Annotated in this window: 47 protein-coding genes, 1 tRNA gene and 2 pseudogenes (1 of these 50 running past the window's edge); 19 read left to right on the top strand and 31 right to left on the bottom strand. The window is 70.1% G+C overall.

The genetic code is table 11. The features are described from left to right. The 5 genes from MFF21_RS21440 to paoA all read right to left on the bottom strand — a co-directional run. A protein-coding gene (locus tag MFF21_RS21440) for a hypothetical protein (protein WP_238313862.1) crosses the window boundary here: on the bottom strand, positions 1-101 show its 5' portion. It extends 46 nt beyond the left edge of the window; the window shows 101 of its 147 coding nt (coding positions 1-101); the start codon lies at positions 99-101; its stop codon lies beyond the left edge, outside the window. Positions 102-311: 210 nt separating this feature from the next. Continuing rightward, positions 312-536, bottom strand: a complete 225-nt coding sequence (locus MFF21_RS21435) for a hypothetical protein (RefSeq protein ID WP_238313861.1) — start codon at positions 534-536, stop codon at positions 312-314. Positions 537-764: 228 nt separating this feature from the next. After that, positions 765-2984 (bottom strand): aldehyde oxidoreductase molybdenum-binding subunit PaoC, encoded by a 2220-nt coding sequence (gene paoC / locus MFF21_RS21430; RefSeq protein ID WP_238313860.1) that lies wholly within the window; start codon positions 2982-2984, stop codon positions 765-767. 3 nt (positions 2985-2987) lie between these two features. Beyond that, entirely contained in the window at positions 2988-3938 is a 951-nt protein-coding gene (locus MFF21_RS21425) for an FAD binding domain-containing protein (protein WP_238313858.1), read from the bottom strand. After that, positions 3935-4528: an aldehyde dehydrogenase iron-sulfur subunit PaoA gene (gene paoA / locus MFF21_RS21420; protein WP_373325075.1), complete on the bottom strand. Its 594-nt coding sequence runs from the start codon at positions 4526-4528 to the stop codon at positions 3935-3937. Before paoA ends, MFF21_RS21425 begins: the two co-directional genes overlap by 4 nt. Before the next feature lie 242 nt (positions 4529-4770). Here paoA and MFF21_RS21415 point away from each other — a divergent pair, with 242 nt between their 5' ends. Genes MFF21_RS21415 through MFF21_RS21400 form a run of 4 tightly spaced genes read left to right on the top strand, consistent with a single transcriptional unit; the run spans position 4771 to position 10087 of the window. Continuing rightward, positions 4771-5088: a hypothetical protein gene (locus tag MFF21_RS21415; protein WP_238313855.1), complete on the top strand. Its 318-nt coding sequence runs from the start codon at positions 4771-4773 to the stop codon at positions 5086-5088. Beyond that, positions 5085-5714: a TetR/AcrR family transcriptional regulator gene (locus MFF21_RS21410; protein ID WP_238313846.1), complete on the top strand. Its 630-nt coding sequence runs from the start codon at positions 5085-5087 to the stop codon at positions 5712-5714. Before MFF21_RS21415 ends, MFF21_RS21410 begins: the two co-directional genes overlap by 4 nt. Continuing rightward, complete coding sequence (locus tag MFF21_RS21405; protein WP_238313844.1) at positions 5711-6931, top strand: efflux RND transporter periplasmic adaptor subunit; 1221 nt, start codon at positions 5711-5713, stop codon at positions 6929-6931. The genes MFF21_RS21410 and MFF21_RS21405 overlap by 4 nt, the downstream gene beginning before the upstream one ends. A gap of 60 nt (positions 6932-6991) precedes the next feature. Continuing rightward, entirely contained in the window at positions 6992-10087 is a 3096-nt protein-coding gene (locus tag MFF21_RS21400) for an efflux RND transporter permease subunit (RefSeq protein WP_238313842.1), read from the top strand. 44 nt (positions 10088-10131) lie between these two features. Here the strand turns inward: MFF21_RS21400 and MFF21_RS21395 are convergent, their stop codons facing one another. From MFF21_RS21395 to MFF21_RS21385, 3 genes are all read right to left on the bottom strand, one after another. Next, positions 10132-13089 carry an FAD-binding and (Fe-S)-binding domain-containing protein gene (locus tag MFF21_RS21395; RefSeq protein ID WP_238313841.1) on the bottom strand — a complete coding sequence of 986 codons (2958 nt, stop codon included), beginning with the start codon at positions 13087-13089 and terminating at the stop codon, positions 10132-10134. Positions 13090-13162: 73 nt separating this feature from the next. Continuing rightward, entirely contained in the window at positions 13163-14209 is a 1047-nt protein-coding gene (locus tag MFF21_RS21390) for a threonine aldolase family protein (RefSeq protein WP_238313839.1), read from the bottom strand. A gap of 45 nt (positions 14210-14254) precedes the next feature. After that, entirely contained in the window at positions 14255-15004 is a 750-nt protein-coding gene (locus tag MFF21_RS21385; RefSeq protein WP_238313837.1) for a GntR family transcriptional regulator, read from the bottom strand. A gap of 194 nt (positions 15005-15198) precedes the next feature. On the opposite strand from MFF21_RS21385, the gene MFF21_RS21380 reads away from it, so the two are divergent. Continuing rightward, positions 15199-17493 (top strand): Tex family protein, encoded by a 2295-nt coding sequence (locus MFF21_RS21380; protein ID WP_238313835.1) that lies wholly within the window; start codon positions 15199-15201, stop codon positions 17491-17493. Positions 17494-17707: 214 nt separating this feature from the next. Here the strand turns inward: MFF21_RS21380 and MFF21_RS21375 are convergent. The 7 genes and pseudogenes from MFF21_RS21375 to MFF21_RS21345 form a co-directional block, all read right to left on the bottom strand. Further along, positions 17708-18041 (bottom strand): annotated as a pseudogene (locus tag MFF21_RS21375) (transposase); the annotation flags it as partial. A 71-nt stretch (positions 18042-18112) separates the two neighbouring features. Then, complete coding sequence (locus MFF21_RS21370; RefSeq protein ID WP_238313833.1) at positions 18113-20431, bottom strand: N,N-dimethylformamidase beta subunit family domain-containing protein; 2319 nt, start codon at positions 20429-20431, stop codon at positions 18113-18115. A 36-nt stretch (positions 20432-20467) separates the two neighbouring features. After that, on the bottom strand, positions 20468-22105 hold the full coding sequence (locus MFF21_RS21365; protein ID WP_238313825.1) for a branched-chain amino acid ABC transporter permease: 1638 nt from the start codon (positions 22103-22105) through the stop codon (positions 20468-20470). Positions 22106-22107: 2 nt separating this feature from the next. Next, positions 22108-23019: a branched-chain amino acid ABC transporter permease gene (locus MFF21_RS21360; protein WP_238313816.1), complete on the bottom strand. Its 912-nt coding sequence runs from the start codon at positions 23017-23019 to the stop codon at positions 22108-22110. Positions 23020-23026: 7 nt separating this feature from the next. After that, the gene (locus tag MFF21_RS21355; RefSeq protein WP_238313814.1) at positions 23027-23788 is read right to left on the bottom strand and encodes an ABC transporter ATP-binding protein; all 762 of its coding nucleotides are present in this window, start codon (positions 23786-23788) and stop codon (positions 23027-23029) included. After that, positions 23785-24555: an ABC transporter ATP-binding protein gene (locus MFF21_RS21350; protein WP_238313812.1), complete on the bottom strand. Its 771-nt coding sequence runs from the start codon at positions 24553-24555 to the stop codon at positions 23785-23787. Before MFF21_RS21350 ends, MFF21_RS21355 begins: the two co-directional genes overlap by 4 nt. Positions 24556-24579: 24 nt before the next feature. Then, positions 24580-25881 (bottom strand): ABC transporter substrate-binding protein, encoded by a 1302-nt coding sequence (locus MFF21_RS21345; RefSeq protein ID WP_238313810.1) that lies wholly within the window; start codon positions 25879-25881, stop codon positions 24580-24582. A gap of 485 nt (positions 25882-26366) precedes the next feature. On the opposite strand from MFF21_RS21345, the gene MFF21_RS21340 reads away from it, so the two are divergent. The 4 genes and pseudogenes from MFF21_RS21340 to MFF21_RS21325 form a co-directional block, all read left to right on the top strand. After that, on the top strand, positions 26367-27032 hold the full coding sequence (locus tag MFF21_RS21340) for a response regulator transcription factor (protein ID WP_238313808.1): 666 nt from the start codon (positions 26367-26369) through the stop codon (positions 27030-27032). Then, entirely contained in the window at positions 27029-28618 is a 1590-nt protein-coding gene (locus MFF21_RS21335; RefSeq protein WP_308445696.1) for an ATP-binding response regulator, read from the top strand. The genes MFF21_RS21340 and MFF21_RS21335 overlap by 4 nt, the downstream gene beginning before the upstream one ends. Continuing rightward, positions 28615-29826 carry an ABC transporter substrate-binding protein gene (locus MFF21_RS21330; RefSeq protein WP_238313806.1) on the top strand — a complete coding sequence of 404 codons (1212 nt, stop codon included), beginning with the start codon at positions 28615-28617 and terminating at the stop codon, positions 29824-29826. The genes MFF21_RS21335 and MFF21_RS21330 overlap by 4 nt, the downstream gene beginning before the upstream one ends. A gap of 108 nt (positions 29827-29934) precedes the next feature. After that, a pseudogene (locus tag MFF21_RS21325) lies at positions 29935-30252 on the top strand (transposase); the annotation flags it as partial. A 239-nt stretch (positions 30253-30491) separates the two neighbouring features. Here the strand turns inward: MFF21_RS21325 and MFF21_RS21320 are convergent. Beyond that, positions 30492-30567 (bottom strand) — tRNA-Thr (locus tag MFF21_RS21320). A gap of 361 nt (positions 30568-30928) precedes the next feature. Here MFF21_RS21320 and MFF21_RS21315 point away from each other — a divergent pair. Together MFF21_RS21315 and MFF21_RS21310 are read left to right on the top strand one after the other, a co-directional pair. Further along, positions 30929-31150 (top strand): NepR family anti-sigma factor, encoded by a 222-nt coding sequence (locus MFF21_RS21315; RefSeq protein WP_238313804.1) that lies wholly within the window; start codon positions 30929-30931, stop codon positions 31148-31150. Continuing rightward, positions 31147-31722, top strand: a complete 576-nt coding sequence (locus tag MFF21_RS21310) for a sigma-70 family RNA polymerase sigma factor (protein WP_238313802.1) — start codon at positions 31147-31149, stop codon at positions 31720-31722. The genes MFF21_RS21315 and MFF21_RS21310 overlap by 4 nt, the downstream gene beginning before the upstream one ends. Before the next feature lie 7 nt (positions 31723-31729). Here MFF21_RS21310 and MFF21_RS21305 read toward each other — a convergent pair whose 3' ends face one another. The 3 genes from MFF21_RS21305 to MFF21_RS21295 all read right to left on the bottom strand — a co-directional run bounded on the left by MFF21_RS21305 (position 31730) and on the right by MFF21_RS21295 (position 34155). Continuing rightward, entirely contained in the window at positions 31730-32737 is a 1008-nt protein-coding gene (locus MFF21_RS21305; protein WP_238313801.1) for an inorganic phosphate transporter, read from the bottom strand. 9 nt (positions 32738-32746) lie between these two features. After that, positions 32747-33391: a DUF47 domain-containing protein gene (locus MFF21_RS21300; RefSeq protein WP_238313800.1), complete on the bottom strand. Its 645-nt coding sequence runs from the start codon at positions 33389-33391 to the stop codon at positions 32747-32749. A gap of 116 nt (positions 33392-33507) precedes the next feature. Continuing rightward, positions 33508-34155 (bottom strand): TetR/AcrR family transcriptional regulator, encoded by a 648-nt coding sequence (locus MFF21_RS21295; protein WP_238313799.1) that lies wholly within the window; start codon positions 34153-34155, stop codon positions 33508-33510. A 121-nt stretch (positions 34156-34276) separates the two neighbouring features. Between MFF21_RS21295 and MFF21_RS21290 the strand changes: the two genes are divergently transcribed. After that, on the top strand, positions 34277-35500 hold the full coding sequence (locus MFF21_RS21290) for an HlyD family secretion protein (protein ID WP_238313798.1): 1224 nt from the start codon (positions 34277-34279) through the stop codon (positions 35498-35500). A gap of 5 nt (positions 35501-35505) precedes the next feature. Beyond that, a complete protein-coding gene (locus MFF21_RS21285) occupies positions 35506-37101 on the top strand; it encodes a DHA2 family efflux MFS transporter permease subunit (RefSeq protein ID WP_238313780.1) in 1596 nt (531 codons plus the stop codon). A 4-nt stretch (positions 37102-37105) separates the two neighbouring features. Here the strand turns inward: MFF21_RS21285 and MFF21_RS21280 are convergent, their stop codons facing one another. The 3 genes from MFF21_RS21280 to MFF21_RS21270 form a co-directional block, all read right to left on the bottom strand. Further along, the gene (locus MFF21_RS21280) at positions 37106-37879 is read right to left on the bottom strand and encodes a creatininase family protein (RefSeq protein WP_238313778.1); all 774 of its coding nucleotides are present in this window, start codon (positions 37877-37879) and stop codon (positions 37106-37108) included. A gap of 109 nt (positions 37880-37988) precedes the next feature. Beyond that, positions 37989-38405, bottom strand: coding sequence for a CsbD family protein (locus MFF21_RS21275; protein ID WP_238313776.1), 417 nt, complete (start codon positions 38403-38405; stop codon positions 37989-37991). 120 nt (positions 38406-38525) lie between these two features. Then, positions 38526-38729, bottom strand: coding sequence for a CsbD family protein (locus MFF21_RS21270; RefSeq protein WP_238313774.1), 204 nt, complete (start codon positions 38727-38729; stop codon positions 38526-38528). A gap of 306 nt (positions 38730-39035) precedes the next feature. Here MFF21_RS21270 and oxlT point away from each other — a divergent pair, with 306 nt between their 5' ends. The 4 genes from oxlT (at position 39036) to MFF21_RS21250 (ending at position 43846) form a co-directional block, all read left to right on the top strand. Beyond that, entirely contained in the window at positions 39036-40346 is a 1311-nt protein-coding gene (oxlT, locus tag MFF21_RS21265) for an oxalate/formate MFS antiporter (protein WP_238313772.1), read from the top strand. Positions 40347-40350: 4 nt separating this feature from the next. Beyond that, positions 40351-41115 (top strand): fumarylacetoacetate hydrolase family protein, encoded by a 765-nt coding sequence (locus tag MFF21_RS21260; RefSeq protein ID WP_238313770.1) that lies wholly within the window; start codon positions 40351-40353, stop codon positions 41113-41115. 164 nt (positions 41116-41279) lie between these two features. Further along, positions 41280-42287, top strand: a complete 1008-nt coding sequence (locus MFF21_RS21255; RefSeq protein ID WP_238313767.1) for a 2-dehydropantoate 2-reductase — start codon at positions 41280-41282, stop codon at positions 42285-42287. A gap of 32 nt (positions 42288-42319) precedes the next feature. Further along, entirely contained in the window at positions 42320-43846 is a 1527-nt protein-coding gene (locus tag MFF21_RS21250; protein ID WP_238313766.1) for an acyl--CoA ligase, read from the top strand. Positions 43847-43916: 70 nt separating this feature from the next. On the opposite strand, the gene MFF21_RS21245 is transcribed toward MFF21_RS21250, so the two are convergent. The 5 genes from MFF21_RS21245 to MFF21_RS21225 all read right to left on the bottom strand — a co-directional run bounded on the left by MFF21_RS21245 (position 43917) and on the right by MFF21_RS21225 (position 48986). After that, the gene (locus tag MFF21_RS21245; protein WP_238313764.1) at positions 43917-45056 is read right to left on the bottom strand and encodes a sensor histidine kinase; all 1140 of its coding nucleotides are present in this window, start codon (positions 45054-45056) and stop codon (positions 43917-43919) included. A gap of 132 nt (positions 45057-45188) precedes the next feature. After that, complete coding sequence (locus tag MFF21_RS21240) at positions 45189-45944, bottom strand: methyltransferase (protein WP_238313763.1); 756 nt, start codon at positions 45942-45944, stop codon at positions 45189-45191. 89 nt (positions 45945-46033) lie between these two features. Beyond that, positions 46034-47758 carry a methanol/ethanol family PQQ-dependent dehydrogenase gene (locus tag MFF21_RS21235; protein ID WP_238313957.1) on the bottom strand — a complete coding sequence of 575 codons (1725 nt, stop codon included), beginning with the start codon at positions 47756-47758 and terminating at the stop codon, positions 46034-46036. A 101-nt stretch (positions 47759-47859) separates the two neighbouring features. Further along, a complete protein-coding gene (locus MFF21_RS21230; protein ID WP_283206548.1) occupies positions 47860-48837 on the bottom strand; it encodes a tyrosine recombinase in 978 nt (325 codons plus the stop codon). Beyond that, positions 48834-48986, bottom strand: a complete 153-nt coding sequence (locus MFF21_RS21225) for a histidine kinase (protein WP_238313762.1) — start codon at positions 48984-48986, stop codon at positions 48834-48836. The genes MFF21_RS21230 and MFF21_RS21225 overlap by 4 nt, the downstream gene beginning before the upstream one ends. Before the next feature lie 164 nt (positions 48987-49150). Here MFF21_RS21225 and MFF21_RS21220 point away from each other — a divergent pair, with 164 nt between their 5' ends. Together MFF21_RS21220 and aroB are read left to right on the top strand one after the other, a co-directional pair. After that, on the top strand, positions 49151-49759 hold the full coding sequence (locus MFF21_RS21220) for a shikimate kinase (protein WP_444543584.1): 609 nt from the start codon (positions 49151-49153) through the stop codon (positions 49757-49759). 28 nt (positions 49760-49787) lie between these two features. Then, positions 49788-50906, top strand: coding sequence for a 3-dehydroquinate synthase (gene aroB / locus MFF21_RS21215; protein ID WP_238313760.1), 1119 nt, complete (start codon positions 49788-49790; stop codon positions 50904-50906). Between the two features lie 12 nt (positions 50907-50918). Here the strand turns inward: aroB and MFF21_RS21210 are convergent, their stop codons facing one another. From MFF21_RS21210 to MFF21_RS21195, 4 genes are all read right to left on the bottom strand, one after another. Further along, positions 50919-51227 (bottom strand): hypothetical protein, encoded by a 309-nt coding sequence (locus tag MFF21_RS21210; RefSeq protein WP_238313758.1) that lies wholly within the window; start codon positions 51225-51227, stop codon positions 50919-50921. A 253-nt stretch (positions 51228-51480) separates the two neighbouring features. Then, complete coding sequence (locus MFF21_RS21205; RefSeq protein WP_373325074.1) at positions 51481-52113, bottom strand: hypothetical protein; 633 nt, start codon at positions 52111-52113, stop codon at positions 51481-51483. 75 nt (positions 52114-52188) lie between these two features. Next, on the bottom strand, positions 52189-53955 hold the full coding sequence (locus MFF21_RS21200; RefSeq protein ID WP_238313756.1) for an SLC13 family permease: 1767 nt from the start codon (positions 53953-53955) through the stop codon (positions 52189-52191). 31 nt (positions 53956-53986) lie between these two features. Continuing rightward, entirely contained in the window at positions 53987-56962 is a 2976-nt protein-coding gene (locus MFF21_RS21195) for a response regulator (RefSeq protein ID WP_238313754.1), read from the bottom strand. Between the last annotated feature and the right edge of the window lie 74 nt (positions 56963-57036).

Raw genomic sequence — 57036 nt, 5'->3', positions numbered from 1 at the left:
AGCCACAGCGCGATCGAGAGGGAGGTCATCACGATGCCGGGAATCGGTGTCTGCGGAGCGACGAGCGCCATGTAGGCTGTCGAATATTCCCTGGCGCTCATTTGTGGAAAGCTCCTTCTCAAGCTTCATACAGGAGCTTCCCCCCGCCGGAAAAGCGCGGAACGCGCTCAGTCACGCGGACCATGAGGGAAGCATTACTTGTGGTTAAGATCCGATAAACTGAACATTTATCGGCGCCGGCGTAGAAAAATTCCGCGAGATCATCGGATCACGCAGAGGGAAGATCCGGGAAACCGGATCCATTCAGTTCATCAATGCAGGCTGCGCCGGATCGCGCCTAGCAACATGCCGTAGGCCCGCTCCCGGACATCGAAGGCCAGGCGCAGCACGGTATCGGGCTCCCCGCGCGCGGCGGGAACCCGGGTCAGGTCCGGATCGTCCGGATTCAGATCGAGAACCCGCGCCGCCTCGGACCACCAGGTTGCGTCGGCCGTCGCGAACAGGATTTCCGTATCGAGCTTCGAGTCTTTGTACACGGGCGGCCGCCAAGGGATGTCGCAGGACGCGACGACTCGCTGTTGATTGCGTGTCAATCGATTGCGGGCCGGCGATTACGCCCTGCCGTCAAGTCTGTCTAGCGGCTCGAAATGGGTAGAATGCGGAGGTTTCGAGGCTTCACATGATTTTGAATTCATGACCGCGGTCGCGTTCGTCTTCCCGATGACAGAGGCGGACGGCGCTCCGGCGCGCGTCCGCCCGCCCGGTCAGGCCGCGTCGGGCATGTGGTCGAGGAGCTTGTCGAGGGTGATCGGGTAATCCCGCACCCGCACGCCGGTGGCGTTGTAGACAGCGTTCGCGACCGCCGCGCCGACGCCGCAGATGCCGAGCTCGCCCACCCCCTTGGCCTTCATCGGCGAGGATTGCGGGTCGACCTCGTCGAGGAAGATCACCTCCTGATGCGGGATGTCGGCATGGACCGGCACCTCGTAGCCGGCCAGGTCGTGATTGACGAAGAAGCCGCGCCGCTTGTCGACGGTGAGCTCCTCCATCAGGGCGCCGCCGACGCCCATGGTCATCCCGCCGATGACCTGGCTGCGGGCCGATTTCGGGTTGAGGATCCGCCCCGCCGAGCAGACCGCCAGCATCCGCCGCACCCGGATCTCGGCAGTGTCGGCATCGACCGCGACCTCGACGAAATGGCCGGCGAAGGTCGATTGCTGCTGCTTCTTGGAGAGGTCGCCGTACTCGATGACGTCCTCCCCGACGAGCTCGCCCGCGGAGGCCGCCTCGGCCAGGGGCGTGGCGCGGTTGCCGGCGCGAACCGCGCCGTCGGCGAAAACGGCGTCGGTGGAGTTGATGCCGAGCCGCTGGGCCACCGCCTCCCGGAGCTTCACGCAGGCCGCGTAGACGCCGGCGGTGGAATTGTTGGCGCCCCACTGGCCCCCGGAGCCGGCCGAGGCCGGGAACGCGGAATCGCCGAGGCGGACCACGACGCGGTCGAGCGGCACGCCCATCATCTCCGCCGCGGTCTGGCCGATGATGGTGTAGGTGCCGGTGCCGATATCGGTCATGTCGGTCTCGACCGTCACGCGGCCGTCGCGGCCGAGCCGGACGCGGGCGCCCGACTTGGTCAGCAGGTTGTTGCGGAAGCCGGCGGCCATGCCGATGCCGACGCGCCAGTGGCCGTCCCGGACCTGGCCGGGCTTCGGGTTGCGCCGGGCCCAGCCGAAGCGCTCGGCCCCGAGCGTGAGGCAGCCGGCGAGATCGCGGTGGGAGAAGGGACGCTCCGGCTTGCCCGGATCGACCTGCGTGTCGTTCCGCAGCCGGAACGCGACCGGGTCGAGGCCGAGCTTCTCGGCCATCTCGTCCATGGCGATCTCCAGCGCCATGAGGCCCGGCGCCTCCCCCGGCGCGCGCATGGCGTTGCCTTCGGGCAGGTCGAGATGGGCGAGCCGCAGGGCGGTCAGGCGGTTCGCCCCCGCATAGAGCAGCTTGGTCTGGTCGACCGCGGTCTCCGGCCGGCCGTCCGGCAGGTTCCCGGAGGTGCTCTCGTGCGCGATGGCCGTGATTGTCCCCTCCGCCGTCGCGCCGATGCGGACGCGCTGGATCGTGGCGGGCCGATGCGTGGTGTTGTTGGCGATGAGGGGACGGGTCAGCGCCACCTTGACCGGGCGCTTCGCGGCCTTGGCCGCGAGCGCGGCGAGCACCGCGTCGGAGCGCACGAACAGCTTTCCGCCGAAGCCGCCGCCGATATAGGGCGAGTCGAGCCGGACGTTCTCCTTCGGGAGCCCCAGGATCTTGGCGACGCTCTCCTTGCCCCAGGCGATCATCTGGTTCGAGGTCCAGAGGGTGAGCTTGTCGCCCTCCCAGGCCGCGATGGTCGCATGCGGCTCCATCATGGCGTGGCTCTCGTCGGGGGTCGTGTAGGTCTCGTCGAGCTGAACGGGGGCCCGGGCGAAGGCGCCCTCGAAATCGCCGGTCCGGTCCTCGCCGCCGCTGCCGCTGCCTTCGCCGCTCCCGGCCGTCACGGGCTTGGCGGCCGCGGCCTCCCGCGCCAGGTCGAACGTGCCGGGTTCCGGCGCGTAGTCGGCCCGGATCAGGAAGGCGGCGGCGCGGGCCTGCTCGAAACTCTCGGCCACCACGACCGCGATGGCCTGGTGATAGTGCTGGATCGCGTCGCCGCCGAACAGGCTGGCGGTGTTCATCCGGCCGAGGCCGAGCTTCGGCATGTCCAGCGTCGTCACGACCGCGAGGACACCCGGCGCCCGCTCCGCCGCGGCGACGTCGATGCGGCGCACCCGCCCCTTCGCGATGCCGGCGCCGAGCACGTAGCCATAGGCCTGCCCGGGCACGACGTCGTGGCGCTCATAGGCGTAGGGCGCGGTGCCGGTGGTCTTGAACCGGCCGTCGATCCGGTCGGTGGGCTTGCCGACGACCTTGAGCTGGTCGATCGGGTTCTGGCCGGCGGGGGTGTCGAACTTCATGGCTCAGATCCTCGCCTGGTTGAGCGCGGCACCGAGGGTCCGCTCGGCGAGCTTCAGCTTGTAGGCATTGTCGCGGGTGGGCCTGGCGCCCGACAGAACGCCCTCGGCGACCGCCTTCGCCCCGCGGGGCAGGTCGGCCTCGGCGGCCTCGACCCGCCAGGGCTTGTGCGCCAATCCGCCGAAGGCCACGCGGCCCGTGCCGTCCCGCTGGACGATCGCCGCCACCGAGACGAGGGCGAAGGCGTAGGAGGCCCGATCGCGGACCTTGCGGTAGACTTGCGTTCCGCCGACTGGCTTCGGCAGGGTCACCGCGGTGACGAGTTCGCCGGGCCTGAGGGTGGTGTCGACCTCCGGCCTGTCGCCGGGCAGACGGTGGAAGTCGGCGATGCCGATCGTCCGTTCGGTCCCCGCGGCTTCGACGGTCTCGACGGTCGCGTCGAGGACGCGCAGGGCCACCGCCATGTCCCCCGGATTCGTCGCGATGCAGGCCTCGCTGCCGCCGATGACCGCGAGCTGCCGGCTGACACCGTCGAGCGCCCCGCAGCCGGAGCCGGGCTGGCGTTTGTTGCAGGGCTGCGCGGTGTCGTAGAAATACGGGCAGCGGGTGCGCTGGAGCAGATTTCCGGCGGTCGTCGCCTTGTTGCGCAGCTGCCCGGAGGCGCCGGCGAGCAGGGCGCGGGAGAGCACCGCGTAGTCCCGGCGCACGCGCGGATCGGCGGCGAGATCGGTGTTGCGCACCAGGGCGCCGATGCGCAGGCCCCCCTCGGACGTCGGCTCGATCCGGTCCAGGCCGAGCCCGTTCACGTCGACGAGATGCGCCGGTGTCTCGATCTGCAGCTTCATCAGGTCGAGCAGGTTCGTGCCGCCGGCGATGAACTTGGCCTCCGGCCTGCGGGCCACGGCAGCCGCGGCCGCCGCCGGGGTGTCGGGGCGCTCGTAAGTGAAGGATTTCATGCGCGCCTCCCGGCGACCTCGGTCATCGCCGAGACGATGTTGGAATAGGCGCCGCAGCGGCAGATATTGCCGCTCATGCGCTCGCGGATCTCGTCCTCGGTCACCGCCGCGGCGGCGTTCAGGTCGGCGGTGACGTGGCTCGGAATGCCGGCCTTGATCTCGTCGAGCACCGCCACGCCGGAACAGATCTGGCCGGGCGTGCAGTACCCGCACTGGTAGCCGTCATGCTTGATGAAGGCGGCCTGCATCGGATGCAGGTCGTCGGGGCGCCCGAGCCCCTCGATCGTGGTGATCGTGCTGCCCTGATGCATGACCGCGAGGGTCAGGCAGGCATTGATGCGCCGCCCGTCGACGATCATGGTGCAGGCGCCGCACTGGCCGTGGTCGCAGCCCTTCTTGGAGCCGGTCAGGTGCAGGTGCTCCCGCGCCGCATCGAGCAGGCTGGTGCGGGTGTCGAGCTCCAACTCCCGCCGCTGTCCGTTCACCGTGAAGGCGACCTTCGCCAGGACCGGCACGTCCGCGTCAGCGGCCGTGGCGCCCGCGCGCGCGGGCATCGCGGCCAGGGTCGCCACCGCGGAGGCGCCGACCATCAGGTCCCTCCGGTTGAAGTCGAGATCTCCCAGACGTGGCATCGCGCTCTCCGAACCTGATGGGGGACGGCCAGCGCCAAGCCGGCCCGAGGGCTCACCCGGGGCAAACCTCACATCTCCTCGATCGGCTCCAAGGTGCGGCGACGATGCCCGCCTCGGATCCGGCAATCTGAGAATGTACATTCATTCTTGCGGCGAGAATGAACGTTCATTATGATGCCTCGCAGTCCCGGGAGGCCTGGATGCGCGCCCCTCACACAACCCTCCGCTCCCCTGCACCCGTGGCCGGCGATGGGCCGGGCGGCGCCCTGCGGCAGCTCCGCGACCTCTGCCGCGGCGGCAATCTTGCGGTGCTGGCGGTGATGGCCGTCGCCTGGGCGGCGCTCGTCGTCTGGAGCGGCACAGGCCCCAAGGGCTGGCAGGCGCGAATCTGCGCCGATCTCGTCGACCGGCCGCAGGCCTGCGGCACGGTCCCTCTCGGCGCGGAGTTCGGCCGGGATCCGGGCAAGGACCAGAGCCGCCTGCAGCCCGTGGCCGCGGCGAAGGACGCCGCTTCGTGAGCCTGCAGGCCCAGGCGATCGCCGACACCCGGAACGGCTCGTCCGCCCGGCGCGCGCAGATCCTCGACGCGGCGGAAGCCTGCTTCGTGCGCAACGGCTTCCACCGCACCACCATGCTCGACCTCGCCCGGGAGGCTTCGATGAGCCCGGGCAACTTCTATCGCTACTTCGAATCCAAGGAGGCGATCGTCCTCGGCCTCGCCGAGCGCGATCGGGAGCGCGGCGCAGTCCTGGTCGAGGCGATGGAGCGGGCCGGCGACAAGCGCGCCGTCCTGATGACCGTTCTCGCCCGCTTCTTCCACGACCTCACCCGCGAAGCGGCGGTGCTGCGCCTCGACCTCTGGGCGGAGGCGACCCGCAACCCGGCCATCCGCGCTCTGGTCGAGCGGGGCGACGAGGAGGGACGGACCTGGCTCATCGAGATGTTCGAGTCGATCAAGACCTCCCCGGCCTGCGACCCGGCGGCCCTGTTCGACGCCGTCGCGCCGCTGATGAAGGGCATCATCGTCAGCCGGGCCCTGACACCCGACTACGATGCCGGCCCGGCGGTGGCGCAGCTTCACGCCCTGATCGATGCGGGCCTGTCCGGCTCGCTCCCCCGCGCCGCTACGGAGACCGGCCGATGACGTCCGTTCGGGCGCTTGCCCCCGCCCTCCTGCTCCTGGCCCTGGGCCTCGCACCCGCCGGGGCCGAGACGGCCCCCGCGAAGGTCGCTCCGGCGCCCGTGGTCAGCGTGGTCGAGGCGATCCGGCGCGAGATCGTGGAGAGCGTGGTCGTGACCGGTACGCTGGTGCCGCGGGACGAGATCCTGGTCTCGCCCGAGATCGACGGCTACCGCATCGTCGACCTGCTCGCCGAGGAAGGCATGCGCGTCGAGCGCGGGCAGGTGCTCGCGCGGCTCTCCCGCGACCTGATCGACCGCCAACTCGCCCAGCAGAACGCGCTGATCGAGAAGGCGGCGGCCGCCGTGCCCCAGGCCCAGAACAGCATCGAGCAGGCGGAGGCCGCCGAGACCGAGGCGCGCCTGGCCTACGAGCGCGCCCGGCAGCTCATGCAGACGGGCAACACGACCGCCGCGTCGATGGAGAGCCGCACCGCCGCCCTCCGCCAGGCCGAGGGCAAGCTCGCCTTCGCCCGCAACGGGCTCGCCATCGCCAAGGCCGATCTGGCCCAGGCCCGGGCGGTGCGCGACGAACTGGAGCTGCGCCTCGCCCGCACGGAGATCCGCGCGCCGGAGGCCGGCATCGTCAGCCGCCGCACCGCCCGCGTCGGCATGACCGCATCGAGTGCCGCCGAGCCCCTGTTCCGGCTGATCGCCCGCGGCGAGATCGAGCTGGAGGCCGAGATCATCGAGACCAAGTTGCCGCTCCTGCGCGAGGGCAACCCGGCCTTCATCGAGATCGGCGCGGGCGAGCGCGTCGCCGGCAGCGTCCGTGCGGTCTATCCGGAGGTCGACAAGGCGAGCCGCCTCGGCAAGGTCCGCGTGCGCCTCGATCCCGATCCGCGCCTGCGCATCGGCACCTTCGCCCGCGGCGCCGTCGAGCTCGCCCGCACCCACGGGGTCACCGTGCCCCAGGCCTCCGTCCTCTATGGCGGCGGCAAGCGCAGCTCCGTGCTCGTCGTCGCCGACGACAAGGTGGAGGCCCGCGATGTCCGCACCGGCCTGTCCGACGAGGACGATATCGAGATCCGCACCGGCCTGACCGAGGGCGAGCGGGTCGTGGCCCGCGCCGGCAGCTTCCTGCGGGACGGCGACCGGGTCCGCCCCGTGCCGCTGCAGGGCTCGCTCCCGGCGGCCGTCGCCGCCGCGCCTTCGCCGCAGGCCACGGCCGACGCCCGCTGACCCCCTCCCCCGCGCGGAGATCCGCGCGGGCTCGCCGGACCTCATCGACGGGTTGCCCCGATGCGCCTGAACATCTCCGCCTGGGCGATCCGGAATCCGATCGCGCCCCTCGTCCTGTTCCTCGTGCTGGTCGTGCTCGGCCTCGTCAGCTTCCGGGGGCTCGCGGTCACCCGCATGCCGAACATCGACGTGCCGATCGTCTCGGTGACGATCACGCAGGGCGGTGCCGCCCCGTCCGAGTTGCAGACCCAGGTCACGAAATGGGTCGAGGATTCGATCGCCGGCGTGCGCGGCGTCAAGCACATCACCTCGGCGATCACCGAGGGCTCGTCGGTCACGACGGTCGAGTTCCGCCTGGAGGTGAACACCGACCGGGCGGTCAACGACGTGAAGGACGCGATCTCGAAGATCCGCATCAACCTGCCCCGCACCATCGACGAGCCGATCATCCAGCGGGTCGAGATCACCGGCCTGCCGATCCTGATCTACGGCGTCACCTCTCCGGCAATGACCCCGGCCGACCTGTCCTGGTTCGTCGAGGACAAGGTCGCCCGTACGCTTCAGGGCGTGAAGGGGGTCGGCGGCGTCGAGCGCGTCGGCGGTGTCGCCCGCGAGATCCGCATTACGCCGCTGCCGGACCGCCTGCTCGCCCTCGGCATCACGGCGGCCGAGGTGAACAAGCAGGTGCGCGCCACCTCCGCCGATCTGGCGGGCGGGCGCGGCGAAGTCGGCGGGCGTGAGCAGTCGATCCGGACGCTGGCCGCCTCGCGCACCCTCCGCGACCTGAAGGCGACCTCCATCGTCCTGCCCGGCGGCCGCAAGGTGCGCCTGGACGACCTCGCCACGGTGGAGGATTCCATCGAGGAGCCGCGCACCTTCGCCCGCTTCAACGGCGCGCCGGTGGTAGCCTTCGCGGTCTCCCGCGGCTCGGGCGCGAGCGATGCCGAGGTCGCGGCCGGCGTCGAGAAGAAGATCGCCGAGTTCAGCGAGAGCTATCCCGATATCCGCTTCGAGGAGATCGATTCCTCGGTTCTGGCGACGCGCGGCAGCTACGCCTCGGCCATGCACACCCTGATGGAGGGGGCGGCGCTCGCCGTCATCGTGGTCTTCCTGTTCCTACGGGACTGGCGCGCGACCCTGATCGCGGCGGTGGCGCTGCCGCTCTCGGTGTTCCCGACCTTCTGGGCGATGGACGCGCTGGGCTTCACCCTCAACGGCATCAGCCTGCTGGCGATCACCCTGGTGACCGGCATCCTCGTCGACGACGCCATCGTCGAGATCGAGAACGTCGTGCGCCACATGCGGCTCGGCAAATCCCCCTATCGCGCCGCGATCGAGGGCGCCGACGAGATCGGGCTCGCCGTCATCGCCATCACCGCGACCCTGATCGCGGTCTTCGCGCCGGTTTCCTTCATGGGGGGCATCGCCGGGCGCTACTTCATGCAGTTCGGGCTGACCATCGCGGTGTCGGTGTTCATGTCGCTGCTGGTGGCGCGGCTGATCACCCCGCTGCTCGCCGCCTATTTCCTGCGCGATCACGGCCACGCCGAGGAGAAGGAAGGGCCGGTGATGCGGGCCTATACCCGGCTGGTGGGCTGGTCGGTGCGCCACAAGTGGATCACCCTGATGGTCGGGCTGGCGCTGTTCGCGGGCTCGATCATGTCCACCAAGCTTCTGCCCTCGGGCTTCATCCCGAAGCAGGACAATGCCCGCACCCTGTTCATGATCGAGCTGGCGCCGGGCGCGCGGCTTCCCGACACCATCGCCGTCGCCGACCGGGTGGTCGCGCGGATCCGCGCCCTACCCGAGGTCACCTCGGTCTTCGTCGATGGCGGCCGGCAGGCCGGTGGCAAGAAGGAGACGCGGCTCGCCACCCTGATCGTCAATCTCCGCCCGAAGAGCGAGCGGGCGAAGCGGCAATGGACCCTCGAGTCCGAGATCGCCGGCCTGCTGGCGGAGGAGCCGGACATCCGCTCCTGGACCCTGCGCGACAGCGGCCAGCGCGACCTCGCCCTCGTCGTCAGCGGTCCCGACGTCGATGTGGTGACCGAGATCGCCGCCCGGCTTCAGCGCGACATGGCCGCGATTCCGCACCTCGTCTCGGTGATGTCCACGGCGCCTCTGAACCGCACCGAGCTGCGCATCCGCCCGAAGGAGGGCGCGGCGGCCGATCTCGGCGTCTCCACCGACGTGATCGCCGAAACCGTCCGGGTCGGCACCATCGGCGACATCGGCATCAATCTCGCCAAGTTCAACGCCAAGGACCGGCAGGTGCCGATCCGGGTGCAGTTGCCCGAGAGTTCCCGCGGCGCGGTCTCACGGCTCGAGAACCTGAAGGTTCCGGCCAAGAACGGCACCGCCGTGCCGCTCGCGGCGGTGGCCGATATCGAACTCGACCAGGGCCCCGGCGCCATCGAGCACTACGACCGCGCCGTCCGCGTGGCGGTGGAGGCCAATATGGAAGGCTCCGACGCGCTGGGCTCGCTGATCGAGCAGGCGCTCGCTACGCCGACGGCGAAGAACCTGCCGCCGGGCGTCACCATCCGCCAGACGGGCGACGCCGAGATCATGCAGGAGGTGTTCTCCGGCTTCCTCATGGCGATGGGCGCCGGCATCATGATGGTCTACGCCGTGCTGGTGCTGCTGTTCGGCTCGTTCCTGCAGCCGCTGACCATCCTGTTCTCGCTGCCGCTCTCCATCGGCGGCGCCATCCTCGGCCTCCTGATCTGCCACATGCCGATCTCGATGCCGGTGGTGATCGGCATCCTGATGCTGATGGGGCTGGTGACGAAGAACGCGATCATGCTCGTGGACTTCGCCGTCGAGGAGATGCGGTCGGGCGTCGATCGGGTGACGGCCATCGTCGATGCCGGCCGCAAGCGCGCGCGGCCGATTGTCATGACCACCATCGCCATGGCCGCCGGCATGGTGCCCTCGGCGATGGCCCTCGGCATCGGCGGCGAGTTCCGCGCCCCCATGGCGGTCGCGGTGATCGCCGGCCTCATCGTCTCGACGCTGCTCTCTCTCGTCTTCGTGCCGGCGGTGTTCCTGCTGATGGACAGCCTGTCCCGCCTCCTCGGGCGCCTCCTCGGCCGCTTCGTCGGACCACGGGACGAGCCGGGCGACAGAACCCAGGCCGCAGCCGGCCCGGCCTGAGGCCCGCCCTCCCCGCGGCCGGGGACACGCGAGGGCGGGACGCCTCAGGCGCCCGGCGCTCGGACGAGGAGCGCCGCGTCGAGCACCCGCGCGACATGCAGGGCCTCGCGCCCCAGGCCGTCGCCGATCTGGTGGCGGCAGCTGGTGCCGTCGGCGACCACGAGATCGTCCGGGCCGGCGGCCCGCAGGGCCGGGAACAGGGACAGTTCGGCCATGGCGAGGGAGACGTCGATCATGTCGGCGCCGTAGCCGAAGGCGCCGGCCATGCCGCAGCAGCTCGATTCGATGACGCGCAGGTCGAGGCCGGGCACCGCCTGCAGCACGCTCTCCACCGCGCCCATCGCCCCGAAGGCCTTCTGGTGGCAATGGCCGTGCAGATGCGCGACCCGGCCGCCCTGGTCGGCCAGCGGCAGTACGATCCGGCCGGCCTTCAGGTCGGCGGCCAGCACTTCCTCGAACAGGAAGCTCGCCCGGCCGAGCGCCTCCGTCTCCGGCCCCGGCAGCAGGGCGGCGAATTCGTCCCGGAAGGTGAGGAGGCAGGAGGGCTCCAGCCCCACGATGCGCGCCCCGGCCTGCGCGTAGGGCAGGAGCGCGTCGCGGGTGCGCCGCGCCTCGGCCCGGGCGCGGTCGGTCTGCCCCGCGGCGAGCCAGGTCCGGCCGCAGCAGAGCGGTCGGCGCCCGCCCGGCGGTCGGAGGCGGTGCGGGCGGTAGCCTGTGGCGCGCAGCACCCGCTCGGCCGCTTCGAGGTTCTCGCGCTCGAAGGCGCGGTTGAAGGTGTCGCCGAACAGCACGACGTCGAAGCCGTCTCCGAGGACGTCCCGCGGCCGCGCGAACGCGCCGGTCTCCCGCCAGGGCCGCCCCCAGCGCGGCAGGGAGCGCCGGGCGGAGAGGCCGGCCACCCGCTCCGAGAGCCGGGCCAGGGCCGGGACCCGGTCGCGCAGGTTGAGGAGCGGCGCCAGCCGCGCCGCCGCGCCGGCATAGAGCGGCAGGGCCGCCACCAGCCGCTCCTTCAGCGGCAGGCCGTGCCGGGCATGGTAGTGATGCAGGAACTCGACCTTCATCTTGGCCATGTCGACCCCGGTGGGGCATTCGCGCCGGCAGGCCTTGCAGGAGACGCAGAGATCGAGGGTGCGCTTCATCTCCGGGCCGGTGAAGGCGTCCGGCCCGAGCTGCCCGGACATGGCGAGGCGCAGGGTGTTGGCCCGGCCCCGGGTGAGGTGCTGCTCCTCCTTCGTGACGCGGTAGGACGGGCACATCGCGCCGCCGGCGCGCTTCCGGCAGGTGCCGTTGTTGTTGCACATCTCGACCGCGCCGCCGAAGCCGCCCCAGTCCGACCAGTCGAGGGCGGGCGTCTGCGGCTCGGTCACGGCGTAGCCGGGCCGGAAGCGCATCAGGCTGCGATCGTCCATGCGCAGGGGCCGGACGATCTTGCCGGGATTGAGCCGGTTCTCCGGGTCGAACCCGTCCTTCAGCGCCTCGAAGGCGCGGGTCAGGCGCTCCCCGAACATCGGGGCGACGAATTCCGAGCGCGAGATGCCGTCGCCGTGCTCGCCGGAATAGGAGCCCTTGAAGCGGCGCACCTGCGCGCAGGCCTCCTCGGCGATGGCCCGCATCCGCGCCACGTCGCCCCCCTGCTTCATGTCGAGGATCGGGCGCACGTGCAGGCAGCCGACCGAGGCGTGGGCGTACCAGGTGCCGCGGGTGCCGTGGCGGTGGAACACCTCGGTGACCGCATCGGTGTAGTCGGCGAGGTGCTCCAGGGGCACCGCGCAATCCTCGATGAAGGAGACCGGCTTGGCGTCGCCCTTCATCGACATCATGATGTTGAGGCAGGCCTCGCGCACCTCCCAGACGGATTTCTGCCGGGTGGGCTCGGGCACAGCCACCACCGCCTCGGCGAAGCCGTGATCGGCCATGCAGGCGTCGAGACGCTTCAGGTCGCGGAGCAGCGCGGCGCGGTCGTCGCCGGCGAATTCCACCAGCAGCAGGCAGTTCGGCCGCCCGCGGGTGATGTCCGAGAGCGTCGCGCGGAAGAGCGGGATGTCGGCGCCGAGCACGAGGACGTTGTTGTCGACGAGTTCGACGGCGACGGGCCCGAGATCGACCAGCGCCCGGGTCGTCTCCATGGCGGCGCGGAAGGAGGGGAAGTGGCAGACCCCCATGACCCGGTGGGCCGGCAGCCGCGACAGCTTCAGGGTCACGGCGGTGGTGGCCGCGAGCGTGCCCTCCGAGCCGACCAGCAGATGCGCGAGGTTCGGGCGCGGGGCGATCAGGGCGTCGAGATTGTAGCCCCCGACCCGGCGCTGCACCTTCGGATAGACCCGCTCGATCTCGTCGCGGTGGGCCTCCGCCAGGCTCAGCAGGCGCCGGGCGAGATCGGCGGCCCGGTCCGAGCCCGTCACGCCGCTGGCCGCGTTGCCGGTGAGGCCGAAACCGAAGGCCTCCCCGTCCGGCAGCAGCGCCTCCAGGGCGAGCACGTTGTCGCTCATCTTGCCGAAGCGCAGGGAACGGGCGCCGGAGGAATTGTTGCCGGCCATGCCGCCGATGGTGCAGCGGCTCGCGGTGGAGGGTTCGACGGGGAAGAACCAGCCATCGGCCTTCACCCAGGCGTTGAGCCGCTCCAGCACCAGGCCGGGCTCTACCGTTACGGTGCCCTGGTCCGGGTCGTAGGCGGTGATCCCGTTGAAGTGGCGGGAGCAATCGACCACCAGGCCGGAGCCGATCGGCTGGCCGTTCTGCGAGGTGCCGCCGCCGCGCAGGATCACCGGCACGCCGTGCTCGGCCGCGATTCGCAGGGTCGCGGCGATGTCGTCGGCGCTCTTCGGGAGCACGACGCCCGCCGGCATGATCTGGTAGATCGAGGCATCGGTGGCGTAGCGGCCCCGGGTGAAGGCGTCGAAGCGCGCCTCGCCCCGCAGCGCCTCGGCCAGGCGCCGCGGCAGCCCCGCGTTCCGGCGTGCCGCCGCGCGGGGCGAGAGGGACGGCTCGGCCGTGGCGGTCATGATCGGCATCCTCGCGCGGCGGCCGGGCGGGCATCGGCCCGGCGCAATCGGGATCGGGGGGGTGTCGGGCGGGCTATCCCCGCGGGACATGGAGGCGTCCGGCCTGCGCGCGGATGACCGCCGCGGCCCGGTCGATGCCGTCCGCGTCCACGTGCAGGCTGGTGGTGGCGCGGATCTGATGCGCGCCGATGGCCCGCAGGCGGACCGCCTCGGCGAGACAAGCCTCGGCGAAGGCCGCCGCCGTCACCCCCAGGGGCTCCACCGAGAAGCAGAGGATGTTCGACTGGGCCGCCCCGGCCTCGAGGGCGAGGCCCGGCACGTCCGCGATCCGGTCGCGCAGGCGCGCCGCATGGGCGTTGTCGCGGGCGAGCTGGCCCAGGTGATGGTCGAGGGCGTAGAGGCCCGCCGCCGCCAGGATCCCGGATTGCCGCATCGCCCCGCCGAGCCGGTACTTCCAGCGCCAGGCCTCCGTCACGAAGGCGCGGCTGCCGCACAGCACGGCGCCGACCGGGCAGCCCAGCCCCTTGCTGAGATCGATCCAGGCGCTGTCGAAGCCCTCGGCATAGTCCCTGGCGGCGATGCCGGTGGCGGCGACGGCGTTGAGCAGGCGGGCGCCGTCGATATGGGCCTTCAATCCCCGGTCATGGGCGATGTCCCGGATGCGCCGCATGGTCTCGAGCGGCCAGACGGACCCGCCGGAGAAGCTCGTGGTCTGCTCGACCGACACCAGGGCGGAGCGGGGCGCCGTCCGGCCGGGGGCCCGGATCGCGGCGGCGAAGGCCTCCGGGGTGAAGAGCCCCGCCGGCGTCTTCAGGGCCGCGACCGAGACGCCGCCGATCGCGGCGGCGCCCGCCGCCTCCGTGTTGTAGATGTGGGACTGGTCGTCGACGATGATCTCGTCGCCGGGCCGCGTCTGCACCAGGATCGCGACGAGGTTGCACATCGTGCCGGAGGGCATGAAGACGCCCGCCTCCTGGCCGAGCAGCGCAGCGACGCGGGCGCACAGGGCCAGGGTGGTCGGGTCGGAATCCGATTGCTCGTCCCCGACCTCGGCCTGCGCCATCGCCGCGCGCATGCCCGCGGTGGGCCGGGTCTGCGTATCGCTGTACAAATCGATCATGGCGGCGGGCCAATTTGCATGCAATATCGAGGAAGCGGAGCCCGCTCAACCGTCGGAGCGATCCGGCGGGGGCGGCGCGTTCTCCCGCGGCGCCGCGGCGCGGCGCTTGTTGCGCAGGTGCCGGAACAGGATGTCGCCGAGCTCGTCGCCCGCCCGCCGGCGCAGGGCGTCGAGGATCGCCTCGTGCTCGCGCATGGCCTCGCCCCAGCGGTCCCGGTTCGCGTCGAGATTGGCCGCGTAGCGGGCCCGGCGCAGGCGCCCGGCGACATTGGCGTAGGCCGCCCGCAGGGGCTCGTTGTCGGCGGCCTCGACGATGCGGTCGTGGATCGCCTGGTTGCAGGCGAAATAGCCGCGCAGGTCCCGGCGCAGGTAGAAGCCGTACATCTCGTGATGCAGGCGCTCGATATCGGCGAAAGCCGGCTCGGCGATTTTTTCGCAGGCGAGGCGGCCCGCCAGCGCCTCGAGCCCGCCCATCATGTCGAAGAGCGCGACCAGCTCCTCCGGCCCGAGCTGGCGCACCCGGGCGCCGCGGTTCGGCAGGAGCTCGATCAGCCCCTCGGCGGCCAGCACCTTCAGCGCCTCCCGCAGGGGCGTGCGCGAGACGCCGAAGCGCTCGCACAGCAGGCGCTCCGGCACCCGGGCACCGGGCGCCAGATTTCCCTCGACGACGAAGTCGCGCAGCCGGGCGAGCAGGGCATCGTGCAGCGAGGGGACTCCGCAGAACTCGCCCGCCGGGGCGGAGGGCAGGGCCAAGCCCTCGTCGGCAGCAGCGCCTACGGGCGGTTCGAGCATCATGGCCCGCCTGTACCAGCCGAACGGGCGCGCGTCGACGAAACTGTGTGCGAAATGCCGCTCACTCTCAAAAAAACGAATGCATTTTGCGGCCTCAGGACCGACGCCGCGATCCCTTTGCCGGCACGCGCGACGGGGCGGCCTTGTGCTACGAGCCGGGCCATGCGGGCCACGCCCCTCGGCCTACGGGAGAGACCATGACATCCGTGAACCGGCTGATCGCCCAGGAACTCGGGGTGCGCGAGGCGCAGGTCGCGGCCGCCGTCGAGCTGCTCGACGGCGGCGCGACCGTCCCGTTCATCGCCCGCTACCGCAAGGAAGCGACCGGCTCCCTCGACGATGCGCAGCTGCGCACCCTGGAGGAGCGCCTCGGCTACCTGCGCGAGCTCCAGGACCGGCGCGCGACCGTGACCGAGAGCATCCGCGCCCAGGGCAAGCTCACGCTGGAGCTCGCCGCCGCCATCGCCGTGGCCGACACCAAGGCGCGGCTGGAGGACATCTACCTTCCTTACAAGCCGAAGCGCCGCACCAAGGCGCAGATCGCCCGCGAGGCCGGCCTCGGGCCCCTCGCGGAGGCGCTCCTCGCCAACCCGGCGCTCGATCCCCGCACGGCCGCGGGAGGCTACGTCTCGGCGGCCAAGGGCGTGCCGGGGGTGGACGAGGCCCTGGAGGGCGCCCGGCACATCCTCGTCGAGCGCTTCTCGGAGGATGCCGACCTCGTCGGGCGCCTGCGCGAGGATTTCTGGCGCGGCGGCAGCGCGGTCTCCAAGGTCCGCAAGGGCAAGGACGCGGCCGGCGCCAAGTTCGCGGATTACTTCGACTGGAGCGAGCGCCTGGAGCGCATGCCCTCGCACCGGATCCTCGCCCTGTTCCGGGGCGAGAAGGAGGAGGTCCTCGACCTCGATCTCGCCGCCGAGGGCGAGGACATGCCGGCGGGCCAGCCGGGCTCGTTCGAGCTCACCATCGGCCGCCGCTACCGCATCGCGGCCCAGGGCCGCCCCGGCGACCGCTGGCTCCTCGACACCGTGCGCGCCGCCTGGCGCACGAAGATCCGGACCGGGATCAAGGCCGACCTGCGCGCCCGCCTGTTCGAGAAGGCCGAGACCGAGGCCGTGAAGGTCTTCGCCGGCAACCTCAAGGATCTGCTGCTCGCCGCCCCCGCCGGCGGGCGGACCACGTTGGGGCTCGATCCCGGCTACCGCAACGGCGTGAAGGTCGCGGTGGTCGATGCCACCGGCAAGGTCGTCGCCGTCGAGACCACCTATCCGCACGAGCCGCAGCGCCGCTGGCAGGAGAGCGTGCAGAGCCTCGGCCGGCTCTGCCGCCAGCACGGGGTCGAGCTGATCGCGATCGGCAACGGCACCGCCTCCCGCGAGACCGACAGGCTCGCCGCCGAGATCCTGGCCGCCAACCCGGATCTCAAGATGACCAAGGTCATGGTCTCGGAAGCGGGCGCCTCGGTCTACTCGGCCTCCGAGATCGCCAGCCGCGAGCTGCCCGGCCTCGACGTCTCGCATCGCGGCGCGGTCTCGATCGCCCGCCGCCTGCAGGACCCGCTGGCCGAGCTCGTGAAGATCGACCCGAAGTCGATCGGCGTCGGCCAGTACCAGCACGATGTCGGCGAGACCAAGCTGTCGAAGTCGCTCTCGGCCGTCGTCGAGGATGCGGTGAACGCCGTCGGCGTCGACGTGAACACGGCCTCGCCCGCGCTGCTGGCCCAGGTCTCCGGACTCAGCGCCATGGTCGCCGCCAACATCGTGTCCCATCGCGACGCGAACGGCCCGTTCCGCAGCCGGGCCGCCCTCAAGAAGGTGGCCGGGCTCGGACCGAAGACCTTCGAGCTGGCGGCCGGCTTCCTGCGCATCCAGGGCGGCGAGAACCCCCTCGACCGCTCCGGCGTCCATCCGGAGGCCTATCCGGTCGTGCGCCGCATCCTGGAGGCGACGAAGAGCGACATCCGCGTGCTGATCGGCAACGGCGCCGTGCTGGCGACGCTCGCGCCCGCCGCCTTCGCCGACGAGCGCTTCGGCGTGCCCACGGTGCGCGACATCATCGCCGAGCTGGAGAAGCCGGGCCGCGACCCGCGCCCGGCCTTCAGGACCGCGACCTTCCAGGAGGGGGTCGAGACGATCACCGACCTGAAGCCCGGCCAGCAGCTCGAGGGCGTGGTGACGAACGTGGCCGCCTTCGGCGCCTTCGTCGATATCGGCGTGCACCAGGACGGCCTGGTCCATATCTCGGCGATGGCGCGCCGGCGGATCGCCTCGCCCGCGGGGGTGGTGAAGGCGGGCGACGTGGTGCGCGTCCTCGTCCTCGCCGTCGACGTGCCGCGCAAGCGGATCTCGCTGTCCATGCGCCTCGACGATCCGATCGACCGCGCAGCACCGGCCCCCGGCGCCCGGCCGGCGGCCCCGAAGCCCTCCCCGGAGCCGAGCCAAGGCGGCGCCCTCGCCGACGCGTTCCGCCGCGCCACGCCCCGCCCTGGCCGCTGACCCGCCCGGAACGGAATCGCGGCCGAAGGTCGAAACCCGGCCGCGAAACGTCGACGCCCATCGGAAAAAGTGGTGCCGGTTGCGGGACTCGAACTCGCGACCGACCGCTTACAAGGCTTTTGCAGAAACCGCTCAACCACCTGACAAATATCTATTTTTCCTGCGGCACCGATACTGTTCGGGTGTTTTTCGGGACTTCATGCGACGCATTTGGCCGATCCACGCCGCCTCCCCGGCACGCCCGCCGCTCGCTCATGTCGAAGGTCGCGGCGAGATACGCCACGGCCTCCCGTCTGGCGGCGGGCGTCACCACTTTTTTCCCTAAAAGATCCTTCAGCGCGGCGTTGTCGAGCATGGCGTCGGCCAGCCTCCTTCAGCCGGCCGTTCTCGTCCTCGAGCTCCTTGAGACGCCGCGCATCCGAGACCTCGAGCCCGCCGAACCTGGCCTTCCATTTGTAAAACGTGGCCGAGCTGACGCCGTGCTTCCGGCAAACCTCCGCGGTCGCCACCCCCGCCTCCTGCTCACACGGATAGCCACTGCGTCTCATCTCAGGATCGATGACGCAATGTTCGATCCTGTTCCTGCAGGAAGCGGAATGACCCTGATCCCTGTTCCGGTCTATCGCCATTGCTTCTCGTCGGAGATCCAGGCTTCACCCGGAATCGGACCGTTCTTCGCGAAGGCGCCGACCACGTTCGTGAGGAGCTTGGCAACCGAGTTCTTGAAGCCGTCGACGGGGAGGGCTTGGCCGAAGGCGATCGAGCTTGCCGAGAACACGGCGCCGCCGTTCGGCGCGGTGAAGAACACCATGTCCGCCCGGATGCGGTAATCCTGCGTCCCGGTCATGCCCGGATAGGCGTAGAGCACCTCTTCGACCGACAGCACGTAATTGTCGGTGTGGCCGCCCGAAGACGCGATGATCTTGGCGTGCGGCGGGGTGCCGAGCTTGAGGTCGTACCGATCGAGTTCCAGTCCCGCCGCACCGCCCTGCGCGAGGCCGAAATCGCCGATGATCTCGCCCTCGATCCCCTCCGTGATCCAAGACACGGTGCGATGATAGCTGTCCGGCATGCGGCGGAACGGCTTGCCGCTCTCGAACCCCTCGCCGATGAAGCCAACGCCGAGTGTCTTCTGGGGCGGGCGGCCGCGATTGCGCCACAGGCCGCTCTTGTCGCCGGTCGTCTGGAGGTAGTGCTCGCCGGGGCGCGCCGCCCAGGCACGCATGCCGGAGTCGAGCTTGCGAACCTCCATGATCCACGGCTCATCGTCACGGTAGGCGACGTTCCAGTAGTAGCCGTTGCCGCCCATGTAGATGAACCGGCCGCCCTCGGCGATGAAGTCCTCGGTGGCGTCGAGGATGCGCTCGGAGACATATTCGGGATGCGTGCCCGAGAGGACGCAGCGGTACGGCTTCAGGGCCGCGAGCCCCTCCAGGTGCACGTCCTGTTCGGTCAGAACCTCGTAGTCGAAGCCGGACTGGTCGAGCCAGGCGATGACGGAGAGGTCCGCCGGAAACTGCCACGTCGTGCCCATGCTCGACATGCGGTATTTGGGCCGCATGTTCAGGATCGGCCGGCGGAAGGAGCTGAAGCAGACGCCAGCCCCGTCCTCGTAGCTGTCGTAGGTCGAGAGCCCGAAATCCGGGTTCTTGTACATCTCGATGTCGATCTCGTCGACGATCGGTGGTTGGCCGGTCATCGGCTGGATGATCTGCGCGTCGAAGCTCAGATGCTCGTTGGCGTAGGCGAGATAGCTGCCCGTCGGGATCAGGAAGGCAACCGGCGCCTTCGGTACCTTGGCGCGCACGAAGAACACGACGTATTCCTCGGCGAGTCCCCGGCCAGGACCCGCCCGCAGGCGGATCGCGTAGGCGCCGCTCTTCAAGTTGTCGGGCAGCGTCAGTGTCCGCGTCACGCCCCAGTTGCTGTCGATCATGGTGTCGACGTGGAACTCGACGCCGCCATACTCCTCTGGAGCGAGGCGGAAGCAGTCGTTGCGGCCGTTCCAATTGTAGCCGGTCTGGGCGCGGACCGGTCGGTTGTAGCCGACCGCGTCGAGGCCGTGCGGGCCGGTGTCGATCACCGTGTCGCCGATGCCGCGCTCGGTGTAGCCGGCGGTCGTGTCCCAGAAGGCGAGGAGACCATCGGCGGGGCGCTGCCCGGCCTGGAGGGCGGCCATCTCGCCACGGCTCAAAGCCCGTCCGTACAGTCCGGGGCGGTCGAGCTTGCCGCAGAAGCACTGACCGACGAAATGGCCGCGCGCCTCGTGCCAGTCCTGCGCGCCGGCGATCAGGAAGGGGGTCTGCGGATCGTGCCGGGGGCGGAACCGGAGGGTCTCGGCGACGTGGGAGCGGTAGTCCATCGGCACGACCTTGCCGAGGAGGGAGTTGTAGCGGTTGACGACGGGCTCCTGGAAGATCTCGGCACGGCCCGTGCGGGCATCGTAGGAGACGGCGACGAAGTACCAAATGCGTGCGACGAGGGGCGCCTCGGCGGCGACGTAGTCGACCTCGCTACCATCACCGACCCAGAACTCGAGGAAGCCCTTGCGGTTGATGCCGAAGCCGAAGCCCTTGTTCGAGCGGATGTCCCACCGTCCGACAAGGGACTGGCGCAGACCCACCGTCGGCAGCGTCGACCAGAGATACGTAAAGACCGTGAAGCTGCCCTCCGGCGCGAGGCGTTGGTCCGGATCGGCGACGCGCAGGAAGGAGCCGACCTGCGTGTACTGCTTCCAGACCTTCCAGAGCCCGTTCGCTTCGCAGGCGATTTCCTCCTCGATATAGCCCGGCCCCGAGGGATGGGCGTCGCCGTGAACGAGGCGCACGAGCTGGGCTTCCGCCGTATCCGTACCGTCGGCGTTGACGTGAACATCGATGCGCTCGCCGGGCTTGGCAGAAATGCGATCCGTGTAGCCGAACAGCTTGACTTGAGACATCGGGCTTTCCTGTCGCGGATTATGGGGAACCCAGTCCTAGGACTCGAGCAGATCTTGCACGCGGCGCAGGAACACGGCGTGGTAAGCCTCGGTCTCGGTGGCGTAGGTTTTCTCTTCGACGAGGCGGGGAGCGACGCCGCGGTGGCCGGACAGGGCCACGATCCGATAGGCCTTGAACGGCTCGATCACGGTGATCGCGTACTTGTCGACCTGCGGCTGGCGCCGGAAGTACATGAGCAGGCGCTCGAGCGGCTCACTGTGCTGTCCGAGCGGATTGCGCTGGTGCTCTTCGATCAGCCGCTCGGAGACGATTGTCTTCAAGTAATCACGCTGCATCTTGTCGAAGCGACGTGCGTAGATGAGATCCTTGTCCTCGGTCTCGGTGGCCTCTTCCGGAAGCATCTCTCCGCCTTTCTCCGCTCGCGAAGAGCGGTTTTCACTCTTCTTCTTGTTCCGCCAGGCGCGGAACTGCTGCTTGATCCCGAAGAGTCCATTCTTGAGGAACAGCACCACACCCAGCATGATCAGGCCGATGACGATCAGGCGGATCGGCCCGAGGGACAGGAAGACCTTGTCGATCAGGATGACGATGAAGGTGCCCGCGACCGCCCCTTCCGAGCGGCCGATGCCGCCGATCACCAGCATGGCGAGGCCAAGCAGCACCGCGTCGAAGGAGAACAGCGAGGGCGAGGCGCCTCGAAAGTAGGAGGCGTAGAAGCCGCCAATCAGCCCGAGTGCCACCGAGGACAGGATGAAGACCTGGATGCGCGCGGCCCGGTAGTCGATCCCGACGGCCTGGGCGAAGGCCTCCCGCTTCTCCGGCGCCATCCGCAGGATGCGGCCGAGGCGCTTGCCGTGGACGAACCGGAACAGCGCGAGAGCCGCGAGCATCAGGGCGAAGGCCCCGTAGTAACCGGTGGCGAGTTCTCCGAAGGGGGAGAGCCCCGTCGGGATGAAGGAATCCGCCCCGTAAAGGCCGCCGGTCGCCGAGCCGAAGGTGCGCGACTGCACCACGTAGACCCGGCACAGCTCGTTCAGGCCGAGCGTCAGCAGCGCGTAGTAGAAGCCGTCGAGGCGGGTCGCGGGCAGGGCGATCACCACCCCGAAGACGAGGCCGATGCCGGCGCCGACAAAGGGCAGCGTCCACCAGGGCCAGCCATAGAAGACCGACATCGCCGCCGCGCCGTAGGCCGCCGCGCCGACGACCGCCATCGTCGCCAGCGAGAAGATGCCGGCGGTGCCGATAATCAGCGTCCAGCAGAGGTTGATCGCCGCGTAGATCAGGAACACCGTGCCGGCACTGATCAGCGTCGATTGCAGGTCGCCGGGAACGACCAACGGCGCGAGCAGGATGGCGAGGAAGCTGAGCGCCCAGTAGATCGGGCGGCGGTCGAGGATCGTCTTCTCGCGCCGGAGGATCTTCGGGTTGTACTCGCCGCGGATGTCGAGCACGCGTCGCCTGGTCGGCCAGTAGCGAAGGCGGTTCCAGGTCCGCTCGCCATGGCCCTGCGCTTTCCAAAAGTAGCGCAGGCGCCCGACCTTGTGCATCTTTACATGGGAGGCACGCTTGGCGCGCCAGACCTCACCCGGATCCCGCCAGGGATCGCTCGCCGCTTCCGCAGGCTCCGCGTCGCCCCGCCAGGGAGTGAGCGGGTTCTTCCAGACTTCGCCCATGGTCATGCCTCCCGCGCCTTGTCGAGGATGCCCGCGATTCCGCGGGGGCGGACCAGCAGAACGAGGATGATGAGGAGGAACTGTGTGATCAGGACGTATTGTCCGCCGAGCAGGGCCGAGGTCAGCGCCTCGTTGACACCGAGAAGGATCGCGGCGGCGATTGCCCCGCCAACGCTACCGAGGCCGCCCAGCAGCGCCACGCTCAAGCCCTTGATGAGCGGCGTGAGGCCGCTGAATGGGCTGATGAAGTAGGTCTGCGACAGGAGCACCGAGGCCAGTCCGGCCAGCCCTCCCGTCAGCGCCATCACGTAGAAGCCGGTGCGCCGGACGCCGATGCCGACGAGGGAGGCGGCGTGCGGGTTCATCATCATGGCGCGAATTTCGAGGCCGCGCCGGCTCGATCGCATCCAGCGGAGCGCCAGCGCCAGCATCACGACCGAGGTCACCATGGCGCCGCCCTTGTCGGCTGTGACGACGACGTTGCCGAGCGGCAGCTCCCAATCCCCGAACAGGGGCGGCAAGTTCTTGGCGCGCGGGCCGAAGACCTGGAGCAGGAGCTGCGTGCCGATCAGGCTCAGCGCCAGGCTCGCGATCAGCCCGCGAACGGTGAAGTTCGGCTTGTCGTGGATCGGGATGAAGGCGATCGCACAGACGATCAGGCCGCAAACGGCGCCGGTAAGGATGCCGGCGAGGATGACCACGGGGCCGACGACGAGCGTCATGTCGGCGAGAGCATCGAGCGCCTGCAACTGTTCGGCGACGAGCCACGCGCCGTAGCCGGCCGCCGCGAAAGTGACGCCGTAGGCCATGTTGACGAGGCCGAGACTCGACCACGTGATGGAGAGGCCGATGGCCAGCGTGCCGTAGACGCAAGCCAGCGTGACGGCCGAGACGATGACGAACCCGATATCCACGGTGACCTCACAGCTCGCGCTTGGTCTGCGATGCGAGCGAGGTCGAGGCCTCGCCCTTGAGTTGGCCGACATGCATGCCGAGGATGCGGTCGACCCGACCTTCGAGGAGCGCCACGTTCTGCTCGGCGATGACCATGGCCGAGCGGCCGAGCTCCAGCCCCATCAGCGCATCCATCACGCCCTTGCCGATCTTCGGGGCGAGGCCGAGGGAGGGCTCGTCGACGAGGAACAGCGAGGCGTCGGCCATCAGCCCGCGCCCGAGGGAGACCATGCGCCGCTCGCCGCCCGAGAGGCGTCCGACCGGCGTGCCCATCAGCTTGCGCAGCGGCGGGAAGATCGCCAGCACCCGCTCCTTGCGCGGGCCCCGCTCCCGCCAGGAGCGCGGCGTGAAGGCACCGCTGTCGAGATGTTCCTCGACGGTGAGACCGTGGAAGATCTCATCGCCCTGCGGCATCAGGGCGAGGCCCTGACGTACGACGTGATGGGTGTAGCGGCCCGGTCCCTGGCTGCGCGAACCGCCGACCTCGCGGCCGTTGAGGCGGATCGACCCCCGCTGCCAGCCGGTCAAGCCGGCGATGGCCAGGAACAACGTCGACTTGCCGTGGCCGTTGAGGCCGACGATGCCGAGGCGCTCGCCGGGCCGCACGATCAGGTCGAGATCGTGGATCACTCGCATCGGGCCGTAGCCGGCCGAGAGGCCGCGGATCGCGAGGATGGATCCGTCGGTTTCGGGTTCGGGGGGACGTCGTCGTGCCAGGAAGCCGATCATGTCAGCTCGCCCTCCTCAACCTGCTCGAAATATGCGGCGTGGACGCGGGGATCGGCCAACACCGTCGACAGACTCCCCTCGACGACCTTTTCGCCCGCATCCATCACCATGACGCGATCGGCGATGGTCTCGAGGAGCTCGATCCGGTGCTCCACGATTACGATCGACATGCCCATCTCCTTCGAGAGGAGGCGGATCAGGTGGTCGAGCTCGTCGACTTCGGCGTTGATGAGTCCCGCCGCCGGCTCGTCGAGCAGCAGCAGCTTGGGCCGGCGCATAAGCAGGCAGGCGAGAAGCAGCTTGCGCCGGTTCAATGTCTCCAGCCGGCTCGCCGGCATGGCTTCGTCCACGCCGAGATGGACGAGTTCCAGGCCCCATTCGGCGTGGTGGCGGGTCAGGTAGGGCGTATAGGCTTGCCGGGCGCCCTTCAGGACTTCGCCGACCGTGAGATCCTCGGGCACGACGGGGGTCTGGTAGGTGCGGCCGATGCCGATCCGCGCCCGCTCGTAGAGTTTCAGCCCGGTGATGTCGCGCCCCTCGAAGGTGACGCGCCCGCGCTTGGGTGCGGTGCGCCCGCTTAGCACCTCGAACAGGCTGGTCTTGCCCGCCCCGTTCGGGCCGATGATGCCGAGCACCTCGCCCGGTGCGACGGAGAGCGAGATGCCTTTCAGGATCTCCCGCCCGCCAAGGTCGAGAGCGATGTCCGTGCAGGCGAAGAGCGCTGCGCCGACATCGATCCCTGCGGAGCCGCTGCCTGCGATATCCATGACTTCAGCCCTCATGTCCGGGTCTCAAGCCCAAGGCACTGTCTTGTATTCGGTCTCCTTGAGCGCGAAGGGATAGATGATCTTGCTCTCCCGGCTCTGGACCTGGAAATAGAGCTGGCTCATGCCCTTCTCGATGTCCTGCGTCCCGACCGGGTACTGCACCGCCTCCTGGCGCTTGTTGCCCATAAGCGACCAGCCGCAGACGCCCCGAAACGCGCCTTCGCGCAGTGCCGTGCAGTTCGCCTTGAAGTCTTCCGGCTTGCCGGTCTTCTCCCAGACGTCCTTCATCATGTGGACAATGTCGTAGCCGGCGCCGGTGTAGCACAGGCCCATGACCTTGCCGGGGAAGCGCTTCTTGTACTTCTCGCGGAACGCCTTGCCCTTCTCGTCGGCATAGACGCCGAGCACGGTGCTCCAGACGAAACCTTCCGCGGCACGCCCGGCGAGTTCGAGGAACTCCGGTTGCGAGGGGCCGTACTGGAGATAGACGAGGCTGTCCTTCAGAGGATTGGAGCGGAACTGCTTGACGAAGGCGGCGTACTCGGCGGCGACCCAGTGGTCGATCATCACGGTACCGGCGCCGACCTCCTTGATCTTCTGGATGACCGGCCCCCAATCCTGGACGGGGTACTGGATGTCGGTGACCGCGGCGAGTTCGAAGCGGCTCTTCTTGAGTGCCTCCTGACACGAGCGCGAGATCGTTTGATTGTAGGCGATCTGCTCTTGGACGATGTGGACCTTGTTGTTCTTCGGCTTCCAGGCGCCGCTCTTCTCGAGATCCTGGAGAAAGATCGGGAAGGTTTCGCCGTAATAGACCTCAGACGGGTCCATCTGGAAGATATGGCCGTACTTGTCAGGGTGCGCCGCCGTGAGATCGGTGGCGGCGCGCTGGGTGTTGCCGTTCACGTAGGGACAGCCATACGCCACCGAGGCGTCCATGGCCGGGATGGGGACGAACAGGAACGGCGAGGAGATGGCGTGGACCTTCTGGTCCACGAGGCTGCGGATCGCCGCTTGGCAGCTCTCGGCGTTGAGAAGATCGACATCGACGACCTTGAACTGGAGCGGCCGGCCGAGGATGCCGCCGGCCGCGTTGATCTCCTCCATCGCCAGCGTCGAGCCGTTGAAGTGATCCTGATGGTCGGCGACGCCCGCGGCCGCGGTCTGCGAGATCGTCAGCCCGAGGACGATCGGCTCACCGGACGGCTTGGCGATGGCGGGAGCCGGGATGACGGCGGAGGCGAGACCCGCCCCGCCCGCGGCAAGCGCGGCGCCTGCCGCCAAGCCCTGCACCACCTGTCTGCGGTCGACGGTACGATCCTTCATCGAAAACCTCCGGAAATATCCAGCGCGTCGCCGGAAAAAGGGTGCTGTCTTCGGGCGTTGTTCGCCGCGAAAACCCGCTCCTGATTTACACATGGGATAATCTTTATGGCTACGTGTCAATTCCTGTCAGGAAAAATTTTTTGGCGAGAATAATTAGGCAAATTGCCCAAATCGGCGCCGCCTTCAGGTCCGGCGCACGGACGCCAGTCTCGGCACTAATATGCTGTTATAAAAGGTGATTTCTGAGAGGCGACGATGCCAATCTCCTGCAGCGGTTGAACGCGTGCTTCGTAGTTAAGCTGGACGTTCGCCGCCATGTGATATAATCAAATTGATTACTCGCTGGCGAATCGCCTTCTAACGAGGCGTAGGCCGGACTCGGGAACCGATTCCGGATCAACGGTCGCCCGATCGCCGCATCCGGACTATGCAAGTTCCGAGAGGCGCGGTTGGACGAAGCTTCGCAGCAAGGGAGGTGCGGGACGATGCGCGTGGTGGTGGCCGACGATCATTGGATCGTGCGGGAGACCCTGAAGCAGGTCCTGCGCAGCGTGCAGGGCGACATCGAGGTGATCGAGGCGGCCACGTTCACCGAGGTCGAGACACATTTGCGCGCCCGCGACGACATCGGCCTCCTCCTGATCGACCTCGTCATGCCAGGCATACGCGGGGACGGCGAGATCGAGCACCTGCGGCGGCGCCATCCCGACGTGCCGATCGTCGTCATCTCGGTGCATGAGGACCGTGAGCGGATCATGCGGGCGATCCAGCTCGGCGCCGTCGGCTACATTCCGAAATCCGCCAAGCCGGAGGAGATCGTGACGGCGCTCTCTCTCGTCCTGTCGGGACAGGTTTCGTTTCCGCGCCGCATCCTGGAGGGCGGACCGATGCAGCCCGCCTCCGGAGAGGCTCCGGCAATGGAGAAAGCCGCCCTCACCCGGCGCGAGGTCGAGGTCGTCGCGCTCCTCGGCCGCGGACGCTCGATCGCGCGCATCGCCGGCGACCTCGGGCTCAGCCCGCACACGGTCCGCGTCCACGTCACGCGCATCATGAAGAAGCTGGGTGTCGAGGATCGCTCGGCGCTGATGCATTATGCGGTGACGCAGCTGCGAAACGGTGGAATCCGCTCACCGGATGGCGGGGTCCCGTGAGCGATGCCCCTGCCCCGGCTCCATTGTCGCCGATCGACCTCAATACGATTTGGGGGGCGCTGCAGGGCGCTCATTTCGGCCTTGCGGTGTTCGCGCGTGACGGGCGGCTGATTGCCGCCAATGGACGGCTCAAGGCCATGTTCGATCGGGTGTCGAAAACCCTCTCACCGGGAGAGACACTCGGCGCATTTCTGTCGGCGCTCGCTCGAACCCACGAGGCTGTAGTCGAGACCAAGCCTCGGGATTGGGCCGCGGACCTCGCTGCCGCAGTCTGGCGCGAGGAGGCTCGAGAGGTGCCGATGGCCGACGGACGCGTCCTGGAGTTCCTGCCAAGCCGGGATGAGGTCGGGCGGCTCGTCCTGTCGGTGCAGGACATTACCCGCCTGAAGCGCGGCGAGCGCGCCTTGCAGGCCGCCAGGGACCTTGCGGAGACCGCCAACCTGACGAAGTCGCGCTTCCTGCGCGCCGCCAACCACGATCTGCGTCAGCCGCTCGCGACCCTCAAGATCCTGATCTACACGTGTCTGTCGCTGAGCGACGAGGCGGCGCGCCGCGAAGCGCTGCACGCCATGGACGTGTCGGTGGAGGTCATGGAGGATCTCATCCGCGCGCTCCTGCATATCGGTCAGCTCGATGCCGGCAACATCGTGCCGCGCAAGGCCACCTTCCCCGCCTCCGCCCTGCTGGACCGCCTGCGCATCCAGTTCGAGCCGCTCGCCCGGGAGAAGGGCCTGATCCTCGACGTGCTGCCCTGTGCGCTCCCCATCGTCACCGACAAGGCCCTCCTTGAGCGTGTGCTTGCCAACCTCGTCGCGAACGCGATCACCTACACGCCTGTCGGCCGCGTAACCGTCGCTTGTGTGAGCGAGGGGACCCATTGCCGGATCGAAGTCCGCGACACCGGCCCAGGCATCGCGCCGGACGAACAGGAGCGCATCTTCGAGGAGTTCTACCGGATCGGGCGGGCGGAAGACGGTCAGCGCAAGCGGCTCGGCCTTGGGCTCAGCATCGCCAAGCGCATCAGTGAGCTGGCCGGCCACCCCATCCTGCTGGAGAGCCGGCTCGGGGAAGGCTCGACCTTCTCGATCCAGGTGCCGCTCGGCGACGTCTGGCAGAGCGAGGTAGCGGAGACCGAGATCAGCGAGATGCTGGCCGGGCAGTTCGCCGGCCTGCCCGTGCTCGTCATCGAGGACGACGCGGATCTGCGCCGCGTACTGACCGGGCTGCTCCAGCGCTGGGGCATGGAGGTGACCGCCTGCGCCCGCCTTGCCGAGGTCGAGGCGGCGATCGTAAGCGGGGCGCTGGAGCCGCTCCTTGTCCTCTCGGACTACCGGCTGTCGGGACATGAGCGCGGCACCGAGGTCTGCACCCGGCTGCGCGCCCATCTCGGGGCGGACCTGCCCTGCGTGATCGTGACGGCCGACGCCGACGCGGAGAGCCACGCCCGAATCCGAGACCTCGGCTTCCCGGTCCTGACGAAGCCGATCAGCCCGCCGCGCCTGCGGGTCCTCATGCACCGTCTCCTGTACGAGACCACCGATTCGCTCTCGGCGGAGCCGCTATCCAACCAAGGAGGCGAGCGATGAGCGCGTCCGCTCCGATCCCCATCGGCAGCCTGGTGCCGCTCACCGGCGCCTCATCCGCCGACGGTATCGAGTTTCGCAACGGGCTGATCCTGGCCAGCGAGGAGATCAACGCCGCCGGCGGCATCCTTGGCCGCCCGGTCGCCCCGGTCTTCGTCGACACGGGTCGCCAGAACGCCGAGGCGGTTATGGCCGGCGCGCAAGTGCTGATCCACCTTCACCGCGTCCACGCGATCATCTGCGGATACAACATCGGCCCACAGAACTCGGAATACGAACCGATCGCCGATGCCGGCATCCTTTACATTCACCACAACACTCTGCTGCAGCACCACGACACCGTCACCTCGAACCCGGAACGGTATTTCGGTTGCTTCATGAGCGATCCAGCCGAGTACTGGTACGGACAAGGCTTCATCAAATTTATCTCCTGGCTGAGAGAGACCGGCCAGTGGCGTCCTGCAAGCAACCGCATCGCCATCATCTCGGGCTCGGCGCCCTACAGCATCGTCATCGCCAACGCGATGGCGGCCGCGGCCCCCCAGTTCGGCTGGGAGATCTGCTGTGGTCCGAAAGTCGTGCGCACGCCGCGCACCGACTGGTCGCAGGCCCTCTCCCTGCTCCGGGACAGCCGTCCCGACGTGATCGCCAACACCCATTTCTTCGCCGGCGATCTCGCGGCCTTCCACCAGCAGTTCATGCGTGCCCCGATCCCGGCCCTCGTCTATCTTCAGTATGGCGCCATGCACGAGGCGTTCACGGCCGCGACCGGCCGCTCGGCCGAAGGGATCATCGTCGGCACGGTCGTCGGCCTGCTGCCCGACGCGATGGGCAACGCCTTCGCGCAACGCTATCGGGCGCGCTTCGGTGCCAGCTCGACGCCGAGCGTCGGCGCGCAGACCTATGTCGCTCTGCACCATTACGCGATCGCCGCGGCGCTCGAAGGAGGGACGGCTCCTCCCGGTCATTTCGAGCAGAACCGGCGCGTGGCCGCGCGCCTCCGGCGCACGATCTATCGGAGCGTCGTCGGCACGATCCGATACGATGTCGCGACCCAATCCGCCATTCCGTATCCGAACGTCGTCAGCGATCCATCACTTGGAATGCCGCATCTCTTCTTCCAAATTCAGGACCACACCGCTGATCAGGTCTTGATCGCTCCTGACCCTTATCGAACCGGAGCATTTCGGCTTCCAAGCTGGATGTCGTAGCGCGTCGGTACGTAACAAGCATACTTAGCACCGCTAGACGCCTGACCTGACCGGCTGGCTTTGGACCGGTCTGATTGAGAGGATCAGCCCGGACCGAAGGAGTCGGGCATGCGGCGAGGTCAGAAGACGAGCGCGGAGCAGGTTGTGCTCAGCTGCGCCAGATCGAGGTGCAGACAGCCCAGGGCAAGAGCTTGGCGCTGGCTCAGCTAAGGAGGCGGAGTTCTCCGAGCAGAGCTATGACCGCTGGCGCAAGGAATACGGCGGCCTCCAGGTCGACCAAGCCAGGAAGATGAAGGATCTTGAGCGCGAGAACGCGCGGCTGCGGCGGCTCGTGGCCGATCTGTCCCTAGAGAAGCAGATGCTGGCAGACGTCGCCGCGGGAAACTTGGAGCCCCCGAGCGACGCCGGCAGGCGGTTGCGGGCATCACGGACACCGCGGCAATCTTGAAGTCCGTCGCCTGGGCCACGCTCATGGCGTCCAGCTCGCCTTAGGTCCTGGTCGGAGATGTCGGTGAGCATGGCCCGCCCCTCGTTGGCGCTTACGGTGGCACAGCCGTTCCGGAGGGTCCCGGATGTTCTGTCTTTGTACTCGCGCGGCATCGCCGGGAGGCGCTCTTTCGAGGCGCCCCCGGGCGATATCGGGCAGCAATTACAGAAGATTAGGATGGTGCCGGTTGCGGGACTTGAACTCGCGACCTACCGCTTACAAGGCGGTTGCTCTACCAACTGAGCTAAACCGGCGAAACCGCGAATCCGCTAACAGCCGGCGCAGCCCCGCGCAAGCCGTCGCTCGGGGCGAAGGGTCCGGAGCCGCCGCGCGGCCCCGCGTATCATGGTCAAGCTTAGATCAGTTGCGCGCAAGTCCTTCCGGCAAGATGTGCTTGCGCCGCGAGAAACATCCGGAAACATTCCCCGTCTTCACGGCTTCATCATGACCGGGCCGATGAAGAAAGTCTGAATAGCGGTTTCAGACGGGGTTAAATCGCACCCCGATAGCAGCCTCCCCTCGAAGAACAGCCGACGCACGGGCCCGACGGGCCGGCCGGCAGGCCGAGCCGTCCCATCGCCGCCGGAAACGGCCGCGGCCCGGTGGTGAGGAGAGATGACGAGGGATCGCGACGGACGCACGGACGCACCGTGCCCACCCCCGGCCGGGCGGCCCCGGCGACCGGACGGCCGCGGCCTCGAAGCGGCCGCGCGCCGACGCATCGGCCGCGCGTTGCGCGCGCTCTATGGCGGCCTCCTCGACGAGCCCCTGCCCGAGCGCTTCACCGCGCTGATCGCGGCCTTGCCCGCCGCCCCGACGAGCAAGGAGGGCTCATGATGACCCAGCCGCTCACCCCCGCCGCCGGCCTCGTCGATGCGGAGATGCGCGAGCTCCTGCTCGCCGCGATTCCCGCGCTGCGCGCCTTCGCCTTCTCCCTGACCTACGACCTCGACCGCAGCGACGACCTCGTGCAGGACACGCTGGTGCGGGCCTGGACCAAGGCGGACAGCTTCCGCCGGGGCACGAACCTCACCGCCTGGCTGTTCACGATCCTGCGCAACCTGTTCTATTCCGAGCAGCGCAAGCGCAAGCGCGAGATCGAGGATGCCGACGGCGCCCATGCCGCGCGGCTGTCGAGCCTGCCAGAGCAGGAGATCCGGGTGGAGATGGGCGAGTTCCGCGCGGCCCTCGATCGCCTGCCCTACAGCCAGCGCGAGGCGCTGATCCTGGTGGGCGCCCAGAACTTCACCTACGAGGAGGCCGCCGCGATCTGCGGCGTGGCCGTGGGCACGGTGAAGAGCCGGGTCAGCCGGGCGCGGGGGCGCCTGATCGAGGCGCTCGGCATGCAGGGCACGGACGATATCGGCGCCGATGGCCTGACCCGGGCCGCCCTCGGCGGCGCGCCCTGAGCCGGGCTCAGCCGAAGAGGGCCGTGAGGAGGTAGGTGCCCGCCGCGATCAGCGCCGCGGCCGGCAGGGTCAGCACCCAGGCGACGACGATGTTGCTGGCCACGCCCCAGCGCACGGCGGAGGTGCGCCGGGCGGCGCCGACCCCGACGATGGCGCCGGTGATGGTGTGGGTGGTGGAGACCGGGATGCCGAGCCCCGTGGCCATGAACAGGGTCAGGGCGCCCCCGGTCTCGGCGCAGAAGCCCTGCATCGGGTTCAACCGGGTGATCTTCGAGCCCATGGTGTGGACGATGCGCCAGCCCCCCATCAGGGTGCCGAGGGCCATGGCCGCCTGGCAGGCGAGCACGACCCAGAGCGGCACGTGGAAGCCCTCGCCGAGATGGCCCTGCGAGTAGAGCAGCACCGCGATGATGCCCATGGTCTTCTGGGCGTCGTTGCCGCCATGGCCGAGGGAATAGAGCGAGGCCGAGGCGAATTGCAGGACGCGGAAGGTCGAATCGACCGCGAACGGCGTCTGCCGGACGAAGATCCAGGAGACCGCGAGAACCAGGAGCAGGGCCAGGACGAAGCCGACGAGGGGGGAGAGCACGATCGCGGCGGCCGTCTTGGTCAGGCCGCCCCAGACCACCGCCCCGAGGCCGCCCTTGGCGATGCCCGCGCCGACGAGGCCGCCGATCAGGGCGTGGGAGGAGCTCGAGGGGATGCCGAGCACCCAGGTGATCACGTTCCAGGCGATCGCCCCCATCAGCGCGCTGAAGATCAGCCGCGGATCGACGATCGCGGCATCGACGATGCCGGTGCCGAGCGTCTGGGCCACGTGCAGCCCGAAGAACAGGAACGCGATGAAGTTGAAGAAGGCCGCCCAGAGCACGGCGTATTGCGGCCGCAGCACCCGCGTCGAGACGATGGTGGCGATGGAATTGGCCGCGTCGTGCAGCCCGTTCAGGAAGTCGAACAGGAGGGCGATGCCGATCAGCCCGATCAGCCAGGGCAGGGCGAGCTGGACGCTTTGCACGGGCCGCCCTCACACGTTCTCGATGACGATGCCGCTGATCTCGTTGGCGACGTCCTCGAAGCGGTCCACCGTCTTCTCCAGGTGGTCGTAGATCTCGCGGCCGATCATGTAGGCCATCGGGTCGGCGCCCCCCTTGGCCCTGTAGAGGGCGCGCAGGCCCTCCTCGTGCAATTCGTCCGAGCGGCCCTCGACCCGGGTGATCGCCTCCGTGATCTCCTGGAGACGGCCGGCATTGCTGCCGATCGCGCTGAGCAGCGGCACGGCCTGGGCCGTCAGCTTGGCCGCCTCCACCACCGTGCCGCCCATCTCCCGCATCAGCGGCTCGAAGGCGTGCTGCTCGTAGAGGGTGATGGTCTTCACGGTCTTGTGCATCTGGTCGATGGCATCGTCCATCGACTGGATCAGGTCCTTGATGTCGCCGCGGTCGAAGGGGGTGATGAAGCTGCGGCGCACGGCGAGCAGCACCTCCGCCGTGATGGTGTCCGCCTCCTCCTCCCGGGCGACGATGGTGCCGCAATGCTCGGCCACCCCCTCGCCGCCGGCGAGCAGGGCTTCCAACGCCTCGGCGCCCGAGACCAGGGTGCGCGAATGACGCTCGAACAGCACGAAGAAGCGGTCCTCCCGCGGCATCAGCGCACGAAACCAGCCGAGCATCGGACCTCGCGGAAGAAAAGCCGCCGCCGCAGGAAGCGGAGCCGGCGCAACATCGCACACTTAGTCGGCATATCGCCGCGTCAAGAGCATGCGTTTCCGGAATGCGCGCGACGCGGTCAGAGCTCCGGCCCGTAACCGGCCAGGAAGACCCGGACCGCCTCCCCCACCCGCTGCTCCATCTCCGCCCGGGTCGGCGGCCCGCCGGCCGCGAAGAGCAGGCGCGTCAGCAGGCCGGCCTGGCAGAGATGCAGGAAATGCTTGGCGGCGAGCTCGGTGTCGGCCTTGCGCAGGCGCCCCGCGGCGACCTGACGGTCGAGATAGTCGGTGAGCCGGCCGATGCCGCAGGCGGGTCCCGCCTCGTAGAAGGCCTGCCCGAAGCGGGGAAATTTTTCCGTCGCCCCGATCACCATGCGCACGAGGGAGATGTGCTGCGGCTTGGCGAGCTCGGAGAGATAGGTCTCGGCGAGCTGGGTCAGGGCCCCGCGCACGTCGGGATCCTCCGGGTCGAGCTTGAACAGGGCCTCGGCGAGGCCGCGCTTCTGCTCGAGGGTCAGGGCCTCGAACAGGTCCTCCTTGCTCGCGAAATAGACGTAGAGGGTGCCCTTGGAGACGCCGGCGGCCCGGGCGATCTCGCCCATGCTGGCCCCGTCGAAGCCGAAGGCCATGAAGACCTGGCGGGCGCCTTCCAGGATCTGGCGGCGCTTGTCGCTCTCGGCGGCGGCGCGGGCCGCGCCGTCTCCCTGGATCGCCGCTTGTACGGACATGACGCGAAGTTCCATTGACCGAACCGTTCAGTCAGATTAGATAGGCCGTCAGCCACCTGCGGGTCAAGCCGCATCGCTCATTGACCGAACGGTTCGGTCAGAGAGGGTTCCGGAGCCAGACATGTCCCTTCGCGAGGACGAGACGCGGCGCGACGAGCCGGTCATCGAGAGCCGCGGCGAGGCCGAGCCGGGCAGGGCGCCTCTGCCCGCGCCGGTCCCCAACGCCGCCCCGGAGACCGCACGCACCCCGCCGCGGCCGGCGCCCGCGAAGCGCTCCCGCCGGAAGCTGGTCCTGACGGCCCTGCTCGCGGCGGCGCTCGCCGGCGGCGGCTACGAGGGTTGGCAGTGGTGGACGGTCGGGCGCTTCTTCGTCGCGACGGACGACGCCTATGTCCAGGCCGACATCTCGGTCCTGGCCGCCAAGATCTCCGGCTACCTCCAGGCGGTGCCCGTCGTGAACGGGCAATCCGTGAAGCAGGGCGACGTGATCGCCCGGCTCGACGACGGCGATTACCGCCTGGCCCTGCAGGCGGCGCAGGACAAGCTCGCCACGCAGGAGAGCACGATCGCGCGCATCGGCCGCCAGGCCGAGGCGGCGCAGGCCCAGGTCGGCCAGAGCGCGGCCCAGGTCGAGGCGGCCAGGGCCGATGCCGTGCGCGCCGCCGCCGACTATGTCCGCGCCACGCAGATCCAGGCCGACTACGTCGCCAAGTCCCGCATCGACCAGGCCAAGGCCGACCGCGACCGCACGGAGGCCGCGCTGAAGGGGGCGGAGGCCGCCCTCGTCGCGGCGAAGGCCAATGTCGACGTGCTGCAGGCCCAGAAGCGGGAGGCGGAGAACCTCGCCGCGGAGCTGCGCACCGCGGCCGACCGGGCCCGGCGCGACCTCGACTTCACCGTGATCCGCGCGCCGTTCGACGGGGTCGTCGGCAACAAGGCGGTGGAGGCCGGGGCCTATGTCGCCCCGGGCTCGCGCATCGCCGCCCTGGTGCCGCTCCAGAGCGTGCGGGTGGACGCGAACTTCAAGGAGACGCAGGTTGAGCGGGTGCGCCCGGGCCAGCCCGTGCACATCCATGTCGACGCCTATCCCGACCGGGACATCGTCGGCACCGTGGAATTCCTGTCGCCGGCCTCGGGCTCGGTCTTCTCCCTGCTGCCGCCGGACAACGCGACCGGCAACTTCACCAAGATCGTGCAGCGCCTGCCCGTGCGGGTGCATGTGCCCGACGACGTCGCCCGCGAGGGCCTGCTGCGCCCGGGCCTCTCGGTGGTGGTGCGCGTCGATACCCGCGAGGGCGCGCAGGCCCCGCTGCTGCGCACCGCCCACGCGGGTCCGCGGGACTGACCGCCATGGCCGCCACGGCCGCCCTCGCCCCGAGCGCCGGAGCCCCTCCGGCCGCGCGCCCGGCCGAGCCGCCCCTCGACCGCCGCCGCATGGTGGCGTTCCTGTGCATGGTCTTCGGGATGTTCATGGCGATCCTGGACATCCAGATCGTCTCGGCCTCGCTCAACGAGATCCAGGCCGGCCTCTCGGCCTCCGGCGACGAGATCCCCTGGGTGCAGACGAGCTACCTCATCGCCGAGGTCATCTCGATCCCGCTCTCGGGCACGCTCTCCCGGGTGCTCTCGACCCGCTGGATGTTCGCGATCTCGGCGGGCGGGTTCACCCTGATGAGCCTGATGTGCGCCACCTCCTCGACCATCGACCAGATGATCGTGTGGCGGGCGCTCCAGGGCTTCATCGGCGGCGGCATGATCCCGACCGTGTTCGCCTCCGCCTTCACGATCTTCCCGCCCTCCAAGCGCCCCATCGTCTCGCCGATGATCGGCCTCGTGGCGACGCTCGCCCCCACCATCGGCCCCACGGTCGGCGGCTACCTCACCGACCTGTTCTCCTGGCACTGGCTGTTCCTCATCAACGTGGTGCCCGGCCTCTTCGTCACGGTCGCGACCATCCTGCTCGTCGATTTCGACAAGCCGAACCTGAAGCTCCTCGACCATTTCGACTGGGCGGGCCTCGCCTTCATGGCGGGCTTCCTCGGCTGCCTCGAATACGTGCTGGAGGAAGGGCCGAACCACGACTGGCTGCAGGACGAGGCGGTGTTCGCCTGCGCCCTCGTCTGCGCGGTCTCGGGCCTGCTGTTCTTCGCCCGCGCCTTCACCGCGCGCCAGCCGATCGTGGATCTGCGCGCCTTCTCCGACCGCAACTTCGCCGCCGGCTGCGTCGCGAGCTTCGTGCTCGGCATCGGCCTCTACGGGCTCACCTATCTCTACCCGGTCTATCTCGCCCGGGTGCGCGGCTACTCGGCCCTGCAGATCGGCGAGACGATGTTCGTCTCGGGGCTTTGCATGTTCGCGACCGCCCCGATCGCCGGCCGCTTCCTGAGCAAGGCCGATCCGCGCCTGCTGATGGCGATGGGTTTTTCGGGCTTCGCCTTCGGCACCTGGATCGTCACGGGGCTCACCAAGGACTGGGATTTCTGGGAGCTGCTCTGGCCGCAGGTCCTGCGCGGCTGCTCGCTGATGCTGTGCATGATCCCGATCAACAACATCGCGCTGGGCACCCTGCCCCCGGAGCGGATGAAGAACGCGTCGGGCCTCTACAACCTCACCCGCAATCTCGGCGGCGCGGTCGGCCTCGCGCTGATCAACACGCTCCTGAACGACCGCTGGGACCTGCATCTCGCCAGGCTGCACGAGCGCTTCAGCTGGTCCAACACCGCAGCGCTCGAGCGGCTCGAGACCATGCGCAAGCAGTTCGAGGTGCTCGGCGGCGATGCCGGCGGCATGGCGCTCAAGGCCATGACGAACACCGTGCGCGTCCAGGGCCTCGTGATGAGCTTCGAGGACGTGTTCCTCGTCCTCACCGGCCTGTTCCTGGCCATGGCCTGCGCCACGCCGCTGATCCGCCGGCCGCGGGCGGGCGCCGGGGGCGGCGGCCACTGAGGCCTCAAAGGCGGAAGCGGTCGACCTCGGCCAGGAGATCCACGAAGAGCCGCGCGCCGTGGTCGAGGAGCCGTTCGCCGGCTTCCGCGCTGCCCAGGGTCGCGTCCCCGATGGCGCCCGAAGGATGCAGATCCTCCGCCTTCCAGGCGAAGGCCGCCGGCCGCCCGGCCCGCAGCAGGGCGAAGTCCTGCTCCATCGCCCGGGTGCGCGGCACGAAATCCGCGATCGCGTCCTGACGCACCAGATCGGGCCGGAGCGCCAGCATCAGCGCCGTCTCGATACCGCCGGCATGGATGCCGTGGCGCACCTCCTGCGGCGGGAACAGCCCCTCCGGCACGCCGAGCCGGCTCCAGGAGGTGGTGACCGCGACCATGCCGCGCGCCCGCAGGTTTCCGGCCACGAGGTCGATCAGCGCGCTGTTGCCCCCGTGCGAGGAGACGATCACCAGCTTGCGGCAGCCGGCCCTGAGCACCCCCTCCCCCAATCCCGTCCAGGCCGCGAGGGCGGTCTCGGCGGTCAGGGTGAGGGTGCCGGGGAAGGAATCGTGCTCGTCCGACTTGCCGACCGCCTGGACCGGCAGGATCAGCACGTCCTGCTCGGCCGGCACGAGGGCGGTCACGCGGGCGAGATAGCCCTCGGCGATGAGGGTGTCCGTGCCGAGGGGCAGATGCGGCCCGTGCTGCTCGACGGCGGCGACGGGCAGCACCGCGATCGCCCGGCTCATGTCGCGGGTGGACACATCCCGCGTCGTCAGGTCGGCCCAGGCCCGTGCCGGCATCGTCGTCTCCGTGGTGGCGTGACAGCCCCGCTACGCAGACCGGCCGCACGCCCCACGCGTCAAGCCCCCCTGCCGCCATGGCGGCTCGGCGGGGCCCGTCTTTTCGCGTTCAGCGGCGGCGGCTCAGCAGCCAGCCCAGGCTGAAGGCGCCGGCCGCGACGAGAAGGACCGTCGCCGCCTTGTTCTCCTCGGCGCGGTGGGCGAGCGCCCGGCCGCGGCGGCTGGCTTCCTTGCGGTAATGGCGGCCGCGCTCATAGGCGTCGTCCCGCAGGGCACGGCCCCGGTCATAGGCCTCCTCGCGCAGGTCGCGGCCCCGCTCGACCGCCTCGTCGACGAAGTGACGGCCTTCCCGCTGCCATTCCTCGACGCGTTCGCGGGCGTCGCCATAGGCGTGCTGCGCCGCGCCCGCCACCTGATCGTAGGCGCCTTCGAGCTGGCGGCCCGCATTGCCGGCGACCGCGCCGAGCGCCGTCTTGCCGCGGCCGCGAATGTGACGGATCCCGCCTTCGATACGGTCCCTGTTCATGCCGTCCTCGTTCGTCGTCTGGGGGCCGGAGCGGCGGGCCGGGCAGGCCCGCCGCTCCGGAATCCTGAGTTCGCATCGGCTGCTCGGGCGCCGCGTCCGCGCGGCCCGAACCGGTGCGGCTCAGAGGCTCTTCTTGACCGCGTCGGCGGCGTTCTTCACGCCCTGCTTGGCATCGCCGACGGTCTTCTGGGTCTTGCCCTTCAGCTCCTGGGCCTTGCCCTCGGCCTGCAGCTTCTCGTTGCCGGTCACCTTGCCGACGCTCTGCTTCACGGAACCGGCGGCCTCGTTGGCGACGCCCTTGATCTTGTCAGTGGTGCTGCTCATCGGATCACTCCGTTCATTTCGATGTCGCATCCGGTCTTGGACGCGATCGGCGAAGCTGAACGGTGTGGTTCATCGGATTGTTCCATCGTCGACGATGCGATGATGGTTTCGTGAACGCTTGGCGAGGCTGCCCCGGGACGCTGGGTTCTCCCGCCGCTGCGGCAGCGCCGTTCAAATTTTTTGCGGCATCCGGCCAAATATTTTGCGGAAGCCTTTCAGCCAAATGGCGGCGAAGGTTGTTGAATTCAAAATTCGTATGTCTAGAACCGATAATCCCAAAAAGATTTAAAGACCGAGGACGCGCCCATGGCCGTGCACGCCGCCGATCCCCTTCCCGGTACGACCGCCCTCGCCGGCGCGAAGGCGGATGCGCCGATCTTCGGCCGCTGGGGCCAGCTCGTCCTCGGCGTGCTCTGCATGTCGATGATCGCGAACCTGCAGTACGGCTGGACGCTGTTCGTCAACCCGATCAACGACAAGTACCAGTGGGGCAAGCCGGCGATCCAGGTCGCCTTCACGATCTTCGTCCTCACCGAGACCTGGCTCGTGCCGATCGAGGGCTGGTTCGTCGACCGCTACGGCCCGAAGATCGTGACGCTGTTCGGCGGCGCGCTCTGCGCCATCGGCTGGGCGATGAACTCGGTCGCGGATTCGCTGTGGTTCCTGTACCTGGCCGCCGCCGTCAGCGGCATCGGCGCGGGCGCGGTCTACGGCACCTGCGTCGGCAACGCGCTCAAGTGGTTCCCGGACCGCCGCGGCCTGGCCGCCGGCCTCACGGCCGCGGGCTTCGGCGCGGGCTCGGCGCTCACCGTCATCCCGATCGCCGCGATGATCCGCGACAGCGGCTACGAGCACACCTTCCTGATGTTCGGCCTCGGCCAGGGCATCGTCGTGATGGTCGCCGCCCTGCTGCTCTCCTCGCCGAGCGCCGCCTACAAGGACCGGATGCTGGCCGGCCGCGCGACCCCCAACGCCACCACGCGCCGCCAGTACTCCTCCGCCGAGATGGTGCGCACGCCGGTCTTCTGGCTGATGTACGCGATGTTCGTGATGATGGCCGCCGGCGGCCTGATGGCGACCGCCTCGCTCGCGCCCATCGCCAAGGACTTCCACGTTGACACGATCCCCGTCTCGCTCCTCGGCCTGACCCTGCCGGCGCTCACCTTCGCGCTGACCATCGACCGGGTGCTCAACGGCGTCACGCGGCCCGTCTTCGGCTGGATCTCGGACCGGATCGGGCGCGAGAACACCATGTTCCTCGCCTTCATGATCGAGGGCGCGGGCATCCTGGCGCTGGGCATGTTCGCCCATTCGCCGATGGCCTTCGTGCTGCTCACCGGCCTCGTGTTCTTCGCCTGGGGCGAGATCTACTCGCTGTTCCCCTCGACCTGCGCCGACACCTACGGCGACAAGAACGCCACCGCCAATGCGGGCCTGCTCTACACCGCCAAGGGCACGGCCTCGCTGATGCTGCCGCTGTTCCTCTACATCCAGACCGTCACCAGCTCCTGGCAGAACGTGTTCTACCTCGCCTCGGCCATGGCGTTCGTGGCGGGCTTCCTGGCGATGTTCGTGCTCAAGCCGATGCGCGCCCGCTTCATCGCGCGGAGCCGCTGACGCCATGGCCCACTGGATCGGCTTCACACGGGACGGGGCGGCCGGGTTCGGCCGCCTCGACGGCACGCGGATCGCGGTGCACGAGGGCGACCTGTTCGGCACGCCCGTGCCGACCGGCGCCGTCCTCGATCTCGCCGAGGTGACCGTCGGCCTGCCCTGCCGGCCCTCCAAGTTCATCGCGCTCTGGAACAACTTCCGGGCGATGGCGGAGAAGCAGGAACTGGCGATCCCCGAGGCGCCCCTGTTCCTGCTCAAGCCCGCCAACAGCTACGCCGCGTCCGGCGCCGCCATCCCCGTGCCGGAGGCCGCGGGCCGGGCGCTCTACGAGGGCGAGCTCGGCATCGTGATCGGCAAGGCCGCCCGCGACGTGACGGAGGCGGAGGCCGTCGCGCATATCTTCGGCTATACCTGCGTGAACGACGTCACCGCCCTGCCCATCCTCAAGGCGGATCCGAGCTTCGCCCAGTGGTGCCGTTCCAAGGGACTCGACGGCTTCGGCCCCTTCGGCCCGGTGATCGCCACCGGTCTCGACCCCGCCACGCTGACCGTGCGCACCCTGGTCAACGGGCGCGAACGGCAGAACTACCCGGTGTCGGACATGATCTTCCCCGCGGCCCGGCTCGTCTCGATGCTCTCCCAGGGCATGACCCTCGAGCCCGGGGACGTGATCGCCTGCGGCACCTCGATCGGCTCCGGCCCGATCCCGAAGGGCGCGACCGTCGAGGTCGCGATCGACGGGATCGGCATCCTCACCAACACCTTCGTCTGAAAGTCGGGGTTGAACGGGACGGCCCGCGGGGCGGAACTGTGCGCCGCGGGATTGAATGAAGAATGCGCCCTGCCGACCCGCCGGGCGACGACAGGGAGCCCGGGCACCTCTGCCCGGGATCCGCAGTTCAAGAGCTGACACGGTTTGAGAAGCGGACACGGATCATGAGCATCGCGATCGTCGGCGCAGGCGCCATCGGCGGCTATCTCGGCGTGAGGCTGGCGGAAGCCGGCGAGGACGTCACCTTCATCGCCCGCTCCAACGCGGCCGCCATCGCCGAGAACGGCATGCGGCTGATCGAGGAGGACGGGCGGGAAATCCACGCCCGCAACGTGAAGGCGACGCGCTCCATGGAGGAGGCGGGCCCGCACGAGGTGGTGCTGCTCACCGTCAAGGCGCATCAAGTCGGCCCCATCGCCGCCGACCTCAAGCACCTGATCGGCCCCGACACCGTGGTCGTGACGATGCAGAACGGGATCCCGTGGTGGTACTTCCTCGGCGGCCATGGCGGCAGCTATGCCGGCACCCGCCTGGAGAGCGCCGATCCCGGCGGCCTGATCGCCGACAATCTCGACCCGAAGCACGTCATCGGCAGCGTGGTCTATCCCGCGACCGTGCTGACGGATCCCGGCACCGTGAAGGTGATCGAGGGCAACCGCTTCGGGCTGGGCGAGCTCGACGGCTCGAAGTCCGAGCGGGTGCTGGCGCTGTCGCAGCGCCTCGGCAAGGCCGGCTTCCGCGCGCCGGTGACCACGGATATCCGCGCCGAGATCTGGCTCAAGCTCTGGGGCAATCTCAGCTTCAACCCGATCTCCGCCCTGACCCACGCGACGCTGGAGGAGATCTGCCGCTTCCCCGACAGCCGCGCCCTCGCCGCGGAGATGATGCGCGAGGCCGAGACCATCGCGAACACCCTGGGCGTCACCTTCCGCCTCGGCATCGAGAAGCGCATCGCCGGTGCCGAGAAGGTCGGCGCGCACAAGACCTCGATGCTGCAGGACGTCGAGGCCGGACGGCCGATCGAGCTGGAGGCGCTGGTCGGCTCGGTGATCGAGCTCGGCCGCCTCACCAACACGCCGACCCCGCATATCGACAGCGTCTTCTCGCTGATGCGGCTTCTCGCCCAGAGCCTCGACAAGGCCCAGGGCCGCCTCGCGATCCAGCCCGCCTGACCCCTTCTCATCCCTTGCTCAAGGAGGCCGTCGTGGCCGCAACCACCCTTCTCGACCTGATCAAGACCGGCGCCGACGACGCCACGGCCCTGTCGAGCCCCGGCGGCGTGCCGCTCACCTTCGGCCAGCTGCGCGCCCTGACGGACCGCACCATCGCCGACCTGAACGCCCAGGGCATCGGGCGCGGCGACCGCGTCGCCATCGTGCTCCCCAACGGGCCGGAAATGGCCGCGGCCTTCATCGCGATCGCCGCCGGCACCACCTCGGCGCCCCTGAACCCGTCCTACAAGGCGGACGAGTTCGAGTTCTACATGAGCGACCTCCGGGCGAAGCTCCTGGTCGCCCTCGACGGCGAGGAATCCCCGGCCGTCGGCGTGGCGCAGAAGCTCGGCGTGCCGGTGGCCCGCCTGACCCCGACGCCGGACCAGGGCGCGGGCAGCTTCACCCTGTCGTTTGCCGGCGCGGGCGTCGGCGCCCCGGCGCAGGGCGGCCCGGCCGCGGCCGACGACCTCGCCCTCGTGCTGCACACCTCGGGCACGACCTCCCGCCCGAAGATCGTGCCGCTCAAGCAGTCGAACGTCTGCGCCTCGGCCCGCAACATCCGGCAGACCCTGGCCTTCACCGCCGAGGATCGCGGCCTGAACATCATGCCGCTGTTCCACATCCACGGCCTGATCGCCGGCATCCTCGCGCCGCTCTCGGCGGGGGGCCAGGTCTCCTGCACCCCGGGCTTCAACGCCCTCAAGTTCTTCGCCTGGATGTCGGAGGTGAAGCCGACCTGGTACACGGCCGTGCCGACCATGCACCAGGCGATCCTGGGCCGCGCCTCGCGCAACCGCGAGGTGATCGAGGCGACGAAGCTGCGCTTCATCCGCTCCTCCTCCTCCTCCCTGCCGCCGCAGGTGCTCAAGGAGCTGGAGGAGGCCTTCGGCGCCCCGGTGATCGAGGCCTACGGCATGACCGAGGCCTCGCACCAGATGGCCTCGAACCCGCTGCCGCCGAAGCCCCACTATGCCGGCTGCGTCGGTCTCGCGGCCGGCCCGGAGATCGCGGTGGTCGACCTCGACGGCGAGCCCCTGCCCGCCGGCGAGCCCGGCGAGATCGTGATCCGCGGCGACAACGTGATGGCGGGCTACGAGAACAACGAGAAGGCCAATGCGGACGCCTTCACCAAGCAGGGCTGGTTCCGCACCGGCGATCAGGGCGTGCTCAGCCCGGAGGGCTATCTCACCATCACCGGCCGCCTGAAGGAGATCATCAACCGCGGCGGCGAGAAGATCTCGCCGCGGGAGGTGGACGAGATCCTGATGGACCATCCGGCCGTGTCGCAATGCGTGACCTTCGCCATGCCGCACGACAAGCTCGGCGAGGACGTCGCCGCCGCGATCGTGCTGCGCGAGGGCGTCGAGGCGCTGGAGAAGGACATCCGCGGCTTCGCCTCGGAGCGGCTCGCCGCCTTCAAGGTGCCCGCCAAGATCCTGATCCTCGACGAGATCCCGAAGGGCGCCACCGGCAAGCTCCAGCGCATCGGCCTCGCCCAGAAGCTCGGGCTCGCCTGATCCGGCCCCTTCGCTCCCTCGAACCCGCGCGGTTCGAGGGAGCGGCCGAAACGAACCCTCCGCCCCGCCCCTAAGGGGCCATGCGCAGCTCGAAGCGGGCGCCCTTCCCCGGAACGACCGCGAGGGTGCCGTTGAGCTGCCGGGCGAGGTTGACGATGACCCGCATGCCGAGGCTCGCCCTCGCCTTGGCGGGCTCGAACCCCTCCGGCAGGCCGATCCCGTCGTCGGAGACGGCGATGGTCAGGCCGCCCTCCGCCGGCGCGCTCGCCTCGATGCGGATCTCGCCCGCGCCCTCGCCATAGGCGTACTTGATCGCGTTGGTGACGAGCTCGTTCACGAACAGGCCGAGGGGGATCGCGAGGTCCGCGGGAAGAGAGAGGGCCTGCGCCCGGCAGACGAGCCGGTGCAGGCCGGCGCTCTCCTGCAGCTTGGCGCAGAGCGATTCCAGGAAGTCGCAGAGGTCGAAGCGCGTCACGTCCGGCTGACGCCAGAGCTGGTCATGGACCTGCGCCACCGCCTCGACCCGGGTGCGGGCATCGGCCAGGGCGTTCTGGACGTCCTTGTTGTCCGAGCCCCGCGCCTGCAGCGCGAGCAGCCCGGCGACCACGGCGAGGCTGTTCTTGACCCGGTGGCTCATCTCGCGGCCGAGCAGGTCCTGGCGCTCCAGCGCCGCCTTGAGGCGCGCCTCGGCCCGCAGGCGCTCAATCGCGCCGCCGAGCAGGTTGGCGAAGCCCTGCATGAAGGCGACGTCGGCCTCCTCGAACATGCCCTCGCGGGTGTCGTCCACCTCCAGCACGCCGTAATGGCCGTCGGCATTGGTGATGAGCACGTTGATCGCCCGCCGGATGCCGTGGGCGGCCATCAGCGACGGGGTCCGGAAGCGGGTCTCGCCCTGCAGGTGATTCGAGATGACCGGGCGGCCGGTCTTGAGGGCGAAGCCGGCGGGCGAGGCCAGATCGGCCCCGATCGTCGCCTTGCCGATCACGTCCGGGCTCCAGCCGATGCCGGCGCAGACGAGCAGGAGATCCTGGGCCGCCTGATATTCGAGCGCCTTGCAGAACTGCGCGTTCATGCCCTCGGCGCAGAGCTCGGTCGCCTTCTGGAGCAGGGGCAGGAGCTCGGTCGCGCGCAGGGCCTCCAGGCCGAAATCGGACAACAGGGCCTGCTGCCGCAGGCGCATCTCCAGCGCCGACGGGGAGAGGGCGGTCATCGAGGATCGCTCCGGACCACGGGTAAGGGCATCAAGGACGGAAGCCGGCCCCCTCGCAAGAGAGATGGGCGGCGATGTGGCCGGAAAACGGCCGGATTCTCCGATCGTCGCCGAACGCGCACAGAGCCTCCCTCAGCCGGCGCGGCGCACCAGCAGGGTGGCGACCGCGTAGGTGACGGACGCGCCCTGCGCCTCGAACCGGCGCAGGACCCGCCGGAGCGCTCCGGGCGAGAGGGGCGCCGACCGCCCGGTCTGGGCGCCGATCGCCCGCAAGGCCTGCAGGAAGGCGGTGCCGTCCGCGTGGCGCTCGCCCACGCGCTCGAGGGTGAGGTCGGTGGTGCAGCCCTCGATCGCAAGCCCGGCCAGGGCTTCGGCGGGCGGGAAGCGGGGGGTGGCACAGGGCAGGCCGAGGGCCTCGTGCGCCGCCCGCCACTCGGCGAAGGTGCCCTCGACCAAGGTCGCGACCGCCAGGAGGCCGTCCGGCCGCAGCAGGCCGGCGAGCCCCCGGAAGGCGGCGGGCTGATCGAGGAACCATTGCGCGGCCAGGCTCGACACCACGAGGTCGAAGCCGGGGGCGAGCGCCGGACGCTCGCCGTCCATGACGGCATGGCGCAGGCCCGGAACCGCGCCGAGCCGTGCCCGGCAGCGGCCGATCATGGCCGGGGCGATGTCGGTGGCGAGCCAGGATTCGTGGGCGAGGCGGGGCAGGAGCGCCGCCGTGAGCAGGCCGGTGCCGCAGCCGATCTCAAGCACGCTGGCGGCAGCGGGCTTGCGCGCCGCGACCGCCTCGGCGAGGGCGCGCGCGACGAGCGCCTGCACCCGCGCCGAGCCGTCATAGGCCGCCGCCCCGTCGAAGGCGCGCGCGACCGCGGATTTCCACGCTGTCATGCCGACGACAGGACCTGCTCTCCGTGACAGGACCGGATAGACCGGCCGCGCGCGCGCCTCAAGCATCCGGGACGGGAGGGCCCCGGCCGTCACGGCAGGGCGAAGACCGTGAGCTGGCCGCCCGGCGCCGTGTAGCGCGACAGGGCGGCATAGCCGCCGACCGCGCCGGAGCCGTCCGCGGGATCGGTCAGGCCCGCGGCGAGGCCGATGCCGGCCCAGCCGCCCACGCCCGAGAGCACCGCCACGTATTGCTTGCCGCCGTGCAGGAAGGTCATCGGGTTGCCGACGATGCCCGACGGCGTCTTGAACCGGTAGAGTTCCTTGCCCGTGCCGGCATCGACCGCCTTCAGCCAGCCCTCAAGCGTCCCGTAGAAGACGACGCCGCCGGCGGTGGCGAGGGTGCCCGACCAGACCGAGAAGGGCTCGGGCAGGGACCAGACGATCCGGCCCGCGATATTGTCCCAGGCGACGAGGTTGCCCGTGCGCTCGGTGCCCGGCGGCGGCATCAGCGTCAGGGTCGCCCCGACATAGGGCTGGCCCGGGGTGAAGGAGACGTGGAACGCCTCGTAATCCATGCAGATGTGGTTGGTCGGCACGTAGAACAGGCCGGTCTTCGGCGAGAAGGCGGCCGGCTGCTCGTTCTTGGCGCCGAGGGCGGCCGGGCAGATGCCCTTGGTCACCTCGTCCTCGCCCGCCGCCTCCGTCGCGTAGCGCTTGTCGAGGACCGGGCGGCCGTAATCCGGAGCCTTCGGATCCGTCTCGATCCGCGCGGCCCAGTTCACGCTCGGATCGAATTTTTCGGCCGTGACCAGTTCGCCCGTGGCCCGGTCGAGGGTGTAGCCGAAGCCGTTGCGGTCGAAATGGGTGAGGAGCTTGCGGTCGCGCCCCCCGACAGTCTGGTCGGTGAGGATCATCTCGTTGACGCCGTCATAGTCCCACTGGTCGTGGGGCGTCATCTGGTAGAGCCAGCGGGCTAGGCCGGTATCGGGGTCGCGGGCGACGATCGTCATCGCCCATTTGTTGTCGCCCGGGCGCTGGGCCGGGTTCCAGGTCGAGGGATTGCCGGTGCCGTAATAGACCAGGTTCAGCTCCGGGTCGTAGGAGAACCAGCCCCAGCTGCAGCCGCCGCCGATCGTCCACTGGTCGCCGTCCCAGCTCTTCAGCGAAGAGTCCTTGCCGATCGGCTTGCCCAGGGCGGTGGTCGTCTCGGGATCGACCAGGAGGTCGGCATCCGGCCCGGTGGCATAGGCGCGCCAGAGGCGCTTGCCGTCCTTCAGGCTGTAGGCGGTGACGTGGCAGCGGGCGCCGTACTCGCCGCCGGCGATGCCGACGATGACCTTGTCCTTCACCGGGAGCACGGTGGCGGTGTTGGTCTCGCCCTTGGACGGATCACCGTTCTTGACCGACCAGTTGACCGCGCCGGTCCGGGCGTCGAGCGAGACCAGGGTGGTGTCCGCCTGGTGCAGCAGGATGGCGCCGTCGGCATAGGCGAGCCCGCGGTTGACCGTGTCGCAGCACATCACCGCGACGACGTTCGCGTCCTGCCGTGGCTCGTAGCGCCACAGGATCCGCCCGTCATGGTCGAGGTCGAGCGCCGTCACCGTGTTGGGAAAGGGGGTGTGGACATACATGACGTTGCCCACGACGAGGGGCGCGCCCTCGTGGCCGCGCAGCACGCCGGTCGAGTAGGTCCAGGCGACCCTGAGCCGCCCGACATTCTCCGCGGTGATCTGGTCGAGCCTGGAATAGCGGGTGTTGGCATAGTCGAGGGTCTGCAGCACCTGCTGCCCGGGATCGGCGAGACGCCGCGCCAGATCGCTCTCGCCCCCCTGCCCCGCCGCACCGGCGGCCAGGGGCCAGAGCAGAAGAAAAGCCGGCAAAAGAGATAGTTTTAGCAAGAAACCAAACCGTTTCTTCAGGAACTTGGTTCGTCCGGCGCGTCGTTGAGCGGGTGCAGGTCGCGCACCATGCCCTTCAGCCGGGCGTCGAGGACGTGGGTATAGATCTGGGTCGTCGAGATGTCGGCGTGCCCCAGGAGCTCCTGCACGATGCGCAGGTCGGCGCCGTTCTGCAGGAGATGGCTCGCGAAGGCGTGGCGCAGGACGTGGGGGCTGATGCGGTCGGCGCGGATGCCGGCCGCGGCGCCGGCGACCTTCAGGTCGCGGGCGAAGGCCTGCCGGGTCAGATGGCCGCTCTCGCTGTCGGCGGGAAACAGCCAGGGGCCGTCCCCCGGCAGATGGGCGAGATGGCTCCGCATCGTCGCCCGGGCGATCTCGGTGAGCGGCACCAGGCGCTCGCGGCCGCCCTTGCCCTTGACCACGAGATGCCGCTCCCGGGTCGCGGCCGCCGAGCGGGGCAGCGCGATCAGCTCGGAGACGCGCAGGCCGGTGGCGTAGAGCAGTTCCAGCAGGCAGAGCAGGCGCAGAGCCCGGGCGCGCTCGCCGGGCGGCCCGGCCTGCTCGGCCCGCTCCCGGGCGCAGGCCAGCAGCGCGTCGACCTCGGCCACCGACAGGACCTTGGGCAGGCCCTTGGCCCGGCGCGGGCCGGAGACCGGGGCGGTCGGATCGCCCTCGGCATGCCCCTCGGCGTAGAGGAACTTGTGGAAGCCGCGGATGCAGGAGAGCCGGCGGGCGGCGGAGGAGGCCTTCAGGCCGCGCGTCTCCAGCCCCGCAAGATAGGCGCGGACCTGCTCGGGCGCCGCCGCCTCCGGGGAGGTGCCCGCCGCCTCGAGATGGGCGAGGTAGTCGTCGAGGTCGCGCCGATAGGCGGCGAGCGTGTTGCCCGCGGCGCCCCGCTCGGCCGCCAGCATGTCGAGGAAGAGGGCCGCCGTGTCCTCTTGCGTCGCGTGCGCCCCCTGCCCCTTTCCGGTGGCCGGAGAGGGGGCGCGGCTCACTTCGCCCCCGGCTGCAGCTTCGAGGCGGGGATGGTCACGCTCATCTCCCGCGGGGTCGGCGTCACGAAGGTGGCGAGGGCGAACATGCCCGCGAAAACCAGTCCGGCCAGGATGGCGATCGTGGCGAGGAAGCGGAACAGCGTGGGCAAAGGGCAACCTCTCCGGGCGCACGGCAAGTCGCGCTGCGGGGCCGGTTTTCCGATCCCACGGGGCAACGGCGAAGGCAAGGCCCGGAAGGCCACAGGCTCCGTGAAGCCGGATCAAGCAGGTGCTTCGCCCGCCCGGAAAAACCGTCTATGACCCCCGGATGACCTTGACCGAACCGCCGGCGGAGCCGCCCGGCGAACCGATCGAAGCGCGATTGCGCCGTGGCCTCGGGGCCCGGTCGATCGTGCTCGTCGGTCTCATGGGCGCCGGGAAGAGCACGGTCGGGCGCCGGCTCGCGAGCCGGCTCGGGCTGATGTTCAAGGATGCCGACCACGAGATCGAGGCCGCGGCCAACCTCACCATCGCCGACATCTTCGCGATCTACGGCGAGGCGAGCTTCCGCGAGGGCGAGGAGCGGGTGATCGCGCGGCTGCTGCGCGAGGGCCCGATGGTGCTCGCCACGGGCGGGGGCGCCTTCATGCGCGAGACCACCCGCACCCGCATCGCCGCGGACGGGGTCTCGGTCTGGCTCAAGGCGGAGCTCGACGTGCTGATGCGCCGGGTGCGCAAGCGCGGCACCCGCCCCCTGCTCCAGACCGAGGATCCGGAGGAGACGATGCGGCAGCTCATGGAGGTGCGGCATCCGGTCTACGCCCAGGCCGACATCATGGTGATGTCCCGTGACGTCTCGCACGACCGCGTGGTCCAGGATGTGATGGAAGCCATCGACGGGTTCCTCCACCCGCCTCCGATCCAGGGCGTGGCGGCGCAGTGAGCCGGGGACGCGAATGAGCCAGGCGACGATGAGCGGCGAGAGAACGGTCCATGTGCCCCTGGACGGGGGCCGCGACTACGACATCCTGATCGGGCGCGGCATCCTCGACGAGGCCGGCGCCCGGGTGAAGGCCCTGGGCGGCCGGGCGGCGGCGATCGTCACCGACGAGACCGTGGCCGGGCTCTACGCCCAGCGCGTGCGCACCAGCCTCGAGGCGGCCGGCCTGCGGGCGGGCATCGTCTGCGTCGCGCCGGGGGAGGCTTCGAAGAGCTACGCCACCTTCGCCCAGGTCTGCGACGGGCTGCTCGCGGAGAAGATCGAGCGCAACGACCTCGTCGTGGCGCTGGGCGGCGGCGTGGTCGGCGATCTCGCGGGCTTCGCGGCCGCCGTGCTGCGCCGGGGCGTGCGCTTCGTGCAGGCGCCGACCACCCTGTTGGCGCAGGTCGATTCCTCCGTCGGCGGCAAGACCGGGATCAACGCGCCCCTCGGCAAGAACCTGATCGGCGCCTTCCACCAGCCGCGCCTGGTGCTCGCCGACACCGCCACCCTCGACACGCTCTCCTCCCGGGAGATGCGGGCGGGCTATGCCGAGGTGGTGAAGTACGGCCTCATCAACGAGGCGGCCTTCTTCGAATGGTGCGAGGCCCACTGGCCGGGGATCTTCGCCGGCGGCCCGGAGCGGGACGAGGCGGTGGCGATCTGCTGCCGGGCCAAGGCCGGCGTGGTGGTGCGCGACGAGCGCGAGGACGGCGAGCGGGCCCTGCTCAATCTCGGCCACACCTTCGCCCATGCCCTGGAGCGCCTGACCGGCTACGAGTCCGCCCGCCTGGTGCATGGCGAGGCGGTCGGGATCGGGCTGGCCCTCGCCTTCCGCTTCTCGGCCCGGCTCGGGCTCTGCCCCGGCCAGGATGCCGGCCGCGTCGCCAACCACCTCGCGCTCGCCGGCCTGCCGACGCGCCTGCAGGCGGTGCCCGGCGGCTGCGGCGACGCGGAGGCCCTGCTCGACGCCATGGCCCAGGACAAGAAGGTGCGCGACGGGCGCCTGACCTTCATCCTCGCCCACGGCATCGGCCGGAGCTTCATCGCCCCCGGCATCGAGGCGGCGGATGTCCGCGCCTTCCTGGAGGACGAGCTGGCCGCCGGCTGAGGGACCTCGCCGTCAGCGAACCCCGGTGCCGTCGTTGTCGCGCTGGCGGCAGCGCCAGCCCGCGAAGCAGTTCGGATCGTCCAGGGTCGGCTCGAAGGCCGGCGCCGCCGTGACCTCCTCCCGGCAGGCCCCGCTCTCGAGATGGACCGTCTCGTAGGCGTTGGGGCTCGTGGCCAGGACCGCGTGGCCGCGCTCGGCCACGATCCGCTTCACGGCGGCGCAGCTCAGGGCCGGGGTGAAGGGGCGCCCGTCGCGGACGGTCTCCTGGGCGACGGCCCCGGTGGCGGCGAGCAGTCCGAGCAGGGGAAGCAGGGCTTTCATGGGCAGGTCCCGTGGGGCGCCCTTCCGGATAGCCCCGCCGGCACCCGGCGTCCATCCCGCCCCCGCCCCGGTCTTTCGGGGCGAACGAAGGGCCCGGCGACAGCCCGGCCGCTTCATCGAGAACCTGTCGAGCACCATGGCCAACCCACGGGCCAACCCACGGGCCAACCCGCGCTTCGACGCCCGGGTAGACCTCGCCCGCGCGATCGAAGCGTCCCGCGGAACCTCCTCGGATCCGGCCCTGGCGCGCCCGTCAGCGCCGGACCTGCGCGAGCACGGCGCCGGTATAGGTCTCCGCCACCTCGCAGAAGGCCAGACCCTCGCCCGTGGAGAGCACCGCCTCCACGGCGAAGAGCGGTTCGTCGGCGGCCGGGACGGCCTCGCGCCCCGGGCTCCAGAGCATGCGCAGGGACAGGTTGCGCCGGGTCGGCGCCAGGGGCCGGACGACCCGGCCGAAGGGCGTCTGCGTCCCGTCGAGCATCGCGTTCATCGCCGGGGTGAGGCGGCCCGGCACGTACCAGTTGTCGGCCTCCGAGAGGACGTAGGGGCCGCAGGTCAGCCGGACCCGGCGGTAGCGCACCGGCTCGTCCGGCCCGACCGAAAGGCGCGCCCGCTGCTCCGGCGAGGGCGCCTTGTCGATGCCGGGCACCCGCACGGCGACGATGCGCGGGTCGTCGGCGAGGCCGCGCTCGGCGCACCAGGCCTCCAGCACCGCGGTGGCGCTGTGGGCGGCGAGCAGCCTTGCGCTCAGGGTCTCGATCAAGCGTGCGGTCTCGGGCCTGGTCCGGGGCGCCTCCGGGCTCGCCACGCCCTCGGACGCGGCCGGGAGCACGCCGAGCCAGGCGAAGACGAGGAGTGCGGAACCCGCGCATTGCGCCGCAACGATCACCCTGCGGCATACGGCAGGCACCGCGAAAGGGAAAGCGCCAGCGGCGCGGGAGCGGGTGAGCCGTCGCATCCGTCAATGTCCTCCGAGCGGCCAGATCAGGGCGATCAGGCCGGTGCCGGCCGCGATCATCAGCACGACGAGGGGCAAGCCGAGCCGGGCATAGTCGCCGAAGCGATAGCCCGCAGGCCCCATCACCAGCGAATTCGAGGGATTGCCGACCGGCGTGAGGAAATCGCAGGTCGCCCCCACCGCCACCGCCATCAGGAAGGGATCCGGGTCGAGCCCGAGCCGCGCCGCGAGGCTCGCGCCGATCGGCGCCACCACGAGCACGGTCGCGGCATTGTTGAGGAAGGGCGTGACCAGCATCGCCGTCACCATCACGAGCGCCAGGGTGGCGACCGGCGGCAGGTGCTGCACGAGGCCCTGCATCGACGCCGCGATCAGGTCGGTGCCGCCGGTGGTGCGCACCGCCTCCGCCACGGGGATCAGGGCGCCGATCAGCACGATCACCGACCAGTCGACCGTCTCGTAGGCCTCGCGCATGGTCATCACCCGCAGCACCAGCAGGGCGGTCGCCGCGGCGAAGAAGGCGATCGCCACCGGCACGAGGTCGAAGGCGACGGCCAGCATGGCGAGGCCGAGCACCGCGATCGGCAGGTATCCCCGGCGGCTATGGCCGAGGGCGATGCTGCGCTCGGCCAGCGGCAGCAGGCGCAGCTCGGCGAGGGCATGGGGCATCCGGGCATCGGGCCCGCGCAGGACGACGACGTCGCCCGCGCGAAGGCGCCGGCTGGCGAGCCGGCCGCTCAGGGCCGCGCCGCTGCGGCTGACGGCGATCAGGCCGACACCGAGAGTGCCCTCCAGATCGGCGGCCCCCGCCTTCACCCCGTCGAGGGGCGAGCCCTCGGGCACCACGGCCTCGACCACCCCCACCGGGCCGTCCACGGGGGCCGCGCCCACCAGCTCCAGCCGGGCGCGGGCGACGAGGCGCTCCAGATCCTCCGGCTCCCCTTCGAGGAGCAGGATGTCGCCGTCCCTGAGCCGCCAGTCCGGCGTCGGCACGTAGCGGCGGAAGCGCTCGCGGATCACCGTTCCGATCACGACCCCGCCCTCCGCCAGCGCCTCCAGCTCCCGGATCGTGGCGCCGACCAGGGGGGAGGCCGCGGGCAGCCGCGCCTCGGTGGTGTAGGCGGCGAGCCGCATGGCATCGGCGAGCGACCCGGCCGGGCGCCGGTCCCGCGGCAGCAGGCGGTAGGCGAGGCTCACGAAGAGGAGGAAGATCAGCCCGAGGCTCAGGCCCACGGGGGTGAAGTCGAACATCGCGAAGGGCTTGCCCACGATGTCCACGCGCACCTTGGAGAGCACCACGTTGGTGGAGGAGCCCACCAGCGTGATCAGCCCGCCGATCAGCGAGGCGAAGGCCATCGGCATCAGGAGCAGGGCCGGCGGGGTGCCGGTGCGGCGGGCGAGCTGCAGGGCGACCGGCATGAACAGGGCGAGCACGCCGACCCCCTCGGTCAGGGCCGCGAGCGCCATCACCACGGCGCAGAGCACCGGGACCTGGCTCGCCGGGGTGCGCAGATAGGGCAGGAGCGGCCGCATCGCGGTCTCGACGGCGCCGGAGCGGGAGACCGCCGCCGAGATCAGCAGCGCGCTCGCCACGATGATCACCACGTCGTCCGAGAAGCCGCTGAAGGCGTCGGCCGGCTTCACCACGCCGGTGACGAGGCCGGCGAGCAACGCGAGCAGGGCGACGAGATCGTAGGCGAGCCGCCCCGAGACGAACAGGACGATGGTGACGCCGATCACGCCGAAGGCGAGGGCCTGGTCGAGGGTCATCGGCGGGGGGCGGCCGGCACGGACGGAAGGCTCATGCGGCGGGGGCGGCGGGGACGAGGTCCCGCACCTCCTGGGCGAGATCCGACAGGCTCAGGGCGCCCTTCCGGATCACGCGGTCGGCCTGGCCGGCGAGGCGGCGGCGATCGTCGGCGCTGACATCCTTGGCGGTCAGGATCACGACCGGGATGTCGCGCCATTCGGGACGGGCGCGCAAGCCGCGCAGGAAGCCGAAGCCGTCGAGCTCGGGCATCATCAGGTCGAGCAGGATCAGGCAGGGCCGCTCCGCCTCGACCGCCTCCAGGCCGGCCTTGCCGTGCTCGGCGCAGCGCACGGCGAATCCTTCCCGGAGGAGCACCTTCTCCATGCGCTCGCGGGCCTCCGCATCGTCGTCGACGACGAGGACGGGGCCGCCCCCGCCATTGGGGCGGAAGCGGTCCATGGTCTCCTTGAGGGCGGACCACTCGATCGGCTTGTGCAGGTAGTCGGTGGCGCCCAGGGAGAAGGCGAGGTGCTGCTCGTCGAGCACGGTCACCATGATGACCGGGATCTCGGCAAGGGCCGGATCGGCCCGCAGGGCCCGCAGCACGGACCAGCCGTCCATGAGGGGCATGGTCACGTCGAGCAGGATGACCCGGGGCCTGAGCGCCCGGGCGCGCTCCAGCCCGGCCCGGCCGTCCCCGGCCGTCGAGACGGCGTAGCCGTCCCGGGCCAGGAAGCGGGCGAGCAGGTCGCGGGTCGAGGCGTCGTCGTCGATCACGAGCACATGCGGCGCCGAGGGCTCACCGTATTCGGGGGCGCTGCCCGGCTCCGCGGGGGCCTGCGCGGGGACGTCGCCCGGCCCGGCATAGCGGGCGGGCACGCGCAGGGTGAAGGTGGTGCCCTCCCCCTCCTTGCTCGCGACGCCGACCTCGCCGCCGAGCATCTGGGCGAAGGCGCGGGTGAGGGAGAGGCCGAGGCCGGTGCCGCCGAAACGGCGGGTGGTGGAGGCGTCGGCCTGGGTGAAGCGCTCGAACAGGCGCTCCACCTGGCTCTCGCTCATGCCGATGCCGGTATCGGCCACGCGCAGGACCAGCCAGGTGGTGCCGCCCTCGCGCCGGCGCTCCGCCTCCAGCCGCACCGTTCCGCCTTCCGTGAACTTCGCGGCGTTGCCGAGCAGATTGACGAGGCATTGCCGCAGCTTGGTCTGGTCGGTGTAGGCCATGCCGACGTCGCGGGCGATGGCGAGCTCGAAGGCGTTGCCCTTCTTGGCGATCAGCCCCTCGACCGAGGCCGCGACCTCGCGCAGGGCCTCGTCCACGGCGAAGGCCTCGGGGAAGACCTCCATGCGCTCGGCCTCGATCTTGGACAGGTCGAGCACGTCGTTGATCAGGCCGAGGAGGTGGCGGGCGTTCGACTCGATCTTGCGCATGTCGGCGGTGAGCTGCGGCTCGCCGAGATCCTCCAGCTCCTCCTGCAGCATCTCGGCATAGCCGATCACCGCCGAGAGGGGCGTGCGCAGCTCGTGGCTCATATTGGCGATGAACTGGCTTTTGGCCGCGTTCGCCTCCTCCGCCGCCTCCTTGGCCGCGGCGATGGCGAGGGCCGCCTCCTTCTGCTCGCTCACGTCGGCATGGGTGCCGACCCATTCGCGGATCGCGCCGTCCTCGCCGAGGATGGGCACCGCGCGGGCGAGCATGTGGCGGTAGACGCCGTCGTGCCGGCGCAGGCGGTGCGCGTTCTCGTAGAAGCCCGAGTCGGCCATGGCCTGCGCCCAGGCGGCCCGGGTCTGCTCCCGGTCGTCGGGATGCACGGCCTCGAGCCAGCCCGCCCCGGCATAGGCGGCCTCGTCCTGGCCGGTGAAGCGGGTCCAGTCGGCCTGGCGGGGGGCGAGACTGCCGTCGGGATGGGCCGACCAGACGATGGAGGCGGTCGCCTCCACGAGGGAGCGGAAGCGCTCCTCGCTGCGCCGGGTCTCGGCCTCGGCCTGGCGCCGCAGGGTCTCGTCCGAGACGACGAGGCCGACGCCCTCGATCTCCGCGCCGCCATCCTCGGCCTTCACCTGGAGGGGATAGAAGCTCATCACGAAGCGGCGCACCCCGCCCGGGGCGCTCGGCGTCGGCACGGGCACGTCGACATCGGAGGTGACGAGGCCGTGGGTCAGGGCCGCATTGAGGGGCGCGGAGAGCATCTCCTCCAGCGCCGGCACGGCCGCCCAGACCGGCCGGTCGAGGCTCGCCCCGAGGCCGCGCCCGCTCATGATCTCGAGCGTCCGGTTCATGTGCTGCAGCTTGAGGGCGCGGTCGAGGAAGCCGAGGCCCACGGGGGCGTTCTCCAGGACGCCGTCGAGGAGCGCCGACATCCGCATCCCCTCCTTGCGGCGCAGCAGCAGCAGCCCGGCGAGCAGGATCACGGCGCTCCAGGCGGCGGCCCCGGTCAGCAGCGCCAGGACGAGGCCGCGCAGGCGGTCCTTGCGCTCGATCTCGCCGATCCGGGCGGCGAGGTGCGCGCGGATCAGGCCGACCTCGGCGCGGATCGCGTCCATGATGCGCTTGCCCTCGCCGGTGCGCACGAACTCCGTGGCGGCTTCGAAGCCGGCTTCGCGGCGCAGGGCCACCGCCTTCGCGGCGAAGGCGAGCTTCTCGTCGACCAAGGTATTGAGCGTACGTCCCCCGGTCAGAGGCGAGCTCGGCGCGCCATGGGTAATCTCCCGCAACACCGCCCGACTCTTCGCGATCGCTTCCCGCGCGCCTTCGTAGGGGCCGAGATAGTTCTCGCCGCCCACGATCACGAAGCCGCGCTCCCCCGTCTCCAGGTCCTTGATCGCGGAGAACAGGCGCTCGACCTCGATCAGCACCTCGTTGGCCTGCCGCACCCGCTCGCGGCTCGATTCTCCGACGAGGTAATTCCAGCCCGCCGCGAGCAGGGCGAGGATCATCAGGCCGAAGGCGAGCGGCGAGTTGACGAAGGCCGCCGGAACCCGCGACTGCCGCCGGAAGCGGCGGCGCAGGGCTGCGATCGGGGCGGGCATCGACGGGACCTCCAGCGCAATCCGACGCTCGAGCCTTCTAAGCCGCCAGATGGCGGGGAATATATCCGCGCCGG

The sequence above is a fragment of the Methylobacterium organophilum genome (assembly GCF_022179465.1).
GTDB classification, from domain to species: domain Bacteria; phylum Pseudomonadota; class Alphaproteobacteria; order Rhizobiales; family Beijerinckiaceae; genus Methylobacterium; species Methylobacterium organophilum.
This window is presented reverse-complemented; position numbering and strand designations above follow the sequence as displayed.

What these genes read in the sequence shown, in the direction of transcription:
- paoC (WP_238313860.1), bottom strand. Translation starts at nt 2,984, where the DNA reads ATGAAGTTCGACACCCCCGCCGGCCAGAACCCGATCGACCAGCTCAAG.
- MFF21_RS21425 (WP_238313858.1), bottom strand. Translation starts at nt 3,938, where the DNA reads ATGAAATCCTTCACTTACGAGCGCCCCGACACCCCGGCGGCGGCCGCG.
- paoA (WP_373325075.1), bottom strand. Translation starts at nt 4,528, where the DNA reads ATGGTCGGCGCCTCCGCGGTGGCGACCCTGGCCGCGATGCCCGCGCGC.
- MFF21_RS21415 (WP_238313855.1), top strand. Translation starts at nt 4,771, where the DNA reads ATGCGCGCCCCTCACACAACCCTCCGCTCCCCTGCACCCGTGGCCGGC.
- MFF21_RS21405 (WP_238313844.1), top strand. Translation starts at nt 5,711, where the DNA reads ATGACGTCCGTTCGGGCGCTTGCCCCCGCCCTCCTGCTCCTGGCCCTG.
- MFF21_RS21400 (WP_238313842.1), top strand. Translation starts at nt 6,992, where the DNA reads ATGCGCCTGAACATCTCCGCCTGGGCGATCCGGAATCCGATCGCGCCC.
- MFF21_RS21395 (WP_238313841.1), bottom strand. Translation starts at nt 13,089, where the DNA reads ATGACCGCCACGGCCGAGCCGTCCCTCTCGCCCCGCGCGGCGGCACGC.
- MFF21_RS21390 (WP_238313839.1), bottom strand. Translation starts at nt 14,209, where the DNA reads ATGATCGATTTGTACAGCGATACGCAGACCCGGCCCACCGCGGGCATG.
- MFF21_RS21385 (WP_238313837.1), bottom strand. Translation starts at nt 15,004, where the DNA reads ATGATGCTCGAACCGCCCGTAGGCGCTGCTGCCGACGAGGGCTTGGCC.
- MFF21_RS21380 (WP_238313835.1), top strand. Translation starts at nt 15,199, where the DNA reads ATGACATCCGTGAACCGGCTGATCGCCCAGGAACTCGGGGTGCGCGAG.
- MFF21_RS21370 (WP_238313833.1), bottom strand. Translation starts at nt 20,431, where the DNA reads ATGTCTCAAGTCAAGCTGTTCGGCTACACGGATCGCATTTCTGCCAAG.
- MFF21_RS21365 (WP_238313825.1), bottom strand. Translation starts at nt 22,105, where the DNA reads ATGGGCGAAGTCTGGAAGAACCCGCTCACTCCCTGGCGGGGCGACGCG.
- MFF21_RS21355 (WP_238313814.1), bottom strand. Translation starts at nt 23,788, where the DNA reads ATGATCGGCTTCCTGGCACGACGACGTCCCCCCGAACCCGAAACCGAC.
- MFF21_RS21350 (WP_238313812.1), bottom strand. Translation starts at nt 24,555, where the DNA reads ATGGATATCGCAGGCAGCGGCTCCGCAGGGATCGATGTCGGCGCAGCG.
- MFF21_RS21345 (WP_238313810.1), bottom strand. Translation starts at nt 25,881, where the DNA reads ATGAAGGATCGTACCGTCGACCGCAGACAGGTGGTGCAGGGCTTGGCG.
- MFF21_RS21340 (WP_238313808.1), top strand. Translation starts at nt 26,367, where the DNA reads ATGCGCGTGGTGGTGGCCGACGATCATTGGATCGTGCGGGAGACCCTG.
- MFF21_RS21330 (WP_238313806.1), top strand. Translation starts at nt 28,615, where the DNA reads ATGAGCGCGTCCGCTCCGATCCCCATCGGCAGCCTGGTGCCGCTCACC.
- MFF21_RS21315 (WP_238313804.1), top strand. Translation starts at nt 30,929, where the DNA reads ATGACGAGGGATCGCGACGGACGCACGGACGCACCGTGCCCACCCCCG.
- MFF21_RS21310 (WP_238313802.1), top strand. Translation starts at nt 31,147, where the DNA reads ATGATGACCCAGCCGCTCACCCCCGCCGCCGGCCTCGTCGATGCGGAG.
- MFF21_RS21300 (WP_238313800.1), bottom strand. Translation starts at nt 33,391, where the DNA reads ATGCTCGGCTGGTTTCGTGCGCTGATGCCGCGGGAGGACCGCTTCTTC.
- MFF21_RS21295 (WP_238313799.1), bottom strand. Translation starts at nt 34,155, where the DNA reads ATGTCCGTACAAGCGGCGATCCAGGGAGACGGCGCGGCCCGCGCCGCC.
- MFF21_RS21290 (WP_238313798.1), top strand. Translation starts at nt 34,277, where the DNA reads ATGTCCCTTCGCGAGGACGAGACGCGGCGCGACGAGCCGGTCATCGAG.
- MFF21_RS21285 (WP_238313780.1), top strand. Translation starts at nt 35,506, where the DNA reads ATGGCCGCCACGGCCGCCCTCGCCCCGAGCGCCGGAGCCCCTCCGGCC.
- MFF21_RS21280 (WP_238313778.1), bottom strand. Translation starts at nt 37,879, where the DNA reads ATGCCGGCACGGGCCTGGGCCGACCTGACGACGCGGGATGTGTCCACC.
- MFF21_RS21275 (WP_238313776.1), bottom strand. Translation starts at nt 38,405, where the DNA reads ATGAACAGGGACCGTATCGAAGGCGGGATCCGTCACATTCGCGGCCGC.
- MFF21_RS21270 (WP_238313774.1), bottom strand. Translation starts at nt 38,729, where the DNA reads ATGAGCAGCACCACTGACAAGATCAAGGGCGTCGCCAACGAGGCCGCC.
- oxlT (WP_238313772.1), top strand. Translation starts at nt 39,036, where the DNA reads ATGGCCGTGCACGCCGCCGATCCCCTTCCCGGTACGACCGCCCTCGCC.
- MFF21_RS21260 (WP_238313770.1), top strand. Translation starts at nt 40,351, where the DNA reads ATGGCCCACTGGATCGGCTTCACACGGGACGGGGCGGCCGGGTTCGGC.
- MFF21_RS21255 (WP_238313767.1), top strand. Translation starts at nt 41,280, where the DNA reads ATGAGCATCGCGATCGTCGGCGCAGGCGCCATCGGCGGCTATCTCGGC.
- MFF21_RS21245 (WP_238313764.1), bottom strand. Translation starts at nt 45,056, where the DNA reads ATGACCGCCCTCTCCCCGTCGGCGCTGGAGATGCGCCTGCGGCAGCAG.
- MFF21_RS21240 (WP_238313763.1), bottom strand. Translation starts at nt 45,944, where the DNA reads ATGACAGCGTGGAAATCCGCGGTCGCGCGCGCCTTCGACGGGGCGGCG.
- aroB (WP_238313760.1), top strand. Translation starts at nt 49,788, where the DNA reads ATGAGCGGCGAGAGAACGGTCCATGTGCCCCTGGACGGGGGCCGCGAC.
- MFF21_RS21210 (WP_238313758.1), bottom strand. Translation starts at nt 51,227, where the DNA reads ATGAAAGCCCTGCTTCCCCTGCTCGGACTGCTCGCCGCCACCGGGGCC.
- MFF21_RS21200 (WP_238313756.1), bottom strand. Translation starts at nt 53,955, where the DNA reads ATGACCCTCGACCAGGCCCTCGCCTTCGGCGTGATCGGCGTCACCATC.
- MFF21_RS21195 (WP_238313754.1), bottom strand. Translation starts at nt 56,962, where the DNA reads ATGCCCGCCCCGATCGCAGCCCTGCGCCGCCGCTTCCGGCGGCAGTCG.